At 37.6% G+C, this 57671-nt stretch carries 54 protein-coding genes, 10 tRNA genes, 1 other RNA gene, 1 pseudogene and 2 riboswitches (1 of these 68 running past the window's edge); of the genes and pseudogenes, 18 read left to right on the top strand and 48 right to left on the bottom strand.

Features of this window, described 5'->3' with window-relative positions:
• Nucleotides 1-1345, bottom strand: partial view of an ABC-ATPase domain-containing protein gene (locus AHA02nite_RS14370; RefSeq protein ID WP_146818490.1) — the 5' portion only. 350 nt of this gene lie to the left of the window's left edge; the window shows 1345 of its 1695 coding nt (coding positions 1-1345); the start codon lies at nucleotides 1343-1345; its stop codon lies off the left edge, out of view.
• Nucleotides 1346-1364: 19 nt separating this feature from the next.
• Nucleotides 1365-2021, bottom strand: a complete 657-nt coding sequence (locus AHA02nite_RS14365; protein ID WP_146818488.1) for a TVP38/TMEM64 family protein — start codon at nucleotides 2019-2021, stop codon at nucleotides 1365-1367.
• A 156-nt stretch (nucleotides 2022-2177) separates the two neighbouring features.
• Between AHA02nite_RS14365 and AHA02nite_RS14360 the strand changes: the two genes are divergently transcribed.
• Nucleotides 2178-3092 (top strand): DUF4349 domain-containing protein, encoded by a 915-nt coding sequence (locus tag AHA02nite_RS14360; protein ID WP_146818486.1) that lies wholly within the window; start codon nucleotides 2178-2180, stop codon nucleotides 3090-3092.
• A 3-nt stretch (nucleotides 3093-3095) separates the two neighbouring features.
• On the opposite strand, the gene AHA02nite_RS14355 is transcribed toward AHA02nite_RS14360, so the two are convergent.
• On the bottom strand, nucleotides 3096-3584 hold the full coding sequence (locus tag AHA02nite_RS14355) for a hypothetical protein (RefSeq protein ID WP_146818484.1): 489 nt from the start codon (nucleotides 3582-3584) through the stop codon (nucleotides 3096-3098).
• Nucleotides 3585-3594: 10 nt separating this feature from the next.
• Complete coding sequence (locus tag AHA02nite_RS14350; RefSeq protein WP_146818482.1) at nucleotides 3595-4599, bottom strand: DUF3231 family protein; 1005 nt, start codon at nucleotides 4597-4599, stop codon at nucleotides 3595-3597.
• A gap of 339 nt (nucleotides 4600-4938) precedes the next feature.
• Here AHA02nite_RS14350 and AHA02nite_RS14340 point away from each other — a divergent pair, with 339 nt between their 5' ends.
• The 5 genes from AHA02nite_RS14340 to AHA02nite_RS14320 all read left to right on the top strand — a co-directional run bounded on the left by AHA02nite_RS14340 (nucleotide 4939) and on the right by AHA02nite_RS14320 (nucleotide 9858).
• Complete coding sequence (locus tag AHA02nite_RS14340) at nucleotides 4939-5550, top strand: peroxiredoxin (RefSeq protein WP_281284107.1); 612 nt, start codon at nucleotides 4939-4941, stop codon at nucleotides 5548-5550.
• Nucleotides 5551-5870: 320 nt separating this feature from the next.
• On the top strand, nucleotides 5871-7076 hold the full coding sequence (locus AHA02nite_RS14335) for an ABC transporter permease subunit (RefSeq protein WP_146818476.1): 1206 nt from the start codon (nucleotides 5871-5873) through the stop codon (nucleotides 7074-7076).
• A gap of 23 nt (nucleotides 7077-7099) precedes the next feature.
• On the top strand, nucleotides 7100-8254 hold the full coding sequence (locus AHA02nite_RS14330) for a hypothetical protein (protein WP_146818474.1): 1155 nt from the start codon (nucleotides 7100-7102) through the stop codon (nucleotides 8252-8254).
• Complete coding sequence (locus AHA02nite_RS14325) at nucleotides 8247-9149, top strand: ATP-binding cassette domain-containing protein (RefSeq protein WP_146818472.1); 903 nt, start codon at nucleotides 8247-8249, stop codon at nucleotides 9147-9149. The genes AHA02nite_RS14330 and AHA02nite_RS14325 overlap by 8 nt, the downstream gene beginning before the upstream one ends.
• A 28-nt stretch (nucleotides 9150-9177) precedes the next feature.
• Nucleotides 9178-9858 carry a hypothetical protein gene (locus AHA02nite_RS14320; protein ID WP_146818470.1) on the top strand — a complete coding sequence of 227 codons (681 nt, stop codon included), beginning with the start codon at nucleotides 9178-9180 and terminating at the stop codon, nucleotides 9856-9858.
• 69 nt (nucleotides 9859-9927) lie between these two features.
• Here the strand turns inward: AHA02nite_RS14320 and AHA02nite_RS14315 are convergent, their stop codons facing one another.
• From AHA02nite_RS14315 to AHA02nite_RS14285, 8 genes are all read right to left on the bottom strand, one after another.
• The gene (locus AHA02nite_RS14315) at nucleotides 9928-10890 is read right to left on the bottom strand and encodes an alpha/beta fold hydrolase (RefSeq protein ID WP_170236118.1); all 963 of its coding nucleotides are present in this window, start codon (nucleotides 10888-10890) and stop codon (nucleotides 9928-9930) included.
• A gap of 125 nt (nucleotides 10891-11015) precedes the next feature.
• Nucleotides 11016-11144, bottom strand: a complete 129-nt coding sequence (locus AHA02nite_RS15400; RefSeq protein WP_281284106.1) for a hypothetical protein — start codon at nucleotides 11142-11144, stop codon at nucleotides 11016-11018.
• Entirely contained in the window at nucleotides 11144-11473 is a 330-nt protein-coding gene (locus AHA02nite_RS14310) for a hypothetical protein (protein ID WP_146818468.1), read from the bottom strand. Before AHA02nite_RS14310 ends, AHA02nite_RS15400 begins: the two co-directional genes overlap by 1 nt.
• A gap of 93 nt (nucleotides 11474-11566) precedes the next feature.
• The gene (locus AHA02nite_RS14305; RefSeq protein ID WP_146818466.1) at nucleotides 11567-12247 is read right to left on the bottom strand and encodes a response regulator transcription factor; all 681 of its coding nucleotides are present in this window, start codon (nucleotides 12245-12247) and stop codon (nucleotides 11567-11569) included.
• A gap of 92 nt (nucleotides 12248-12339) precedes the next feature.
• Nucleotides 12340-13167 (bottom strand): phosphate ABC transporter ATP-binding protein PstB, encoded by an 828-nt coding sequence (gene pstB / locus AHA02nite_RS14300; protein ID WP_146818464.1) that lies wholly within the window; start codon nucleotides 13165-13167, stop codon nucleotides 12340-12342.
• A gap of 37 nt (nucleotides 13168-13204) precedes the next feature.
• Nucleotides 13205-14080: a phosphate ABC transporter permease PstA gene (pstA, locus tag AHA02nite_RS14295; RefSeq protein WP_146818462.1), complete on the bottom strand. Its 876-nt coding sequence runs from the start codon at nucleotides 14078-14080 to the stop codon at nucleotides 13205-13207.
• Complete coding sequence (pstC, locus tag AHA02nite_RS14290) at nucleotides 14073-15065, bottom strand: phosphate ABC transporter permease subunit PstC (protein WP_246118875.1); 993 nt, start codon at nucleotides 15063-15065, stop codon at nucleotides 14073-14075. The genes pstA and pstC overlap by 8 nt, the downstream gene beginning before the upstream one ends.
• A 64-nt stretch (nucleotides 15066-15129) precedes the next feature.
• Nucleotides 15130-16119, bottom strand: a complete 990-nt coding sequence (locus AHA02nite_RS14285) for a PstS family phosphate ABC transporter substrate-binding protein (RefSeq protein ID WP_146818460.1) — start codon at nucleotides 16117-16119, stop codon at nucleotides 15130-15132.
• Nucleotides 16120-16288: 169 nt separating this feature from the next.
• On the opposite strand from AHA02nite_RS14285, the gene AHA02nite_RS14280 reads away from it, so the two are divergent.
• Entirely contained in the window at nucleotides 16289-17596 is a 1308-nt protein-coding gene (locus AHA02nite_RS14280) for a cytochrome P450 (RefSeq protein ID WP_246118874.1), read from the top strand.
• A gap of 49 nt (nucleotides 17597-17645) precedes the next feature.
• Here AHA02nite_RS14280 and AHA02nite_RS14275 read toward each other — a convergent pair whose 3' ends face one another.
• From AHA02nite_RS14275 to AHA02nite_RS14265, 3 genes are all read right to left on the bottom strand, one after another.
• The gene (locus AHA02nite_RS14275) at nucleotides 17646-18425 is read right to left on the bottom strand and encodes an alpha/beta fold hydrolase (protein WP_146818456.1); all 780 of its coding nucleotides are present in this window, start codon (nucleotides 18423-18425) and stop codon (nucleotides 17646-17648) included.
• Nucleotides 18426-18529: 104 nt separating this feature from the next.
• A complete protein-coding gene (locus AHA02nite_RS14270) occupies nucleotides 18530-20548 on the bottom strand; it encodes a prolyl oligopeptidase family serine peptidase (protein ID WP_146818454.1) in 2019 nt (672 codons plus the stop codon).
• A 114-nt stretch (nucleotides 20549-20662) separates the two neighbouring features.
• A complete protein-coding gene (locus AHA02nite_RS14265) occupies nucleotides 20663-21481 on the bottom strand; it encodes an alpha/beta fold hydrolase (protein WP_146818504.1) in 819 nt (272 codons plus the stop codon).
• A gap of 100 nt (nucleotides 21482-21581) precedes the next feature.
• On the opposite strand from AHA02nite_RS14265, the gene AHA02nite_RS14260 reads away from it, so the two are divergent.
• Nucleotides 21582-22142 (top strand): Maf family protein, encoded by a 561-nt coding sequence (locus AHA02nite_RS14260; RefSeq protein ID WP_146818452.1) that lies wholly within the window; start codon nucleotides 21582-21584, stop codon nucleotides 22140-22142.
• Between the two features lie 65 nt (nucleotides 22143-22207).
• On the opposite strand, the gene ssrS is transcribed toward AHA02nite_RS14260, so the two are convergent.
• A non-coding RNA gene (gene ssrS, locus AHA02nite_RS14255) (6S RNA) lies at nucleotides 22208-22387 on the bottom strand.
• Nucleotides 22388-22584: 197 nt separating this feature from the next.
• Between ssrS and AHA02nite_RS14250 the strand changes: the two genes are divergently transcribed.
• A complete protein-coding gene (locus AHA02nite_RS14250; RefSeq protein WP_146818450.1) occupies nucleotides 22585-23091 on the top strand; it encodes a CarD family transcriptional regulator in 507 nt (168 codons plus the stop codon).
• A gap of 399 nt (nucleotides 23092-23490) precedes the next feature.
• Here the strand turns inward: AHA02nite_RS14250 and AHA02nite_RS14245 are convergent, their stop codons facing one another.
• The gene (locus AHA02nite_RS14245) at nucleotides 23491-23748 is read right to left on the bottom strand and encodes a hypothetical protein (RefSeq protein ID WP_146818448.1); all 258 of its coding nucleotides are present in this window, start codon (nucleotides 23746-23748) and stop codon (nucleotides 23491-23493) included.
• Between the two features lie 150 nt (nucleotides 23749-23898).
• Between AHA02nite_RS14245 and AHA02nite_RS14240 the strand changes: the two genes are divergently transcribed.
• Complete coding sequence (locus AHA02nite_RS14240; protein WP_146818446.1) at nucleotides 23899-25326, top strand: hypothetical protein; 1428 nt, start codon at nucleotides 23899-23901, stop codon at nucleotides 25324-25326.
• Between the two features lie 317 nt (nucleotides 25327-25643).
• On the opposite strand, the gene AHA02nite_RS14235 is transcribed toward AHA02nite_RS14240, so the two are convergent.
• A complete protein-coding gene (locus AHA02nite_RS14235; RefSeq protein WP_146818445.1) occupies nucleotides 25644-26843 on the bottom strand; it encodes a DUF4317 domain-containing protein in 1200 nt (399 codons plus the stop codon).
• 688 nt (nucleotides 26844-27531) lie between these two features.
• Between AHA02nite_RS14235 and AHA02nite_RS14230 the strand changes: the two genes are divergently transcribed.
• Nucleotides 27532-29397: a Xaa-Pro dipeptidyl-peptidase gene (locus AHA02nite_RS14230; RefSeq protein ID WP_146818443.1), complete on the top strand. Its 1866-nt coding sequence runs from the start codon at nucleotides 27532-27534 to the stop codon at nucleotides 29395-29397.
• 124 nt (nucleotides 29398-29521) lie between these two features.
• Here AHA02nite_RS14230 and AHA02nite_RS14225 read toward each other — a convergent pair whose 3' ends face one another.
• On the bottom strand, nucleotides 29522-30280 hold the full coding sequence (locus AHA02nite_RS14225; RefSeq protein WP_307724932.1) for an SDR family NAD(P)-dependent oxidoreductase: 759 nt from the start codon (nucleotides 30278-30280) through the stop codon (nucleotides 29522-29524).
• Nucleotides 30281-30435: 155 nt separating this feature from the next.
• Complete coding sequence (locus tag AHA02nite_RS14220; RefSeq protein WP_146818439.1) at nucleotides 30436-31080, bottom strand: GntR family transcriptional regulator; 645 nt, start codon at nucleotides 31078-31080, stop codon at nucleotides 30436-30438.
• A gap of 153 nt (nucleotides 31081-31233) precedes the next feature.
• Here AHA02nite_RS14220 and AHA02nite_RS14215 point away from each other — a divergent pair, with 153 nt between their 5' ends.
• On the top strand, nucleotides 31234-31479 hold the full coding sequence (locus AHA02nite_RS14215) for a hypothetical protein (RefSeq protein ID WP_146818437.1): 246 nt from the start codon (nucleotides 31234-31236) through the stop codon (nucleotides 31477-31479).
• Between the two features lie 93 nt (nucleotides 31480-31572).
• Here the strand turns inward: AHA02nite_RS14215 and tenA are convergent, their stop codons facing one another.
• From tenA to hpaB, 10 genes are all read right to left on the bottom strand, one after another.
• Nucleotides 31573-32268: a thiaminase II gene (tenA, locus tag AHA02nite_RS14210; RefSeq protein ID WP_146818435.1), complete on the bottom strand. Its 696-nt coding sequence runs from the start codon at nucleotides 32266-32268 to the stop codon at nucleotides 31573-31575.
• Nucleotides 32269-32352: 84 nt separating this feature from the next.
• Nucleotides 32353-32453, bottom strand: a riboswitch (TPP riboswitch).
• An 85-nt stretch (nucleotides 32454-32538) separates the two neighbouring features.
• Nucleotides 32539-33978 (bottom strand): NAD-dependent succinate-semialdehyde dehydrogenase, encoded by a 1440-nt coding sequence (locus tag AHA02nite_RS14205; protein ID WP_146818433.1) that lies wholly within the window; start codon nucleotides 33976-33978, stop codon nucleotides 32539-32541.
• A gap of 6 nt (nucleotides 33979-33984) precedes the next feature.
• The gene (locus AHA02nite_RS14200; RefSeq protein ID WP_146818431.1) at nucleotides 33985-34380 is read right to left on the bottom strand and encodes a 5-carboxymethyl-2-hydroxymuconate Delta-isomerase; all 396 of its coding nucleotides are present in this window, start codon (nucleotides 34378-34380) and stop codon (nucleotides 33985-33987) included.
• A gap of 14 nt (nucleotides 34381-34394) precedes the next feature.
• Nucleotides 34395-35138 carry a fumarylacetoacetate hydrolase family protein gene (locus tag AHA02nite_RS14195; protein WP_146818429.1) on the bottom strand — a complete coding sequence of 248 codons (744 nt, stop codon included), beginning with the start codon at nucleotides 35136-35138 and terminating at the stop codon, nucleotides 34395-34397.
• Nucleotides 35125-35931, bottom strand: a complete 807-nt coding sequence (locus tag AHA02nite_RS14190) for a fumarylacetoacetate hydrolase family protein (protein ID WP_146818427.1) — start codon at nucleotides 35929-35931, stop codon at nucleotides 35125-35127. The genes AHA02nite_RS14195 and AHA02nite_RS14190 overlap by 14 nt, the downstream gene beginning before the upstream one ends.
• 32 nt (nucleotides 35932-35963) lie before the next feature.
• On the bottom strand, nucleotides 35964-36893 hold the full coding sequence (hpaI, locus tag AHA02nite_RS14185) for a 2,4-dihydroxyhept-2-ene-1,7-dioic acid aldolase (RefSeq protein ID WP_146818425.1): 930 nt from the start codon (nucleotides 36891-36893) through the stop codon (nucleotides 35964-35966).
• A 22-nt stretch (nucleotides 36894-36915) separates the two neighbouring features.
• Nucleotides 36916-37896 (bottom strand): 3,4-dihydroxyphenylacetate 2,3-dioxygenase, encoded by a 981-nt coding sequence (hpaD, locus tag AHA02nite_RS14180; protein WP_146818423.1) that lies wholly within the window; start codon nucleotides 37894-37896, stop codon nucleotides 36916-36918.
• A 20-nt stretch (nucleotides 37897-37916) separates the two neighbouring features.
• Nucleotides 37917-39413 carry a 5-carboxymethyl-2-hydroxymuconate semialdehyde dehydrogenase gene (hpaE, locus tag AHA02nite_RS14175; protein ID WP_146818421.1) on the bottom strand — a complete coding sequence of 499 codons (1497 nt, stop codon included), beginning with the start codon at nucleotides 39411-39413 and terminating at the stop codon, nucleotides 37917-37919.
• A gap of 89 nt (nucleotides 39414-39502) precedes the next feature.
• Complete coding sequence (locus tag AHA02nite_RS14170; protein WP_146818419.1) at nucleotides 39503-39967, bottom strand: flavin reductase family protein; 465 nt, start codon at nucleotides 39965-39967, stop codon at nucleotides 39503-39505.
• Between the two features lie 24 nt (nucleotides 39968-39991).
• A complete protein-coding gene (hpaB, locus tag AHA02nite_RS14165) occupies nucleotides 39992-41479 on the bottom strand; it encodes a 4-hydroxyphenylacetate 3-monooxygenase, oxygenase component (RefSeq protein ID WP_146818417.1) in 1488 nt (495 codons plus the stop codon).
• A 153-nt stretch (nucleotides 41480-41632) separates the two neighbouring features.
• On the opposite strand from hpaB, the gene AHA02nite_RS14160 reads away from it, so the two are divergent.
• The 3 genes and pseudogenes from AHA02nite_RS14160 to AHA02nite_RS14150 all read left to right on the top strand — a co-directional run bounded on the left by AHA02nite_RS14160 (nucleotide 41633) and on the right by AHA02nite_RS14150 (nucleotide 44557).
• Complete coding sequence (locus AHA02nite_RS14160; protein WP_146818415.1) at nucleotides 41633-42505, top strand: LysR family transcriptional regulator; 873 nt, start codon at nucleotides 41633-41635, stop codon at nucleotides 42503-42505.
• Nucleotides 42506-42695: 190 nt separating this feature from the next.
• Nucleotides 42696-43980 (top strand): annotated as a pseudogene (locus AHA02nite_RS14155) (APC family permease).
• Nucleotides 43964-44557 (top strand): bifunctional transcriptional activator/DNA repair enzyme AdaA, encoded by a 594-nt coding sequence (locus AHA02nite_RS14150; RefSeq protein ID WP_146818411.1) that lies wholly within the window; start codon nucleotides 43964-43966, stop codon nucleotides 44555-44557. The pseudogene AHA02nite_RS14155 and the gene AHA02nite_RS14150 overlap by 17 nt, the downstream one beginning before the upstream one ends.
• Before the next feature lie 145 nt (nucleotides 44558-44702).
• Here the strand turns inward: AHA02nite_RS14150 and AHA02nite_RS14145 are convergent, their stop codons facing one another.
• Complete coding sequence (locus AHA02nite_RS14145; protein ID WP_146818409.1) at nucleotides 44703-45716, bottom strand: DUF3231 family protein; 1014 nt, start codon at nucleotides 45714-45716, stop codon at nucleotides 44703-44705.
• Between the two features lie 973 nt (nucleotides 45717-46689).
• On the opposite strand from AHA02nite_RS14145, the gene AHA02nite_RS15335 reads away from it, so the two are divergent.
• On the top strand, nucleotides 46690-46962 hold the full coding sequence (locus AHA02nite_RS15335; RefSeq protein WP_246118873.1) for a hypothetical protein: 273 nt from the start codon (nucleotides 46690-46692) through the stop codon (nucleotides 46960-46962).
• Between the two features lie 372 nt (nucleotides 46963-47334).
• On the opposite strand, the gene AHA02nite_RS14135 is transcribed toward AHA02nite_RS15335, so the two are convergent.
• Together AHA02nite_RS14135 and AHA02nite_RS14130 are read right to left on the bottom strand one after the other, a co-directional pair.
• Nucleotides 47335-47416: transfer RNA gene (locus AHA02nite_RS14135), tRNA-Leu, on the bottom strand.
• A gap of 88 nt (nucleotides 47417-47504) precedes the next feature.
• On the bottom strand, nucleotides 47505-47726 hold the full coding sequence (locus AHA02nite_RS14130) for a hypothetical protein (protein ID WP_146818405.1): 222 nt from the start codon (nucleotides 47724-47726) through the stop codon (nucleotides 47505-47507).
• 137 nt (nucleotides 47727-47863) lie between these two features.
• On the opposite strand from AHA02nite_RS14130, the gene AHA02nite_RS14125 reads away from it, so the two are divergent.
• Together AHA02nite_RS14125 and AHA02nite_RS15190 are read left to right on the top strand one after the other, a co-directional pair.
• Entirely contained in the window at nucleotides 47864-48286 is a 423-nt protein-coding gene (locus AHA02nite_RS14125) for a hypothetical protein (protein ID WP_146818403.1), read from the top strand.
• Between the two features lie 98 nt (nucleotides 48287-48384).
• Nucleotides 48385-48528, top strand: coding sequence for a hypothetical protein (locus AHA02nite_RS15190; protein WP_170236117.1), 144 nt, complete (start codon nucleotides 48385-48387; stop codon nucleotides 48526-48528).
• Nucleotides 48529-48574: 46 nt separating this feature from the next.
• Here the strand turns inward: AHA02nite_RS15190 and AHA02nite_RS14120 are convergent, their stop codons facing one another.
• The 15 genes from AHA02nite_RS14120 to AHA02nite_RS14050 form a co-directional block, all read right to left on the bottom strand.
• Complete coding sequence (locus AHA02nite_RS14120) at nucleotides 48575-49615, bottom strand: ribonucleotide-diphosphate reductase subunit beta (protein WP_146818401.1); 1041 nt, start codon at nucleotides 49613-49615, stop codon at nucleotides 48575-48577.
• Nucleotides 49616-49626: 11 nt separating this feature from the next.
• Nucleotides 49627-51903 (bottom strand): ribonucleoside-diphosphate reductase subunit alpha, encoded by a 2277-nt coding sequence (locus AHA02nite_RS14115; RefSeq protein WP_146818399.1) that lies wholly within the window; start codon nucleotides 51901-51903, stop codon nucleotides 49627-49629.
• A gap of 129 nt (nucleotides 51904-52032) precedes the next feature.
• A riboswitch (cobalamin riboswitch) is annotated at nucleotides 52033-52228 on the bottom strand.
• A gap of 154 nt (nucleotides 52229-52382) precedes the next feature.
• The gene (locus tag AHA02nite_RS14110) at nucleotides 52383-53225 is read right to left on the bottom strand and encodes a carbohydrate ABC transporter permease (protein ID WP_146818397.1); all 843 of its coding nucleotides are present in this window, start codon (nucleotides 53223-53225) and stop codon (nucleotides 52383-52385) included.
• Between the two features lie 15 nt (nucleotides 53226-53240).
• On the bottom strand, nucleotides 53241-54134 hold the full coding sequence (locus AHA02nite_RS14105) for a carbohydrate ABC transporter permease (protein ID WP_146818395.1): 894 nt from the start codon (nucleotides 54132-54134) through the stop codon (nucleotides 53241-53243).
• A gap of 148 nt (nucleotides 54135-54282) precedes the next feature.
• Nucleotides 54283-55650, bottom strand: coding sequence for an ABC transporter substrate-binding protein (locus AHA02nite_RS14100; RefSeq protein WP_146818502.1), 1368 nt, complete (start codon nucleotides 55648-55650; stop codon nucleotides 54283-54285).
• 94 nt (nucleotides 55651-55744) lie between these two features.
• Complete coding sequence (murQ, locus tag AHA02nite_RS14095) at nucleotides 55745-56653, bottom strand: N-acetylmuramic acid 6-phosphate etherase (protein WP_146818393.1); 909 nt, start codon at nucleotides 56651-56653, stop codon at nucleotides 55745-55747.
• Nucleotides 56654-56853: 200 nt separating this feature from the next.
• A tRNA-Cys gene (locus tag AHA02nite_RS14090) sits at nucleotides 56854-56927 on the bottom strand.
• Nucleotides 56928-56965: 38 nt separating this feature from the next.
• Nucleotides 56966-57040: transfer RNA gene (locus AHA02nite_RS14085), tRNA-Gly, on the bottom strand.
• Between the two features lie 3 nt (nucleotides 57041-57043).
• A tRNA-Gln gene (locus AHA02nite_RS14080) sits at nucleotides 57044-57118 on the bottom strand.
• 7 nt (nucleotides 57119-57125) lie between these two features.
• Nucleotides 57126-57198 (bottom strand) — tRNA-His (locus AHA02nite_RS14075).
• 10 nt (nucleotides 57199-57208) lie between these two features.
• Nucleotides 57209-57282 (bottom strand) — tRNA-Trp (locus AHA02nite_RS14070).
• A 19-nt stretch (nucleotides 57283-57301) separates the two neighbouring features.
• Nucleotides 57302-57387, bottom strand: a tRNA-Tyr gene (locus AHA02nite_RS14065).
• A 10-nt stretch (nucleotides 57388-57397) separates the two neighbouring features.
• A tRNA-Phe gene (locus AHA02nite_RS14060) sits at nucleotides 57398-57473 on the bottom strand.
• 30 nt (nucleotides 57474-57503) lie between these two features.
• Nucleotides 57504-57580, bottom strand: a tRNA-Asp gene (locus AHA02nite_RS14055).
• A gap of 3 nt (nucleotides 57581-57583) precedes the next feature.
• A tRNA-Met gene (locus AHA02nite_RS14050) sits at nucleotides 57584-57660 on the bottom strand.
• Nucleotides 57661-57671 lie beyond the last annotated feature (11 nt).

Below are 57671 nucleotides of genomic sequence, written 5' to 3'. Positions count from 1 at the left end.
TAATTTTACGGCTTGTCCAACGACCGAATGTTTCAGACTCATTATATTGAGCTCTCGGGTCATTTTCCGCAATAGATCGAGCTTGTGATGTCACATTAACAGGTACGTACTGGTCCATCTTAATAACGTTATCCGCAATACCAAAATAATCACCTGAGCCGCCCATGACTAGCACAGTCGATATATCAAGTTCATCCCTTAACTGCTTTACTTTTTGTACGAACGGTGTGATTGGTTCTTGGTCTTTAGCTACTAGTTGTTGCATTCGTTCATCTCTAATCATAAAGTTTGTTGCACTCGTGTCTTCATCAATTAGCAACGTTGAACTATTCGCTTCCACCGCTTCCATTACGTTAGCGGCCTGCGATGTACTTCCACTAGCATTTTCTGTTGTAAAAGTCTCTGTATCTGTTCCATTAGGTAAATTGTTAATAAAAGGCGAGATCGTCACATTAGCTATACTGCGTCCATCTTCTGCTCGAATTTTTACTGCATCAGGATCAGTTAAGACGTACTCTCGCCCATCGCCGTAAATATGTTCGTAAACGCCTAACTCTAATGCTTCTAATAAGGTACTTTTACCATGATAGCCACCACCAACAATTAACGTAATCCCTTTCTTTATAGCCATACCGGTAATCGGATCTTGTCGATGAGGAATACTAAATGAAACTTCATCTTCTTTCGGGCTTTGGAATGGAACTGCCTGTTTTAATGGTTTTGAGCTAATACCACTTGAACGCGGTAAAATCGATCCATTAGCAATGAACGCAATCCAACCTTCTTCTTTCATTTTATCTCTTATTGCATCATGTTGATCAGCGAGTTCAAGTGTTTCATTTAACCGTTGTTCGTTTAATGATAGTGCCGAATTTTGTACGATATGCGGTATTGCTTTTAGAAATAATTTCTCTGCTTCCTGCCCACTAATTCTTCTACCATTTGCGGGTAAACCAACTGACAAACAAATCGTTAATCCTGCTTCACTAAGTTCAACAGCGGTACGTTCTATAATTTGTTGGTCTGGAGAATCGATGGCGATCATGCCACTTTTACCGCTTCCTTTAATCGCCATCGACAAATTGTCAACCGTGTGACTAACTTGCCTGGCAATAAAGTCTTCAGCATATACTTTCCTGTTTTTCGATTGAAGCCACTCAGCCGGAACAGATTGAATGTGTTTTGGAATAAACAACCGAATTTTGGACGGCGATGCAAATGGATCGCCTTGAACATAATCTATGTGTAGTGAATACGTCTTAAATTGATATTGACCCTGTATGTCTTTATATGATTTATAACTTTTGCGGTCAATTTTTTGTAACTGTTGTTGTAAGTGTTTCATTCCTGCAATCCTCCATCATTTAATCTGGTTTAAGGTCTTCTATTACACGCATAAACTTGTTGTTCCAAATAAGAGGAATAACAATCACAATAACGAATAACGTAACTGTTCCTATAATCGTCATAACATTACCATCAACTAAGCTGGCACCGACTAAACTATAAACGACTGTACCTGGAATAATACCAACAATTGTAGCTTTTACAAAATCCGCTAACTTTACTTTAGCTAAACCTGCTGTATAACTAATTAAGTCAAAATTAATAACTGGAATTAATCGTAACATCAATATATACAAGAACCCTTTTTCTTCAAACTTCTGTCTGTAGTATTCTGTTTTTCCTTTCTTATGAAAACGAACTGCTTTCTCACCGAAACGATTGGCAACTACAAAGGCCAATATAGCACTTAAAGTCGCACCAATTAAAGCAAAAATAACGCCCAAATAAACACCGAAAGCTAATCCCGCAACAATCGAAAAGATTGAAGCTGGAAAGAGTACTAACGGTCGCAATGCATACAAAAAGATATATACAACAGGCGCTAACCATCCAGCTGTATAGATCAAATTACGAATGTCTTCAGGTGATATATTGAACGCTCGTTGGTTAATCAAAAATACACTGATAACAATCACAACCAATATTGCCCACTTTCCGATCGTTAAACGTTCCAAAACGTTTCACCCTCACCAAGTTTTATTAATCACAATTCCCGTTATAAACCTGTACCAATCCCTTTTTGCGAAACTTATTTTTAATTAGTTTGTAACAAAGTGAATTTAAAACCGTCTACTACAATACTATGTAAATTAATGGGGGGCATTGATTAAATGTTAAAACGTAAGCGGGTTCGGGTTTATTTTATATTTTTATTGTTTATTTTTTTTACAAGTTTGTATGCTTGCTCAAATGACGATAGTTTGAATGAAGAAACCTATCATACTGCTGAAGATGGCGATGTAGGTGTAGTTGAAGAAAGAGAGATGGCTGATCACAGTGAAGAAGCAGAAGAACAGTCGTCAGCTGCTGACTATGACGAGCCAGTTGATCATAACCAAAGTCGAATGGTTATTTATACCGGTAGGCTTTCGGTTGAAGTACCAAACTTCGATGAAGCAGAGAGAAGATTAACAAATCAAATCGAAGGAAGAAACGGTTATATTGTTGAAGCTTCACAATATGAACATGAAGATGACTTTAAGACAGGGTCAATTGTTGCACGCTTACCAGAAGAACAGTTTCATGACTTCATGAACAATATCGAAGGTGAACATACGGTTATTACTGAAAAATCAATCCAAGGGCAAGATGTTACAGAAGAATACGTTGACTTAGAGTCTCGCTTACGTTCTAAAGAGGCGGTTGAGGAAAGGTTACTTAACTTTTTAGATGAAGCAGAAAGTACAGAAGATCTGCTTGCAGTCTCTAACGATTTGTCGCACGTACAAGAAGAAATTGAACAACTAAAAGGACGAATGGATTACTTAGAAAACCATAGTAGCTATTCAACGGTCCACATTAATATTCAAGAACAACGAATAGATATACCAGAAATTCAAGACCAAAATTCTCTAAATACGATTGAACGAGCACAACAATTACTCATGAATACACTTAACGTCTTAATTAATGTATTTTCACAACTATTTGTTTTTACAATTGGACTTTCACCGATATTAATCCCTTTAACTGCGATCGCTCTATTTATTATTCTAAAACGTAAGAAGCAAAACAACACCGAGTGAAGGTTAGCTTTCACTCGGCTCTTCTTCATCAAAGTCAACAATGCTTCGTAGCAATTTCATAATAAAAATACCTATAATAAATCCAACGATATGTGCCAAAATCCCTGTCCAAATCGGCCCTAAAAGCACTCCCATAATTTGAAACGTTGGTGAAACTATAACACCTATTGTTCCTAAAAAAGCCGCAGAAGCAAACGGGATATAGGATAGAGGTTTTTGACCACCACCAGCATCTGTATAAGCATCCCACATGGCGAACATATACAGACACGGATAAAACATAATCCATTGGTAATTAGTTGCTTCAATCGCTACATCAGTGTTCCCTTGAAAGCTCGGAATAATGATGTAATTAAACCGAGCTTGAACATTAATAATAATCTCTAACAAAATGAAGAAAATACCTTTTATATAACTTTTATTGAGCAACTGAGCAAACCCTGGAAGAGCAATACTCCATATAATAGCTTCCACACGTTTATCCTTTTTCATAAAAAAACCTCTACTCGTTTTTTAGTTTGTCCCGCTCTGCAGCTTGTGGTGGCTGCTCTAACCACCCGTGATCAATCATCATGTTTGTGCCGTCTTGAGTATATTGAGCCACTTCAGCCATCAACCTCGTATAATGAACGCCTAAATCATGCCTAGGGCTATTAGCAATGCTTAACCCATAGTATGATAACCCTAATGCATTTAAAGAGGTCGTTTGATATAACATCAACTTATCTGAGAATACGAATGAAGTGCTATCCGTTACTTCTGTATCCCACGTCATCGGCACTGGCAAGTCATTTTCTCGTAGAATTGAACTAAAAATCTCAATATGTTTATTCGCAATATCTTTACCACGTTGAAAATATTGCCTTAAATCCTTAGATTGAGTTGTTTGTGCAAAACCTGCCATTGTAGCGGCTCCTAATGCATTACGTTGAATGTTTGAGAATAAATGAGACACCTCTGGTCCAGTTACAGGGCGTCTATTACCAAACCATCCTTGTAAAAAGCTTTGTTTTTTAACAAAATCAGGTTTTTTTGGAATTGGTAAGATCGGTGGACGCATGTAAGTGCCTTGTCTTAATGACACTTGAACGGCTTGCTCATGCAACTGCTGCGTTTCCTGTAACCCTCGAGCAAAATACTGGTAAACATCTGACCTTGTCGAAAAAGCTACAGCCGAGCTGTAAGCTTTCATTCCAATTTGCCCCATCTCCCTCAAGTACTCGAGCATATAACCATCTGAAAAGATTCGAGGTGAATTAATATCTACATCTTCATTTTCACTAAAAGCGACAGGAATAGGGTAACCTTCGTGGTTGAATATAGCTTCGATCTCTTGTAAATGGTTAAGCGCAGTCGTAAGGCTATTTTCAACTAAAGGTCTAATCTCACCGTCCTCGACCTTATTTAAGAAGTTTTTCATCACACACACCGTAAGTGAATCATTCATATATGCTCCCCAAAGTTCTGATACTTCTGGAGCTGTTAAGCGAATACTATCTGTTGTCATAAGTCGTTCCTCCGTTTTTCAAAGTCTCATACTGTTATACTCTCCTATAACGTGAGGAACATTCATAAAATGGTTTTAATTTACCATATAAAACATTAAGTTTTTTAAAGTTTCATTCATGCTATATTGTGCTATTATTTCTTAAATAAGAAAGAAAAGATAAAATTAGCTTTTGTCAGTTCAACCATAGTATTCAATGTCATTGAACAAGTTTCTTTTAACATGTTATTTATAAAAAATGTGACTGCAATTCCAACTACCAATAATAAAGGCAGGAAATAACCCCCTTTTCATTATTTTGTTTTGCCTTCATATATTTAAACGAAAGGAGGTTATCTTTTGTCTAATTATTTAACTGTTGAAGATTTTGCAAACGAACCTCTTCCGTTTACAGCGAGCCGCGACGATCCAGCTCCATTATTTACAGCTGAAGCGATTGTTAATGGTGAAATACAACAAGTAAATCTCGAAGACTACAGAGGTTCTTGGGTTGTACTCTTTTTTTATGCTAGTGATTTTACATTCGTTTGACCAACTGAATTAGCAGCAGTTGCTGCTATATATCCTGAGTTGCAGGATCTTAACACTGAAATTTTAGCGATTAGTACTGATAGTGTTTACGCGCATAAAATTTTTAAAGAAATTTCACCTTCAGCACGCCAAGTCCAATATCCTTTAGTCAGTGATCGTAACCAATTAATTAGTCGAGCTTACCGCACTCTCGACGAACAAAGTGGTGCTGCATTTCGCACAACTGTACTCGTTGACCCAGAAGGTACAATTGTTTCTAAGATTACTTACCCACGTGAAGTTGGGCGTAACAGTCAAGAGCTGTTACGTCTTATACAAGGAATTCAATTTGGACGTGAGACAGGGTTAGGTGTCCCTGGAGATTGGGTTCCAGGTATGCCAGGTATCCCTAGAAGACCTGAAGATATCGGGAGAATATAAAGTGAAGCCGGATTGCAAAGCAATCCGGCTTTTTACATACTTTTATAAGACCCGATTAACAAACGTTCCTACAACAAATATAATTCCTACCAGGAATATTAGTTTTTGTGAAGGTCATAGCGATTGCCACAGTTTTTTTATCATATCAGTCCCTCCTATTTAGGATTATTTAAATGAACACTAGATACAAAATTTTAAAAAATCACAAAAATTAAACTATTAATTAATTACTTTATTTGGTAAAATAGTAATTAAATTTTCACTATTTCAATATAAAAATTTATTTACAATCTTACCAACCTTCTAAAGGAGTAACAATTATGACTTTTTATTATATAAAACATGAGCTGAAACTATTGTTTAGGAGTAAAAAGAATAACTACTTCATTGCTTTTTTGTTAGCCCTTTCTCTTATCTACAGCTTTTTCATTCTCCCAAACCAAGAAACCATCGAGACTATACATGAACAAGAACTAAAAGAAGAATTGAGTGACCTTGAAACGTTGCAAAGTAATCGACAAAACCGAGGTGCAACAGGTTATAGTCCATTTGCTGGAGAAACTCTATACGCTAAAGACGACTTTTATATTAGAATACATAACCGTATGCTTAATGCTTATGACCAAAACAACTTTATCCGTTTTTCACTTCTTAGGCTTCAAGGTTTGCAAGGAAATAAAATGGATTTCCTTTCAAGGCACCGACACCTTTTTGAAGATTCACCAATCCCAGGAAAAGATACACAACACCTTTATCATCAAACCTTACTGCGTTACCAAGGCTTTGTGGAAGAAGACATAAACGTAACGTACCCAATGATTGAAGAAAAAACAGCTGTACAAGCTGGGAAAAATATTTTGTTAAGCCCTGTAACTTATTTAATTATTTTTATGGCGATTTATTTTAGTAGTGACATCCTTGTAAAAAACCGAGAAAATAAAACATTATTACAAGGCTTACCAATGAATTGGTATAAAATAATAAACGCTAAATCGTTCGCTGCTTTTTTATACAGCATCGTCACGTTCATTTCTATCTTTTCGCTTGGTTTAATCGCCATAGCATTACAATCTGGATTTGGCTCCTTGCAATTACGTGTACCAATTATGATTGGTCAAAGCAATTTTTTATTAGATGACTATGGCACCATTTCTATGCTTCAATTTTACTTAATGGCACTGAGCCTTATACCAATATTGATGCTGCTTTTTATTCGATTAAACTTATGGTTTAGCTTACTATTCAAAAATTATTGGGTTGTTTTCGCTACAAGCACCTTATTACTGTTTGTGCAATTTACTTACTTTAGCAGAAGTAAGCGTGAGCTATTCGGTTTTGACTTGAGTTACTTTCCGCAAACGTATTTTGAGTTCGGTAAAGTCATCACTGGTGAGATGAACTTCTTAATTAATGTTGAATCCATTACCTATGTAAAAGGAATTATCGTATTAACTATTACATTAGTAATAATTGAATTGATGCTCTGGATTACATCAAAGGTCATTAATAAACGACGGTTTTATTAATTGAATCAGAAAGGGATTTTTCTATGTTTTGGAAATACTTTTCATTCGAAGCTAAATTACTCATTAAAAGTAAAAAGATGTGGCTTGTGTCTTTTTTGTTAATTCTGTTCTTCCCTATATATTTTATGATATATAGCCAAGCAGACACGTATTCATTATATCATGAGAAATATGCAGAAGGTGATATGATGAATTCAATTTTTAATTACATCCAAGAAGACTTAGAGGAAAATAACGAAGAGCTACACCGAAATTTATTAGAGCAAAATTCAATCATTAACTTTCAAAAATATTATTTAGGAGCAGGGTCTGATCATGAGGCCTATGTCGAAAGTATGCCTGAGCTAATTGAACTTAGGTTAGAAATTCATGAGATTGGTTATGATGAAATTCCAGATCACTTAATTGTACCTAGAGAAGAAGTAGAGAAAGATGATGCAATCATTAGCTATATTGATAACAACAATATACCACTTCAAGCTGAAGGAGTTACAACAAATAGTTATATGATAGCTGCATTTACTTTTTTAAGTGGGATCTTTTTCTATTTTATTGTTGTGCTAAGTAGTAGTGACTCACTCATTTACGAAAGACATCACCGTACTGTAATGAATGGCTTTCCAATATCGTTTATGAAAAAAGTATTGAGTAAGGTAACGTTACATTTCTTATTTATCTTTACTTCTTTAACAATTGGTGCTCTTATAGGTTTATTTTATTCATCAAACCATACAGATTTTGGGCACTTCATGTATCCAGTGCTTTTTTATAGTAATGGGGAATTTCATGCAATTGCAACATGGGAATATTTACTATTAATTATAGTAGCCTATGTTGTGATCACCATTTTCACCCTCTTGTTAACCTTATTACTAAACCTAATACTTAAAAACGCTTACGCTACTATTCTAGTTGCGCTTGGTATTTTACTCATTCCAACTTTAATGACGCAGGTTGGTATTGAATCACCATTACAATTATTCATTCAATTTATTGATATTACGAGTGTTATGTCAGGTGAACTTGAAATGACTACTAACTTGAACTACACCCATGCTGTAACGTGGTTAACCATTGGGTCAATCATTTTAACTTTTGCCATTTATATAGTTCATAAACTGAACTACATTAATTTCAATTGGTCATCCCAACAAGAAAGGAGTGCCCGTAGTGATTAAATTAAAAAACATAACGCTATCCTACAAAGATAATAATGTCTTAGATCAATTATCATTCCATGCAGATCCAGGTGAAATTATTGGTGTAGCTGCACCAAACGGAACTGGTAAAACGACAATGTTTAACGTAATGGCTAACTTTTTAAAACCTGATGAAGGCTATGTTGAAATTGACGACCAACATACGTTTAAAACAGAAAAAGATGAAATTGAAATCCACAAACAAATGGCAACTTTCCCCGAACAAAGAGATTTATTTGAAGAGTTGACTGGGGTAGATCATTTAAAGCTTTATGCCAATATGTGGCAAGGTCATACTAAGGATGTAAAACCAATTATTAACCGTTTAAATATGGAAGGTTATGTTAAAAAGAAAGTCAAAACGTATTCTTTAGGAATGAGGCAAAGGTTATGTTTTGCGATGATGGCAGCTGCAGATACTCCCATTATGCTCATGGACGAAGTTATGAATGGACTTGACTTATCTAATGTCTCGTTAATCTCAAATATACTAATGGAGATGAAACAACAAAACAAAGTGATTTTCGTCGCGTCACACTTACTTGAAAACTTAGATCTATATGCGGATCGCGTTATCTTTTTAAAAGACGGAAAAATTGTCCATGAACACCACTTACATTATAATCAAAACGATTATATTAAAATACAAATCCATTCATCATATTACACTGATATGAAAAATCGTTACACATTACCAGATGAACATGAATTCATCGCTAATAATCTACTATGTATACCGATTAATCAATTAGAACAAGATGAACAAACGGCTTGGATTAAACGAGCATTACAATATAAAACATCTGAAATTTCTATAGGTCCACTCGGTACAATTGAATATTATGAGAAGTACTATCATGAAACAATATATTAGTTTCTCCATATTGGGAGGCATGGAACGAATGAAACGAGTTATTCCAATATTAATCGTTGGACTGTTGTTAGCTAGTTGTAATGTTGAATCGGAAACGGAAGTATCTGAAGTGTACACGGACCAACAACAAAAAATCATTGGTGAAGAAAAAAATGAAATGTTAGGTCAAACAGTAGCTCCTTATACAAACCGGGAATTACGTGATGAGCAATATTCACAAGATGAAGTTTTCCTTGATTATGTGCACGGCGACGGTGAAACACTCTCTTTATCACCGGGACGTTATGAAATTACCGGAAGTGTTTCCGGTAATATTAATGTATATAATGATCATGATGATTTAATCTTTCATGACATTTTAGGAAGTGATTATGGTGTTGGGAGTATAACAGTCGATATAGATGAAGACTTCACAATCCATGCAGATGCTGGTTTCAACTCCGTTATGGTTACACCGGCAGAAGAACAGCAGTCAAATAATTTAACAGCTGGACATTGGGAGGTCGGAGTCGACATAGAACCCGGTGATTACCTTATTAGCTCATCATCCAGAATAGGGTATCTCCAAATCCATAGTAATAACAAGGATACTCAAGTATATGAAGTGATGGGTAGTGAGTTTGGAAGTACAGAAAGTGAAGTCACTCTAGAAGAAGGACAAATATTACGCATCACTGAAATTTCATATATTCATTTTGAACCTCAATAGAAACCGAATTAAATCATAATTAAACCCAGGTGCTGCATGAACACCTGGGTTTAATAAATTTGTTGAAACCTAGTTTGAAACAAATCGATATAAAAAGTCATTTAATTTCTCTACATAAACTTCCTCATAAATCGCAAAAGCTTCACCATGCCCTGCATCTTCGAACAATTTAATTTCCGCTTCACTATTAGTTGCTTCATATAACTTTTCTGTCATTGACGTTGGAACAAACGCATCTTTTTTACCGTGAAAATATAAAATTGGGACTTCTGCTTGTTTCACTTGGTCTAATGCTGATGCTTCTTTTAAAGAATAATCTGCTCTTACTTTTGTCACTAGGCTAGTTGTCGGTAAAACTGGAAATGACGGTAGGTTGTACATCCGTTCCATTTGATATTCAAACAAGTCGTATACCCCTGTATATCCGCTGTCTGCTACAATGGCTTTAACTTGGTCAGGCAGCTCTTCACCACTTGCCATGAGTACAGCCGCAGCCCCCATAGATAAGCCGTGTAAAACAATTTCTGTCTCCGGCCCTTGATGTTCAACAACTCGGTTAACCCAGTCAATTAAATCTAATCGATCATGCCAACCAAAGCCAATGTAATCCCCTTCACTATCTCCATGCCCTCTTAAATCAGATAACAACACATTATAACCTAACTCTTCATAATAATACTGTCCGTATAGAGCCATATCTCTTCCTCTGCCAAGATAGCCATGGGCGAAGACAACTGTTTGATCAGTTACTTCTTCAGACTCTAAGTAATAGCCTTTTAACTTTAAGCCATCAAACGACTCTAATTCCCAATGTTCAAATGGTTGCGTATTAACCCATTCACGCCATCCACCTTCTAAAAACACATTCATTGCACTCGCTGAAACGACTAAATCTTCATCTTCGACAAGGAATTCTTTTTCATCACTTTTGATCGCTAAGTTATAAAAGAAATTACTCGCAAATATATTAACGATTAATAATAGTGTTAAAAAACTTGCCCCTATAATGATAATCCATTTTCTCTTTCTCATAGATGCTCTCCCCCTATAAAAAGCGACTATGTATCTAGTATAACAGGGAAGATGTCAGAATGTTTTATCATTTATTGGTAACTAATTTTAAAAAGCGTCTAACGGTTCAATTAGACGCTTACAACTTATAAATCATCTTCATAATCAGGACCATCAGATAAACTAGCAATATTTGTAGATCCGTAAATTAATAGCAATACGAGTATGACGAGCATTATTGCATTCGATAATCCAATCCCATCAAATCCACTCATTATAACCCTTCCTTTTCCAACCTTTTATTTAAAGCCTCAAATATTTCATCCAATGTCAAGTCTCCATTCTCTTCAAGGAACTCTTCTAAAGCATTAATATGTTCTTTTTTAGGCATCATATAACGCCCGAGTAATGTTACTTCAACTGCCGGGTTATTTCGAAATAGTTCAACGGAATCAACTTTTAATTTTCCAGTTAATAATAGTGCAGCTGTAATTAAGTCTAGGTGCTTCCCTCTATACAAGTCAGCTACAGAATAGTCCGTTATTTTAGGGTATTGTTTTGCATAACTTTTACTTGTTCGCTTCCGCTTCGAGTGTCGTTCCACTAAGAAGCACCTCCTCAACACAGTTTATGATTTGTTCATTTAGTGTGTGAGTGTCTAGTTATACATAAAAAAAAGACAGGTCATCCAACCTGCCTAATCAGCTAACATTTTATAACCAACGCCTCTTATCGTTTTAATATAATGTTTATTTAACTTCTCTCGAAGATGTGCAATATGTACATCGACGATACGGGTTTCAATGATATATTCATATCCCCATAAAGCAGTCATTAACTGATCTCGTGATAACGCTTGACCTTGATGTTGTGCTAAATATAATAATAACTCAAACTCTTTAGGAGTAAGAACTAATGGATTACCCTTGAAATAGACTTCATACTCTTTAACATAAATCTCAAGCTCACCAATCGTGATTACTTCCTTGTGAACAGCCTGGTCATTAAATTGGTGCGTTCTTCTCATCAAAGCCTTTACCCTTGCCACTAACTCTTGAGGGCTAAAGGGTTTAGTCATATAATCATCCGCACCAAACTCTAACCCTAATATTTTATTAACTTCATCATCTTTCGCTGTCAGCATTAATATAGGTACGTTATGGTGTTCTATTCTCAGTTCTTTACAAATTTCCATTCCATCTAAGTTAGGTAGCATAACATCTAAAACGACAAGGTCATAGTTGTTAAACCTAATTAAATTTAAAGCTTCTTTACCATCTTGTACTGATTCTACTTTATAACCTAACTGCTCTAAATGGTGCTGTACTAATGCAATGATTGATGCTTCATCGTCGACAACTAACACTTTACCAGTCACATTAACCTCTCCCTCAAGAACAGAATGCCTTCTAATTCCATTCTACATGAGTAATAAATCGAGTAGTGTTAAGAGTTTGTAAATTTATTCACTTAGCCAAAACGACCAGTGACATAATCCTTCGTACGTTGATCTTGAGGATTTGAAAAGATCCGATCTGTTCGATCATACTCAACTAACTCTCCATGTAAGAAAAAAGCAGTGTGATCTGATATTCTAGCTGCCTGTTGCATATTGTGGGTGACAACAACGATGCTATATAATTCTTTCAGTTCTTCTATTAAGTTTTCTACTTTAGCTGAAGAAATTGGGTCAAGAGCACTTGTTGGTTCATCCATTAAAATGACTTCTGGTTCAACTGCTAAACACCTAGCAATACAAAGGCGTTGTTGTTGACCGCCTGATAGGCTTAAAGCACTGTCATTCAAACGATCTTTTACTTCGTCCCATAACCCAACTCGTTTTAAACATAACTCCACAACTTCTTTTAACTTTTTCTTATTTCTAACTCCATGAATTTTCGGTCCAAAAGCAACATTGTCAAAAATCGATTTAGCAAATGGATTTGGCTTTTGAAATACCATGCCAATTGCACTGCGCAACTCAACGAGATTAACTTTCGGATCAAATACGTCTACATCTTGGTAAATAATACTCCCTCTTGTTTGAACATTGGTATTTAACTCAACCATTCGGTTTAAAGTCTTTAAAAATGTTGATTTACCACAACCTGAAGGTCCTATAATCGCTGTAACTTGCTTTTCTTTAACACTAAAACTAATACTATTTAATGCTTGATTTGTCCCATACCAGAGGCTTAGTTCCTCAACTTGAAACACATCTCTTACACTTTCTGATACACGTGCTTCAAATTGTTCTTTAACATTAATCTGTACTGGTTCAACTTCCTTAATCCCCATTTTAACCCTCCTAAAAGTAATGACTTACACTTTCTTTCTATAACCATTCATTTTTGCGGCGATAATAATTACGTATAAAAATTGCAACACTATTAAGTAAAATAACTAATAGGATTAATACTAATGCAGTACCATAAGCAATTGGCCTTACTGTTGCAGTTTCAGAGTGTTGTGTTGCTAAAATATATAAATGATAAGGCAACGCCATAAATTGTTCTTTTATATCATGAGGAATGATTGGTAAATAATAAGCAGCACCCGTAAGTATAATTGGAGCTGTCTCACCCGCTGCACGTGCAAGGCCTAATATCGAGCCGGTTGCCATTCCCGGTATAGCAGATGGCAAAACAAGTTGCCTAATCATTTGCCACCTCGTCGCTCCTAATGCTAAGCCACCTTCTCGAAAAGATCTTGGCACAGCTTTTAGCGCTTCTTCTGCCCCTGTAATCACCCATGGCAACACCATAATCGCTAACGTTAGGGCTGCAGCGATCAAACTACGACCAAAACCGAAAGTCGCAGCAAACAACCCAAGACCAAATAATCCATAAACGATGGAAGGAACACCAGATAAGTTACGAATAGACAAACGAATGAGTCTAACGAGCCGTCCTTGCTTCGCATACTCGTTTAAGTAAATAGCTGCACCAATTCCAAGTGGGACCGAAATTGCTATAGTTAATAAAGAGACATAGACAGTACCTACTAAAGCGGGCCAAATTCCACCTGCTGTCATATTCTGTTCAGGCATTTGTGTTATAAACGACCAACTTATAACTTCAGCTCCACCAACAACAATCCAATAAAACAAGAATAGTAATGTCCCGACTGTAATGGCAGTAAACAGTGAACACACTGTAACCCAGAGCGACTGAGTGTAACGTTTTTTCTTAGTCAAAGCGGCATTAGTCATTACGTAAAGCTCCTCTCTGCCTGTTAATTAATAGATCTGCGATTAAATTAACGATAAATGTAATGACAAATAGAATCATACCGACAACAAACAAAGCACTATAATGCAAGCTTCCCCATGCGACATCAGAGCCTTCAATGGCAATATTCGCTGTTAAAGTTCTTACAGACGTTAAAAAGTCAGGGACTGTAAGACCTAGAAAATGTTGAATTGGCATATCAATTGCATTACCCGCCGCCATTAAAACCGTCATCGTCTCACCAACAGCACGACCGAACCCGAGCATAACCGCTGCAATGATTCCTGATTTAGCTGCAGGTAGCGATATATTTTTAATAACTTCCCATTTCGTTGCACCTAACGCATAGGCTCCTTCTTTAAAATCACTCGGCACACTATTAAGTGAATCTTCTGCGATGCTAATAATGGTTGGCAAAGCCATTACAGATAAAATAACTGCTGCTGTGACAGCTGTTAAACCATTTGATAAACCAAATACATTGGCCACAATAGGAGATATGACGATTAAAGCAATAAAGCCTAAAACGACTGAAGGGAAAATAGCAAAGATCTCGACTACAGGCTTCAACATCTCCTTTAACCGTTTTGGAGCAATCTCTGATATAAAGATGGCTGTAAAGATCCCCCATGGCACTGCTAGTAGCAAAGCACCAACGGTGACCATGACCGAGCTAATTATAAACGGTAACGCACCGTAACGTGGTTCACTTGAAGAAGGGTACCAACTTTGGCCAAAAATAAATTCAGAAATCCCTACCTCTCTTAAAGCGTCACTTCCTTCACGAATTAAAAACCCAACAATTAAAAGTAGAATAAAAATCGCTAATGTCCCTAATAAGAGAAACAATTTTTCCATTAAATAATCGCCTAAGTTTGTTACGAAAGATTTCTGTGTTAATTTCTGCTTTGTTACAACTACTGATTGAGTTGATTCAACATTCGTCTTTAAACTGGGTAACCGCACGACTATTCCCCTTTCAAAATATGTTTACCAAGGAGTTGAGTAACTCCTTGGCAACCTAAGCCATTTAGTACTCCAAATCTAGTTCTTCATACAATTCTTTATTTTGTTCCTCATAGTTTCCTACACCATAAAATCCAGTTGCATTTAATTGTTCTTGCGCTTCATCTGATTTTATTACCCAATTTAAGTAATGTAGCATTAACCCCTCTGGCACACCATTAGTGTAAAAATAGAGTGGTCTAGCAATCGGGTATGATCCATCATTAATGTTGTCTGCTTCTAAAGGTGATACGTAATCGTGATCTTCATCAATAGCTACGTTTGCTACATTTACTGTATCTACGTTATATCCAATACCACTATAGCCAATTCCGCTTAAATCTTGTGATATGCCTTCAACTAGAGCTGCAGAACCTGACATGAACTGTGCTCCTGGTGCCCAATCTTCACCGTCCATAATATTTTCATTAAAATAAACGTAAGTTCCAGAGTTGCTTTGACGTGAGAATACTGAGATTTCTCCTCCTTCATCCCATCCTAGTTCTGACCATTCAGTGATTTCACCTGTAAAAACATCTTTAACTTGTTGTACTGTTAACTCTTCGATAGGGTTATTTTCATTCGTGTAAACTGCAAGACCATCTTGCCCAACAACAAACTGATGAACATCAACGTTATTATTTTTAGCCTCTTCTAACTCTTCGTCTGAAAACGACCTTGATGCTTGTGCGATTTCAACATCATCATTAATTAAAGCAGCAATACCAGTACCACTTCCCCCTCCGGTAACAGCTACACTACCTTGGAATTCGGACATATAAGCTTCAGCAAATGCTTGACCAAGGTTAACCATCGTATCAGATCCTTGAGCTCTTAAATAACCTTCTGGACCTTCTTCTAGAGTTTGATCGTCATCATCACTTTCACTTGCCGATACAACACCTTCAGCTTCTTCAGAAGGCTCAGTCTCATCTTCTTGTGTGCATCCAACGAATAATCCTAATAACACAACAAGCCCAATAAGTAATGTCGCTTTCTTTAATACACTCTTCATTAAAAATCCCCCTCTTTGTTATTTGCCTTACAATTAGAAGAGTACACTCGAACTATTAAGCCTATATTAATGCTTTGTTAATATTTCGTTTAGATTTTCATAAAATAGTTGTTTTGTAGAAACAATAACGTATGGATGATTGTCGTAATCCTTGAAAGGAATGAATCAAATGCATATTAAAAAACCAATTCCAAAAACAGATGGAATTGACCATACTTTAACGCTTATTAAACAAGGGTTTCATTTCTTGCCTCAGACTAGAAAGAAATTAAATTCTGATCTATTCGAAACACGGCTTATGGGGAAGAAAGCAGTCTGTATGGCTGGAAAAGAAGCAGCAGAATTGTTTTATGACAACACGATTTTTAAAAGAAAAGGCGCAGCCCCTCTACCGCTAAAACAAACATTACTCGGACAAGGTGGTGTTCATGGGTTAGACGGGGAGCAACATAAACAACGAAAGCGAATGCATTTATCTCTAATTACACCCGAACGACTCGAAGCAATGAAAAACATCGCCTTACAAGAGTTAGATGCAAAAGCTAAACAATGGGAGAACCAAAAACAAGTCGTGTTGTTCGATGAGTTGAACGAAATCTTAACTAGAACAGGATTAAAATGGGCTGGTGTTCCATTAGAAGAGAAAGATGTCAAAAAGAGGACCGAAGAGTTAACCCATATGGTCGATTCTTTTGGCGGATCGGTGTCGCGTTATCGAAATGGAAAAAGAGCTCGTGACAGTCATGAAAAATGGCTTAAAGAGATCATAAAGAAGATTCGAGCAGGAAAATATCAACCGCCTGCATATACATCGGCCTATATCATTTCAAACCATCGAGAACCTAACGGAAAGTTGTTGGATTTACAAACAGCAGCTGTAGAACTCAATAATACGTACCGCCCGCTTCTCGCAACAGCTTATTGGATTATTTTTGGAGCACTCGCTCTACACCAATACCCAGATACTTATTTCAAAATGAAAAAAGATGAAAACGACTATAGCCATATGTTTGCCCAAGAAGTTAGACGCTTTTACCCCTTTGCTCCAGCAATGGCTGCCAAAGTGAAAAAAAGCTTTTACTGGCAAGACTATCATTTTAAAAAGGATCTTCTCGTCGTTTTAGACTTATATGGGACAAACATGCACGAAGATGATTGGGAGTCACCAAATGAGTTCAAACCTGAGCGTTTTATCAATTGGAAAGGAAGTCCGTTCAGCTTCGTCCCACAAGGCGGAGGCGATCATCACATTGGTCACCGGTGTGCTGGTGAATGGTTAACGGTTATGGTGATGCGGTCCTTTTACAAGTATTTTGTGGATCACTTATCATACGATGTTCCAGACCAAGATTTTAACTACGACTTAAATCGCATACCAACACTTCCGAACAGCCATTTCATCATGAAAAATGTTAAGCGTACTAAAGAATCCATTGAAGATTTGATACTCGACGTTCAAACTCGTCCAGTTATTTAGATTAGTAAAGAAATCGGCGAACACCTATACTTAATGTTCGCCGATTTCTTTACTCTTCCCTAACCTTACCTGAAACAAATTGATGAATTAATATATTCAATTCTTCACTCTTATTAGCTGGAATTTGGTGGCGCCCACCTTTTATAACTTCAATCTGACAATCAGGCATTTTCGTCACAATATTGAAACCATAACGTCCTAAAAGTGGATCGTGCTCGCCATAAACGAGCAAAGTCGGTTGGTCAATTTCAGAAAGATTTCCTGAGTAACTTGTTTTTAAGTAGGCATCATAAAAGGCTGCGGCATCTGTTGGATTCGTCTTAAACGACTCTTTAATTAATGGGAATAAAACGTATGGCTTCTTCGTATTGCTAAGCGCTCCAAACACGGCAATTATATTGGTTATTCCTTGACTCGATACTTTCGCTCCGCCTTTAGCAATTGTCGTTAAAATGGGACTAGCTACTTCATCTACTGCTCCAACTTGGATTAACCCTTTTACATAATTAGGAGCTCTTAACGCTAAATCAAATGCAATTGAACAACCTGCTGAATAGCCACAAACCCATACAGGGCTAATTTTCAAATGGTCCAACAATTCTTTAAGGTCTTCAACAATCGTAACAAAATCCCACTTTTCTTTCGTTGATGTACTTCTTCCGTGCCCTCTTAAGTCGACATTAATAACTTGATAAGATTTTGATAAATTTCGACTCTGAGCTTTCATCACTTGACTAGGAAACAGTGGACAATGAATGAGTAAAATCGGTTCACCACTTCCTTTTACGTTGTAATATAGCTTAACGCCATTAACTTTTACATAAGGCAATTTAAAGACCTCCAAAGCAAAACTAGACTATACTTAACTTGTCTAGAAATAACTAAAGCATGCATAAAAAAAGCAGCAGAGGTTCGCCCTCTACTGCTTCTTTTTTACCCAAGCTCTTTGTCTAAAAATGCGTAAAAATCAACCCATTCATCGATCAATTTTGACGTTGGCTTTCCTAAACCATGCCCTGCCTTTGACTCTAACCGCAGCACAGACGTCGTTTCAGGTGTTTTTTCTTGTAAGGTTGCATGAAACTTCTTCGCGTGTGCTGGCACAACACGATCATCACTTGCTGCTGTCGCAATTAATACGGGTGGATACTTCACGCCTTGTTGAACGTTGTGAAGTGGAGAGTACTCATATAAATACTTAAATTGCTCTGGATTTTCAGCACTTCCGAATTCAGGAATCCAAAACTTACCGATCGTAAACTTATGATAACGAAGCATATCAATAACAGGTACCCGACAAATGACAGCACCAAATAAATCAGGTCGTTGCACCATACAAGCCGCTACTAACAAGCCACCGTTAGAACCACCCATAATTGATAACTTTTCTTTCTTCGTATAATTTTGCTCAATTAAATATTCTCCTGCTGAAATAAAATCATCAAATACGTTTTGCTTATTCTCAAGCATACCTGCTTCATGCCAATTTTCACCGTATTCTGAACCACCACGTAAGTTGGCGACAGCGTATACGCCACCTTTTTCTAACCAACGTAATACAGCTGGGTTAAATGCAGGCGTTAAACTAATATTAAATCCACCGTACCCGAATAAAATGACAGGATTCTCACCGTCTAAAGGCAAGTCTTTTCGCTTCGTAATAAACACCGGCACCCTTGTACCGTCTTTAGATGTGTAAAACTCCTGAACCGTTTCAAACTGAGACGTTTCGATCGCTAGTTCTGATTCAGCATAAGTCGATAACTCATCTTTTTCAATGTCATATCGATAAACAGCTGTTGGACTTAAATATGACGTCATACCGAAATACATTTCAGCTTCATCGTGCTTTCCGGTTAAATCTGTAATCGAACCTAACATCGGCACATCGATTGGATGACTTTTTGAACCGTCTAAATGATAAACGTAAAGTTGGTGATGAGCATCATGTAAAAAAGCAATGACAAATTGACCATTTAAGAAACGAACAGCATGCATCGAATCTTCTTGTTCAGCAATTACTTCTTCCCAGTTTTCACGTTCAGGCTCATTAAGATCAATGGCAATAAGGCGGTTTTTCGGCGCATCTAAATTCGTTAAAAAGTAAAAACGCGCCCCCTCATTATGAACATAAGTATATTGAGCATCTGCATCATCTAACAAACGGTGAAACTCTTCGTCTGTACCATATTTTTTTACGTAGAAACGGTTTTGTGCTGACGTTCCAACATTAACATTTAAAAAGATATAATCGCCTTCATGTGTAATGCTAGGAAAGAACAAGTAATCTTTCGCATCTGGTCGCTCATAAATTAACTCATCTTCACTTTGGTCAGTGCCAATACGATGATAATAAACTTTATGGTGCTGACCTTGCTCTTCTTCACTCACAGTATCAGGATGTGGATAACGGCTATAGAAAAAGCCTGAATCGTCAGGAGCCCACTTAATTGGTGTAAACTTTAACCATTGTAAATGATCATTTAACGTTTCACCCGTTTCAACATCCTTTACATAAACTTCTTGCCAGTCACTACCGTGGGTCGATGTTGCATAGGCGACATAACGTCCATCTGAACTTGCTGTACAATTAGTCATGGCAACTGTTCCATCATCGCTTAATTGATTCGGATCAATGACGACTTTCTCTCCGTTACGATCTTGTACATATAGCACTGCTTGATTTTGTAACCCATCATTTTTTTGATAAAACAACTTGTCCTTCACGCGCTTCGGTACAAAATACTTCGGAAAATTCCATAATTCCGTTAACCTTTCGCGATCTTCTTCTTTCGATTTAGCGTTATGGAAGTAGCTATCACACTGCTTTCCTACCTCTTCAACCCAACTTAACGTATCTTTACTTTTTGGGTCTTCTAACCAACGATACGGGTCTTCAACTTGCGTCCCGTGAAAATCTTCAACGACGTTACTTCTTTTAACAACTGTCATACAACCCCTCCTCTCCTTATATAATTCGTTACACGAAATGAATTTCCTGCTTGCTCAACTAATTTATGATAAATTGATGTATAAAAAAACGCCTAGGACCTGTCCCCAAGCGTTTTACTTTGCAAACTCTACAATTTGCTCATACACTTCTTTCGGCTTTTCATCTGTAATTAGGTGCCCTGCTTTTTCATAAACGACTAATTCAGAATTCGGCAAGTCGTCATTTAACTTTTCCCCTACCTTTAATGGGACGATTTCGTCTTCTTTACCCCAAATCAGCAACGTCGGTGTATTAATTTGCTTTAACTCTTCAGTTGATAAGTCACCTTCTCGATGTCTTAATAACCTTAATAATGACTTATAAAAATCTTGTTCCATTAATGGCCGTTTATACTCTTCCATCATTTCATTAGTAATTAACGAATGATCATACAAGACGCGCTCCATAACTCCGCGTACATCTTTCTTTTGAAAATAGCGATAGGCGTACCAATGAAATAATGGCAAATAAGACCCGTAACGTAAAAAACGGTTAGCCTTTTTTAAATAACCCGAACTACATAACAGAACAATTTTCTTCACACGATCAGGAGCGTATTTTGCCACGTTCAAAGACACTTGACCACCCATTGAATGTCCGACAAAAAAGGCGCTCTCCAGTTTAAAGTGGTCCATAATCGCTAAGATGAGCTTCGTATAATTTTCAAAGGAATAGTTAAACGTTGTCGATTTCTCACTTCGTCCAAACCCAGGCAAATCAACTAATAAAACCGAGTATTGTTTTGATAAGTTTGGCACAATTTGATTATAAGTAAATGTCGAAGCTAAAAATCCGTGAATTAGAATGATTGGTGGCTTTTCACTTATCGAATGTTCGCAATAAACTTCAACGTCCAATATGTTAATCGTTTCTTTTTTAATTGTTTCACCCACGTTGATCGCTTCCTCTTTTATGTTAATCATAAGTAAGTTGTATGTTATATTTTAACCATACTATAAATTTAAAACCGTGACGACAAGGGGATTTTTGTACATGTCTAAAACGTTAATTCTAGCCTCATCCTCACCAAGAAGACAAGAGCTGTTAAACCTTGTTAACCAGCCTTTCACTATCCGTAAACCTGATGTAGATGAATCACAAATCGAAACCGAAGACCCTGTTGAGAAAGTGAAACAGTTAGCAATATTAAAAGGCAGAAATGTACCTATTAATCATGATGATGAAATTATTTTATCAGCTGACACAGTTGTTTCTTATCAAAATTCTATATTTGAGAAGCCGAAAGATCGACACGAAGCGTATAACATGATTAAAGCGTTAAGCGATGATACTCATGAAGTGTATACTGGCTTTATGATTCGAAGTAAGGATGAGGAATTAGTCCATGTTGAAAAGACAGAAGTTCAATTTTGGCCTCTATCTGAAGAAGAAATCGAGCAATATATCGATACTAATGACCCTTATGACAAGGCAGGGGCTTACGGTATTCAAAGCCTAGGTGCTCTATTTGTTAAACAAATCATTGGTGACTACTATAATGTTGTAGGTTTACCGATTTCCCGAGTTATAAAAGAGTTTAAAAAGTTTAAATAAACGCATATTAAAAACCCTCTTCAACTTAATGAAGAGGGTTAGGTTATATTAGTTAATAAATTATAAACCATTCCGCATGATGTCGTAATTCGATTGCCTTTTTAACCCGCATTGGCAGGTGGGTAACCGCATTAAACTTTCCAAAGTCCTGATTAACAGGCGTGTTGTCCAGCTTAAAATTTAAGTTTCCCTTTTAGATCTTATAGGTTTAAGACAAAATGATACTACGAACAACGCAGAATTGGTTGTTAGAGAATAACTTCTCTGTAATTAGTACTATACCAATAATAGTGAATGGTTTCAATGGTAATATAGCCCAATTTCATTAATGAAAGCTTCTTCTTTCATCGTAAGTGTAAACGAATTGATTTTTCTCTACTAAAGTGTTAAAATAGTAATAATGGTCAAATAAATTTGGCTGTACATTCAGGAGGTTTTAGTCATGTTAAACATTGGCGATTTAGTTATCTACTCTAGTCACGGTATCTGTCGGATTGATGGCATCAATAGTATGAAAATTAACGGTGTTACGAAAGATTATTATGTACTACATCCACTAGAGAATGATCAACAACAGCTGACGATCAATGCACCTGTAGATAACGACAAAATCAAGATGAAAGAGTTAATTAAGAAGCCCGAAGCAGAAAAGATCTTGGAGTCATTTTATTTAGATGGTGTTGAATGGATTGATAACCCGAACTTGCGATCCCAAACTTATAAAAAATTAGTAAATAATGGAGATCGTTTTGACATCGCTAAAGTCATTAACACCCTAATTAAGAAAAAACATGAACTTGAAAACAATGGCAAAAAGCTATATGAACAAGACAACAAACATCTAACGACAATCCAAGGTACTCTATTTAAAGAACTGTCCTTAGCATTAGGCCTCTCTGTTAAAGAACTAAATGACAAAATAAACCAAAGACTACTTAAAGCTGTCTAAATATAAATAACGAGTCTACTCAATTTGAGTGGACTCGCTTTCTTATTTAGACACGTAATACTTTAAATTGCCCGCCACCTAATAATGTTTTTGTATAATCAATTTTGGCATTAGTAAAGTAAGATCGATCCTTTTCACTTACTAAAAATTTTACCCCTTCAACCTCAGTTACTTCGTCATCATCATTTGCTGACTCCTCCAGAGCCAGTTGTAATCGTGGGCCACCTCAACCAACCCCCATTGAAAGACGAATGATTGGTATTTCATCTTCATTAACTCTTGATTCAACTTCTTTCTTCACTTGATTCACAGCCGCTTCTGTCACTTTAACCATTTAATACCCTCCCTTACTATAATTTTATTACACAAAAATTAAACAAGCTAAATTAACGCTCAGCTTTATTGAAAGATTTCCTCTTCATTAATCGCTTTAACCTCTTCAGCATTACATTCTTTACAATAAAAATAATGTAAACATTGATGATTTGCCTTCGATTCACGATCACCATCTAACAATTTCATCGATGCAATATCCATATAAGCACTATAATCATCAAAGTAATCTGTCATTTTGCCTTGATCATCTATTTGAGAATCACACTTTGAGCATGTAAGTGAATGCTGTTCTAAACCATTACACAAAGGACATAAATACATAATTCCAACTCCTTTAATTACTACTTAAATTCCCTCAAGTAAAGCTGTTTATGTACATCAAAATAATATAGGTAGAAACTGTAACACCTGCCTAGGTCAGCGCATACGAATAGGCAAGAATTACTATATTCACGAAAAGGAGTTAAAAGCATGGAGCTGACCTTAGCGCATTGGTTGTATTTAGCTGGGACACTCATCATTATTTTAACGATGTTATTTAGACAAAATGTTGTCGTTCCAGCTTTAGTCATGGTCTTATTTGTAGCTTGGGCTTTTACGGGGTCCTTTCTAGATGGGGTTCAAGCAATTTTCAATGCAAACTTAACAGCCGCCACTCAATTATTTAACATCTTTTTAATTATTGCTGTTATGACGACCTTACTTAAATCAATTCAATCGATCGGCGCAGATGAACAAATGATTAAACCTTTTCAAAAAGTTATGCGAAACGGACCATTAGCTTTCTGGGTACTTGTCATCGTTACGTACTTCTTATCGTTATTTTTCTGGCCTGCACCAGCTGTTCCGTTAATTGGCGCACTCATGATTCCAGTTGCCATTAAAGCAGGGCTCCCACCAATAGGTGCTGCCATTGCAATTTCATTAGCTGGTCACGGAATGGCACTGTCATCAGACTTCATCTTAAAAGTAGCACCTGAATTAACAGCCTCAAGTAGCCCAACAATTTCCTCTGGAGACGTTGGGGAACTGACGTTAATTTTATCGCTAGTCGCTGGAATTGTTTCAATTACAATTGCTTACTTTATGATTCGAAAACATATTAAACAGCCATCACAACAAAACTTAACAGAGTGGGAAGAAAGCGGAGATGATGACTTAAATATTCGCGTTAAAGATACAGAAGTTAAAAAAGGTAAATACAGCCCAATATTTGCAGTAATAGTACCCGTTATCTTTTTAATTATCGTAGCTTATGTAGTGATCGCGACATTCTCGGATTTCATTCCTGCAATTGAAGACGGAGCAGGTTCTTCACTAGTTGGTGGTACAGCATTAATTTTAATTATCATCATGTCACTATTTAGAAATTACAAGAGCACATTACAAGATGTTAGCAAACATATCGTAAGCGGATTTGTTTTCGCCTTTAAAGTGATGGGACTCGTTATTCCAGTTGCAGCCTTCTTCTTTATTGGTAGCGGACAATTAGCTGCAAGCATTTTAGGCACAGACCCGAATACAACACCATCATTCTTATTCGATCTAGTTCAAGCAAGCCAGGCTTATATTCCAGATAACAACTTCTTCACCGCATTAGGAGTACTAATGCTAGGAATGGTTTCTGGTCTTGATGGATCAGGTTTCTCAGCCCTTCCACTAATCGGTTCTTTATCTGAAGCATTAGGCGCAACGACTGGAATGGACGCAACAACACTAGCCTCAATTGGGCAAGTTGGCGCGATCTGGGTAGGTGGCGGAACACTAGTTGCATGGTCACCAATTATTGCAATTGCAGGTTTTGCGAAGATATCAGTTATTGACCTAGTAAGAAAAAGCTTTATCCCAGTAGTCATTGGTTTGATTGTGACAACAGTGTTTGCGGTATTACTATTTTAGATTTGAAAAAGGCCGGCTATTGGCGCCGGCCTTTTTATTGTTAGAGTATGTCGACTATGAGCCTCTGCAGACTTCCAATGAGCTTCTCGGCCTGTTCTATGAGCCTCTGCAGTCTTCCAATGAGCTTCTCGCGCCGTTCTATGAGCCTCTGCAGACTTCCAATGAGCCTCTCGCGCGGTTCTATGAGCCTCTGCAGTCTTCCAATGAGCCTCTCGCGCCATTCTATGAGCCTCTGCAGTTTTCCAATGAGCCTCTCGCGCCATTCTATGAGCCTCTGCAGTCTTCCAATGAGCTTCTTGGGCCGATCTATGAGCTATTTACTCTTCGTCTTCGCCCTCACCTTCTACTTTCTTTAACAACGTTTCTGGAATCATTTCAAATCCTTCAATCACTGTATTTTCTTCTACTTCAATCATCAAACAAAGCTTTCCGCCGAGTTGCGTTTGACGGACATACTTTAAATCTTGTGGACTGACTGAAATATCGGCTACTTTCGTTTTAATTTTGATCGATTTCGAATTATACTTTGGTACGACGTTGCTCGCTTTTAATTCGTATGATTCATCGTCAATTACCGTTTTAAACGCTTCTTGAACTTTTTCTGGCTCGGTATCTTTTACACCGCTACTTTTTAATACTTGTTCAACATCTTTATAATCTAACTTAGGCGGTTCTTCCGCTTCACTTTCTTCAACGACACGATTCACTTCTTCGTAAACGCTTGAAAGTGTCGATGTATTAATTTGATCACCAGCTACTTTTCGAATCACTTCTTCAAACACGATTTTGTCTTCTTGAGCAGTAACCGCTTCTTCAGCATTTAACACCTCTTCGATAAAATGGTAATCGAGCTCATAAGCTTTTCCTGATGAATATAGGATATGGTTCACATCAGACGCATTGTCTGTAATCGCTGGAAACAAAAAACCTGAAATCGGCTTTTGTAAATTAATTACTGGATCAACGACGATATTATATTTAAATTCTTTTTGTACATAATCAAACAACAATTCTTTTTTCGGATCTTGTGTTTGATTCATACTACATAAAATAAATGGATGCGAATAAACCGTATCATGACTGCTTTCATCGGATTCTTCACTACGCTTTTTCGTCGGATTACGGAACTCAGCACGAATAAACGTGACGACGATATCCATTTCATATTGTTTATCTTTCAACATCTTCTCAACGAGCTTAAGCATTTGTTCTTTCCACTCTTCAGTCCCTTGACTGAGCAAGCCTTGATGTAAAATGAGCTGACTGCTATTTTCAACGTCCTTTTGGAATGTTAACTCAAATAACTTTTCATCTAATTGACCGGTTAACACTTTCTTGAAATTGTTCATGAACAACTCTTGTTGCTCTTCTTCTAAAAGGTCAAACGGCATGCTTTGATGATGATAAATCTCACTCGATTCTTTCATAATATAAACGTTAAAGATCTCATGAATATATAATAAATCATTATTGACTTTAAACTGTTTTTTAATGTTAGCTATGTCTTTTTTGTTCAATCTCGTTCCACTCCTATGCCTGAGAATTCATTGTTTCATTCTATCATAGAAATGGAGCTATAAACGAAACTTTAACAAAGAAAAAGCACCCATTTTATAGGGTGCTTTCGAACTTAACTTCTCGTATTACGGGTATTGGACTTGCCTTTTCTTCTTCTTTGTTCATCAGGCGTTTTAGGCTCGTTATTTCGTTTGGCTTTAGGTGCTTTTGAATCTTTAGTCATTTGAATTCCTCCATTGTTTAGAAGTCTTTATTACTTTTCCCACACCTTTAACGTTTGTATGCATTCATGTCAGTTCATAAGTAAAAAGTAGAGGTTTTTGTAAATATTTTGAAGAGTTATATTAAAGTGAAATTATATATTTTTTTTGTTTGTTAGGTATTTCTACATAGCAAAAACACTACATTCTAACCATTTTCTGTATTTTTGAAATATTCCGTAAAATATTGTGTTACTATTTAAACAAAAGAGCAGTTGACAAGCTAAAAGAGCCTTCAACTTACCATGTGCTCCAACTGAATTAGGAGGTAGGTGAAATTATAAGGGAAACTGAACAACCCTCGCATGTGATTTAATTAAAATCTATGAAACTATTAATTAACCTCCCCTTCCAAAACACAACTCCTCAGTCACCATGATAAAGGGATCGAACACTCACTACAATTTAATTATTAGGAGGAGATTCTATGAAAATAGGAAGAATAACAATCAGTCTACTCCTTAGTTTACTACTCATACTTTCATCTACGACTACCTTCACTCTTGCGGAAACTCCAGAGCAAGGAAACTCTAACTCACCAATGGATTTACCTCTAAATGGATTAATTCCAGAAACTAATTCTGAAACAACTGCTATTGAATTAGAAGATGGTAAAACAGCCCCTATATACTCAACAGAGGATGCTATTATAGAGAATTTGTGGATAGAAACAGAAATAGATAGTGATCGCACTGGGGAAAATGACATGGTTTCTATACAAGTTATGAGACCTAATACCGATGAAGACATAAAAATCCCTACCATACTAGAAGTGAGCCCTTACCGCGCTGGACTCAGACCTCTTAACTTTTTTGATGTTGACCATGACTTAACCCCTGTACCGCACAACGGTAATGGTCATGGAAGGACATATGATGGCAAGCCGATGTCCTCTCCTCAAAACCTAGGAAATTTAGGAAATTTCTATGTTCCTAGAGGTTACGCTGTTATTTTAGCAGAGAGTATTGGCAGTGGTTCGTCCACAGGTTGTGCAACAACTGGAGATCCTAATGAAACTTTAGGTGCTAAAGCTATTGTAGATTGGTTAAATGGAGACGCTAAAGCGTTTAATGATGATGGAGATGAGGTTGCTGCTGACTGGTCGACTGGTAACGTAGGAATGACTGGAGCTTCTTATAATGGCACTTTAGCAAATGCTGTAGCAACTACAGGTGTTGAAGGACTTCAAACTATTGTACCTGTTGTAGCCATTAGCAATTGGTATGATTACTTTCGTGCTAATGGTGCAGTTGTCGCACCTGGAGGTTTCCAAGGTGAAGATGCTAGTGTCCTAGCTGATGCTGTTATGACTCGAGATAACGCTGAGGTTTGTGATCCAATTCTTGATGAGATGGTCGAAGATGAGGATCGTATTACGGGTGATTACAACGAATTTTGGGATGAGCGTAACTACTTAAATGATGTAGATCAAGTAGAAGCGAGTGTTCTTGTTGTACACGGCTTAAACGACCTGAATGTTCGTACAAACCAGTTTGCACAATGGTGGGAAGCTCTATCTGATCACAATGTACCAAGAAAAATGTTCTTACACCAAGGTGGTCATAGTGCGCCTGGAACTTCTGAATATCAGGAGACCCTTCATCTTTGGTTTGACTACTGGTTATATGGAATTGACAACGGTATTATGGATGAACCAACTTTAGATATTCAAAGAGAAGATGGTACATGGCATAAAGAAAATAGTTGGCCACATGTAGATGCTAATACTACTAAACTACATTTCCAACCGACAGAAGAAAACTTAGGAAGTCTAAAAGATTCACCTATACCAAACCAGCCCCATGAAACTCACTCATTAGTAGATGCACCAAACACAAACCCAGAAAGTCTCGTTTCGGACCCAGATAATACTCATGATAACAGATTAGTTTACACGTCAGACCCGTTAAGCTCTTCAGTTAGAATGAGTGGTAATGCCGAAGTGAGCATTCGTGCAAACCTTGACCAACCGGTTTCTAACTTAACCGCTTACCTCGTAGATTATAATGAAAATGGATCATTCAATGTTGTTTCAAGAGGTTGGATGGACGCTCAGAACATTCATGGCCCTGAACGTTCTATTAGTCTAGTACCTGGAAGAGACTATACATTCAAGTGGGACATGCAAGCCCATGATTATGTATTTAGTGAAGGATCATCCATTGGAATTGTCATAATGGCTAGTGATCATGACCACACGATTCGACCTATAACAGAGACTGAAGTAACAATAACTCCTACTAGAAGTTACTTAGAGTTACCTTTAGTTGGGGATCTTAATTTCGAGAATTAAACCTATTAAAAAGGAACTCTGTGATCACAGAGTTCCTTTTTATGTGTCAGCTTTATAGTACTAGTTCAACAAAAAATTATCTCTTGTTGACTAGCCGTACAACTCACTAATTGAAATTAAACTGTTAATCCGCTTGCATACCACCATCAACATTATATAATGAACCTGTTACAAATGAAGTTCGATCTGAAGCTAAGAATAAAACAATCTCCGCGACATCTTTAGGCGTACCAAACCTTCCTAGTGGGATCCCTTGCTTGATCGCTTCTCCAGCACCTTCTGGGTCATCAGGGTTAACATTTTGCTGAATACCCGATAACATTTGCGTATCAATGGCTGCTGGTGCTACAGCGTTAACTCGAATGCCACTGTCTGCAACTTCAAGTGCGGCTGTTTTTGTAATTCCGGCTACTGCATGCTTTGATGCAATGTATCCAGCCATGCCTGCAGACCCGATATAAGCTGCATTGGAGGCAGTGTTTATAATACTACCATATCCCTGCTTCTCCATTTGATTGATCACATATTTTAACCCTAAAAACACACCCGTTACATTAATATCCATTATGGTTTCAAACTGCTTTTTCTCTAAATCTTTAATAGGTATGGCTGGTCCTGCAATCGCCGCATTGTTAAAAAACACATCAATAGATCCAAATGTTTCAACTGTTTTCTCTACATAACTTTTAACATCTGATTCTTCAGTAACATCAGCTTGGATTGTTAATACATTGCTTGAGTTATTTAATGATTGTTTTGCTTTCTCTAACGCTTCAGAGCTAATATCAACTAATGCTACATTGGCTCCTTCTTCTAAAAATACCTTAGCCGTTTCTAGCCCAATGCCACCTGCTCCACCTGTGATTAGTACCGTTTTACTCATCATACAACTCTCCCTTTTTAAAAATTCTGATAATAATTGTAAAATATTAAAGGAGCGAGTAAAAACGCTCCCTTATTAGCTTGTAATCGATTACAGTTTCAATTTAACAAACTTACTGTCGATTGTCGACAATTATGCTTGTTTAAAAAGGAAGGTTACCCCTTCCCCTTCTTGAGCGCCTTTGCTACAGCAACTTTTGCTTGATCAAAGTTTGACTCTAATATAGCATTTGCAAAATCATCAAATTCAGGAGCAAAATCTTCCACTGTTTCTTTATCCCATTGCACTTGAGCAAATACATTTAATATTTGGTTAGTTTCTTCATAAAATTTAATTAACGCTTTATTGTCTGTTAAGTAAAGTATAAACCTGAACAATTTTTCAGCATTGTCTTGATATTCAATTACATCTTGCTGCCTGTATTTCTCTTTAGTATCTTGGTACAATACTTTAAATTGCTCTTTATTTTCATCTGTCCACATATTTTGCGAAAGACTAATTCCTTGTTCTATAATCCCGATCATAACTACAAGGTAATCTGAGACATCTTTATCTGTAAATGGTTTCACAATGGTTCCTCGTCTTGGAACACGATCCACTATACCTTTTACTTGTAGTAAATACAATGCCTCTCTAACTGGTGCACGACTTGTATTTAACTCTCTAGCAATGTCTTCTTCTACGATCTTCTCGCCAGCCTTATAATCTTCTCTTAATATCTTCTTCAAAATAAAGTTGCTAATTTGATCTGGTAACGATTTTCCGATTAGTTCTTGTGTGTCTGTTCTATTGTTATACATGCTCAACTCTCCATAAATTCATTTGTTATGCATAGTATAACAAAATGTATAGTTAAACAATTAAACTTATGTTTAGGAGAAGTTAACAAATATAAATCACAAAATTACATAAATTTGGTAAAATAAGTATAGAGTTCTAAGGGGGTATTATAAATGGATTTTGTCGCTTTTTTTGTACTTCTTCTTATTATGTTGTTCTCGATTTTTGTGATTTACAAAAAAACTCAATCAGTTGGCGTTTATAGTTTTAAAGCACTAATTACACCAACATTATTAATCATGATTGGAGTACTTAACACGATCGCTTTATGGAATGATGCATTTGGTTTGATCAGTTGGATGTTGACTTTTGTCCTTCTATTATTTGCTGCATACTTTACTAAGTTTTTAATTAACTAGTTCATCTTCAATAAAATGACTAGAATATTGATCGACGTACTTTAACAAGCGAAAAGGCAAGGCGCTAAAACCTTGCCTTTTATTTTCTCCGTACTATCTTGCCGCTTCTTCCACTTTTACTGGCCACTCTTCTAAATTCTCAGCCATATCCCAGAACATATATTCAAGTAAACTCGTTTTAACGACGATCTCTTCTAATTCCACTAACTCACGCTCTGGCTTACCTGCTGCTAGTTCATTCATCAGTTTCTTACAATCTTCCGCTAGCTCTGTAAATTCATCAGATGAATACATTTCGACCCAGTGACCGTAAAACTCATGGTCTTTAGCTCCTGACCAAGTCGCTATCTCTTTGCCGATAAAATTATAGCTCCATGCACATGCCAAAACAGAGGCCACGACATTCTCAACTCCGCCGCGTTGTGAGACATTCAACATGTAGCTCGTATAAGCGGTTGTCGTTGATGCGGCATCTGTCTTCTCTAATTCTTCAGCTGTGATTCCAAATTTACTCGCATATTGACGGTGAAGGTCCATTTCCATATTTAATGTACCGTGAAGAAGATTAGCAAAAGTCGTCATCGTTTTTAAATCATTAGACTTAGCACTACCTAAAGCCATTAATCTTGAATACTCGACTAAATAGACATAGTCTTGTTTTAACCAATGCTTAAATTTTTCTTGTTCTAACAATCCTTCACCTAATCCTTTAACGAAAGGATGCTCCAAATACGAATTCCAAATTGGCTCTACTCTTTTCCATAATCGATCTGTAAATTGTTCACTCATGTTCATTCCCCTTTCAAATCAAGGAGCACTAAAAAGCCCATCCACTAGCGAGGTAGGGATGGGCAGTAATCGTCAATATAACAATAACTAACCATTCCACTTCCCTACGCTAGTGTTACCTAGATCAGGTTCAAAGGGTCGGTCCAAAGACCTCTCAGCAATACCATGCTCCCCTAGTAGATCGGTTTAATATTTAATTGTAGTTTTAGAAGCTCTCTACTAACTATAACGTTTTACCATTATAAAAGTTTCACTGAATTGTGGCTTTTTTTACAATCTAAACGAAATATACTTCGTCTCTAAATATTCCTCTATTCCTTGATAGCCACCTTCTCGGCCTAAACCACTTTCTTTAAAGCCGCCAAATGGTGCTTGTGTCGTTGAAGGTGCTCCATCGTTAACGCCGACAATACCGAATTCAAGAGATTCACTGATTCTAAACGCTCGACTCATATTTTCCGTAAACACATATGAAGCTAGCCCATAAGGTGAATGGTTCGCTCGCTTAATGACTTCATCCTCATCTGAAAATGTTGAAACAGGTACTAATGGGCCAAAAGTTTCTTCATTCATGCACAGCATGTCGTCATGGACGTTTGATAACACGGTTGGTTGGTAGTAATAACCTTCTCCATCAATGTGCTTTGCCCCACCAACTTCAACGACTGCTCCTTGTTGGACCGCTTCTTTTACATGTTTGTCGACTTTTTCCATAGCACTTTCATCTATTAATGGACCAATGTCTACGCCTTCTTCTAACCCATTACCGACTTTTAGAGTCTTCACCTCTTCATTTAAACGTTGCAAAAACTCTTCCTTAATTGATTCGTGCACATAAATTCGATTAGCACAAATACAAGTTTGCCCAGCATTACGGAATTTCGACTGAATAACACCTTTAACAGCCTTCTTTAAATCAGCATCTTCCATAACGATTACAGGCGCATGACCACCTAATTCGAGTGAGATCTTTTTCATCGTATCCGCTGCATCACGCATTAACACTTTGCCCACTTCAGTTGATCCAGTAAAAGTAAGCTTACGAACACGACTGTCTTCTGACCATGCTTTACCAATTTCACTAGAACTACCGACAACAATATTAATGACACCCTTTGGTATTCCAGCTTCTTCAGCTAGCTTGACTAGTTTAATTGCCGTCAGTGGTGTTTGAGTAGCTGGCTTTAATACGACTGTACAGCCTGCCGCGAGTGCCGGAGCAATTTTTCGTGTAATCATCGCAGCTGGAAAGTTCCACGGTGTGATCGCTGAAACGACACCTACTGGTTGTTTTTGAACAAATATTCTCTTTTTAGGATGAGATGGTGGGATAATATCGCCATAAACACGTTTGCCCTCTTCGGCATACCACTTAATAAAACTATTGGCATAACCTACTTCTCCTACCGCTTCTTTTAACGGTTTACCTTGTTCTTCGGTCATTAACCTTCCAATCGATTCTTTCTCTTGATCAATAAGAGCGTACCATTTCTCTAAATATTGAGCTCTTTTATCTGCTGTTAAAGATGACCAATTCGGTAAAGCCCCACTAGCCGCATCGACAGCTTTCAACGCTTCACCACGACCAACTTTCGGCACTTGAGCAATGACTTCATGGTTAGCTGGATTTACAACATCAATCTTTTCAAAACCTTCACCAATCCACTCTCCATTTATATAGAGCTCATGCAGTTGTGACAACTTCTCCACATTACTTCACCCTTTCTTCAAATTTTTATAACGTTCATGGATGTTATTTTTCTTATACGTTGGATGGGTAAACTCAAACAACTCTAATGAAAACGCCATGTACCGCTTATTAAACAGTTCCTCTAAATCGTTGGTAATCACTTCATACAACTCATCACAAAGGCGCTTCTTCTCTTCATCGGTTCGCCCTTTACCTAACTTTAAAGTCGCATGAACGAAAGCATCATCTTCTTGACCGTCTGCCACGACGTAATCTTTTAGTTCAATCGCTCGTGACCTTAAACCGCCGATTGGAATAATGTCGTCTTGCTTCAATAACGCTTGATTGACACTTCTTAATAGACTTGTAACATCCAAATCACCTTTCAAATTATCGGTGTACTCTAGTATAAAGTGTGGCACTTACTTCACCTCTTTTACTCACTTACAATCGTGTTGGTTAACCGGCCAACGCCTTCAACTTCAGTCATGACTTCATCGCCAACTTTAGTATCAACCGAGCCCTTAGGCGTTCCTGTTAAAATCATATCGCCATCATTTAAAGTCATAAAACTACTTAAATATTCGATTAGCTCTGGAATTCCTAAAATCATATCTTTCGTCGACCCCTCTTGTGTTTTCTCACCATTAACAAACGTTCTAAGCTGTAAGTTCATCGGGTCTTCAATATCCTCTTTTGAAACAAACCAAGGGCCTACTGGCGTACAACCATCTCTATTTTTCACCCTTAAATTAGGACGGAAATAGTTTTCGAGATAATCTCTAAACGCATAATCGTTCGCAACAGTATAGCCTTTCACATAGTCAAGCGCCTCTTCGTTTTTAATATTTTTACCTGACTTACCAATCACCACTGCAAGCTCACACTCGTAATGCATGAACTCAACATCTTCAGGTCTAACCGTCGTACCGCGGTGACCGGTAATTGTATTTTTACCTTTTAAAAAGACAAGTGGTTCTGGTAATGGACTTGTGAAAGATAACTCTTTCGCATGATCTGCGTAGTTTAAACCAAGTGTGAAGATCGTCTCTGTTTCTACGGGTGGCAACCATTCAACTTCGTGTTCTTCTACTAATCTGCCATCTTTTAGTTGTATCCTACCGTCTACTTCAGTTACATGATGTAACGTTGATTCGTATAACACTCTACCTTGCTTCATCAACAGCCACCTCACTTACGAAAACGTCATCTTCATGAACGACTCTGTTATTTAAACGTCCAACTTGTTCAATTTCAATACTAACTTGGTCGCCTTCTTTTGCTAAAGGTTGATTTTCTGGTACACCGATCAATAGGACATCTCCTTCATATAACGTCATAAATTCAGTTACTTCTGAAACGAGTTCAGGAATCGGGCGAATTAAATTGCCGGTGTAATTTTCCTGTTTTACTTCACCATTAACGGAAACTCTTATTGCTAGATTGTGAGGGTCACGGATCTCACCTTGGTTCACAACCCATGGACCTATAGGGCAAAAACCGTCTCTAGCTTTTTGTTTGATGGCTGGACGATAATAGCTTGATATAGGCAAACTAACATCATTCACAATCGTATAGCCTTTAATATAATCATAAGCATCTTCTGCTTTAACTTTCGTTGCTGTTTGGCCAACGACTAATCCTAAGGCTGCTCCAATTTGGACTTGCTCTTCTCCTTCTGGAAGTGGGATCGGGTTATGATGAGTGGAGAACGTATTGATCGGTTTAATGTACAATATAGGGGCTTGAGGTGGTTTTTGATAAGGTTTGTCATTCATTTCTGGTTTGAGTTGCTCATACTCACCTTTATAGTTTAAAAGTGTGCCATACAACGTCCCCGTAATCGGATTATCAAACTTTAATTGATCGACGTTATATTGCTTTTCATCTATTGTGATCTTTTGAAAATCGTCATGTAACGTACCTTCTTTTAGCTGTGAAAAGCCTTGAAGCTTAAAGTTAACGCGCGTCATCTATTTCACCTCTCATACAGATAAGCCGGCTATTAGCTAACCGGCTTCGTATTCGTTAAAAGATTATAATCGATTAAAGTTTGACGGATCACTTTTTGAACATCGTCTGTCGGTAAATCCATTGGCAGTCTTAACACAGGTTCAATTTTATCCATCATGCCTAAAGCTGCTTTAACAGGAGCTGGGTTTGTATCCATAAACAACACATCATTTAGTCGCATCAGTTCAAAGTGTAAGTTTTGTGCTCTTTCAACATCACCTGCAAACCATGCATCATGCATTTCTGCTACTTTTTTTGGCTCAACGTTTGCTGTTGCGCTAATTGAACCTGCACCACCGATCGCTAACATCGGATAGCATAATAGTTCAATTCCTGAGAATAATAGAAAGTCTTTTCCACAGTTTAATAACACACGATTAACGTGCTCGAAGTCTTTATTCGATTCTTTAACACCGATAATATTCGGGCAGTCTTTAGCTAATTGAGCTAGTGTTTCAACTTCTAAGTTTTTCGCTGTACGACCCGGAATGTTGTAAACAATAATTGGAATATCGACGGAATCTGCGACCGTTTTAAAATGTTTATAAAGTGCCTTTTGGTTCGGTTTATTATAGTAAGGAACAATAACCATTGCCGCATCAGCACCGATTTCTTGGGCTTTTTGAGTTAAATAAATCGTCTCATCGTGATTAGTTGAACCCGTACCTGGTGCAAATGGCACGCGGCCGTCGATCGTTCTTGCCGCATTTTCCATCACTTGAACACGCTCTTCAGTTGTCATAGAACTCGGCTCACCAGAAGTCCCTGTTACGGAAATACCATGTGTTCCATTAGCTAACTGAAACTCAATTAACTCAGATTGCTTGACGAAATCTATTTCATGGTCTGAATCAAAAGGGGTAATTACAGGTGTGATCGAACCTCTTAACTTTTGTTTAATTTCTTCGTACTGGTTAGACATTGCCATTCCTCCTATCAATCTTTTAAATCATGAACTGAGGCTTCGTCTTTTTAAGCTTCGGTTCACCTGTTTCAACTGGTTCTCCAGTGTGAACATCTAATACAATCGATGCTTCATCAAACCAACTGTCAGGTGCTTCGTGGCCCCAGAAAGTTTGACGTAATGGATCATTTAAATCCCATTTTACCGGTTTGAAATCAGGGTCACTCGTTAAATAATCACCATTATAAAGTTCAATACGATGACCGTCTGGATCTCTTAAGTATAAGAAGAAAGCATTCGACAAACCGTGTCGACCTGGTCCTCTTTCAATGTTTTTCGCATAACCCATCGACGCTAGTACGTCACAACCATCGATTAAACTCATCGGGTCTTTTAACCAAAAGCCAATATGGTGCAAACGTGGCCCATCACTATTCATAAACGCCACATCATGTACGCTCGGTTTTCGATGGAGCCAAGCTGCCCAAATGTTATCTTTGTCATCGACGGTATACTCTGAACACGCAAAGCCTAATTCGTTAATGTAGTAGTCATAGCTTTGTTGTACATCTTTTACAGCACAGTTAAAGTGGTCGATTCGTTGGACTTTCGCTCCTCTATACAAGTCATAACGTTGCAAGAGTCTATCAACAGAGTCCATCTCAGCATAAAATTCAACCGGTAAACCTTGTGGGTCTTGAATCCGAAACGCTCGCCCTAAAGCATGTTGAGAACCTTTTTCTAACCATTTAACTTTCGTACCTTCACTTTCAAAATGACCGGCCAATTGATCAAGGTCTTCATCTGAGTACACTTTATAACTGATCGCCTCGACGACTGGTTCGTCTTTTTCTTTTAGCAACAAACTATGATGGTTATGCTCTTCAAGCCCTCTTAAATAGACGCAGTCTGAATCAGATTCAGTGATGACAAACCCTAACGCTTCGTAAAACGCTTTAGATCGTTCTAAGTCAGTGACATGTAACACAGCACGACCGCAACGAATAATGTTGAAGTTCATAACGTTCAACTCCTCTCCATTTACTTACCTAACTGTGGAATATAATGATCTTTCATCGCCACGTGAATGATTTGCGTTTCAGTGTAAAATTCAAACGCATAAAATCCACCTTCGCGGCCGATTCCACTATGTTTTGAACCACCAAACGGTGTACGTAAATCGCGAACATTTTGCGAGTTCACCCACAACATGCCAGCATCGATCGCCTGAGCAACACGATGACCACGCTGCATATCTTTCGTCCATACATAACCTGCAAGACCGTAACGCACATCATTCGCTTTTTCGATTACTTCATCCTCATCTTTAAAAGTCATCACTGCGATCACTGGACCGAAAATTTCCTCTTGAACGACTCGCATATGCTGATCAGCATTTAATAACAATGTCGGGGGCACAAAATTACCACGACTATGTTCAGCAGGTACGTGACCACTATAAACTTCACAACCTTCTTGTTCCGCTAACTCTAAATAACCTTTGACATTGTCATAATGATTGCGGTGAACTAACGGACCGACTTGTGTATTTGGATCCATCGGGTCACCAACTCGAATTCGATCGACACGTTCCTTTAATTTCTTAATAAAATCATCAGCAATGTCTTCATGCAGGTAAACTCTCGAGTTAGCAGTACAACGCTCACCATTAAACGAGAATACTCCCCAAGTACACGCATCTAGCGCACGTTCGACATCAGCATCATCAAAAATAATAATTGGCGATTTTCCACCTAGCTCCATCGAGAATTGCTTTAATGCATCTGCACCGTTTTTCATAATTTCTGAACCTGTTGTCGTCTCACCTGTAAAAGAAATGAGTGGAACATCTGGGTGACGCACTAAGGCAGCACCCGCTGTCTCGCCATACCCGTGCACGACGTTAAAAACGCCATCTGGAAGTCCCGCTTCATTAATCACTTCCGCAATACGGTTAGCCGATAAAGGTGACCATTCAGCTGGTTTTAACACAACCGTGTTTCCTGTTGCTAAAGCCGGAGCAATCTTCCACGTTTCTAACATGAAAGGGGCATTCCAAGGTGTAATTAATCCCGCAACACCGACTGGTTTACGAACTGAGTAATTAATAAACTCATCATCAACTTGATACGCTTCACCATACAAATGACTTTTGACCATTTCGGCATAAAACCTAAAGTTTTTCGCAGAACGCGCAATCATTTTCCTCGTCTGACTAATTGGCAAGCCTGTATCATATGACTCTAAAACAGCAATTTCTTCACTATGCTCCTCGATTAAATCACCAATTTTATATACGTAATCAAGGCGTTCGTCTAACTTCATTTTTCCCCATTCACCGTGAAAAGCTCTTTTTGCAGCCGCCACTGCCGCGTCAATATCTGCCGCATCACCTGCAGCAATATGATTAATTGGCTCGTTCGTAAATGGGTTAATGTTTTCAAACGTTTCTTGACTGTTGGACTTAACAAATTCACCGTTAATATACAATGATATATCTTTTAACTTTTTCTGAGATGGCGCTTGAAACTGTGTCACAAGATCCTCTCCTTTTGCTATATTTTTTATGCTTGATAGACTACAATATCAACTTCAAAAAGAGGTGCTTAATAACAACACCTCACACTTTATACAGGTTGATAACTCCCATACTTACCGCCGAAAAAGGCAAGTGGATTGCCGTCAGTTAATTTAATCTCAAGCACTTCCCCAATAAATAACGTATGATCACCAACTTCATAAAATTCGATCACGTTACACACAACCGCCGTTAACGCATCACGAATAACTGGTATTCCACTAACAAAATCAAATTGAACGGCTGCTGGGTTTTCTTTCTGCCCAGCAAAATGCATCGACACATCCATCTGCTCATCAGATAAAATGCTAACTGCAAATTGTTGTGATTGTTTAATCTGGCTATACATTTTAGCGTTATGATCAATTGAGATCGTCACTAACTTAGGGTCTAATGAAACTGACATAAAAGCATTTGCCGTCATACCATGCGTTTCATCATCTACTTGTGTCGTAACAACGGTAACCCCAGTTGCAAACCGTCCCATCGCATCTCGGAAAATTCGACTATCCATATTTCGCCTCCTAACTCATTAAAGTTATACGTTCATCCCACTATTAATAGCACTTGGCTTAGTAATATTTTCTTGTTTTAAAAAGTCTTTCACGACATCTTTATATTTTTCTTTATCATACTGATCAAAGTAAGCCATTCCCATTTTAATCGGGTCTCCGAAGAAGTAATACTCATAGTGCGTTTGGCGACTACCGAAAGCACTCATCGTTAAATCCCAAGCTAAACGGAAAATTTGCACACGTTCAAAACCTTCAACATTCTTACCTTGCATAGCACGGTGCAAAATAGGACCAATCTCATCCGAGGCAAAGTCGTCATAAGATGGAATACCCATCATGCCTGATGCACCTAAAATTCTTAAAATCTCTGCTAAACGTGGATACACTCTTGGATACCAGTTTCTAGCCGCATTAAGTGCTTCAAAGTCTGGTGTCATCATGCCCCATTTGTCTAACTTCGCATTATGCTCTGCACGAAATAAGTGAGACTTCATATTTTCTAACGTCAACATCACTTCAGTTCCTTTGTCCTTAACATGCTGGAACCCGTCAATTCCGATCGAATCCATTAACGTTAGAACGACACCTAATAAAAACTCTGTCTTCGCAATGTCTTTAGCGACAACTTGGTGCGTCATATGAACAACCGCATTCGTCTCCGCAAAAGCTTGGTTACAAATCGTTGAGTTCTCTAAAATAAAGATTCGATCCCACGGCACTAATACGTGATCAAAGGCTACAATCGTATCGCCTTCTTCAAATTTAGAACCTAAAGGATGATCATAACTGTTCATACCATAATCAAATGATTCACGGCTAAGATAACGAAGTCCTGGCGTGTTATTCGGGATGGCAAATGCTAACGAATAGGGATCATCTTTTTCGCCTGCTTTCTTTACCGTTGACGGAAATACCATAATTTCATCAGTAATACCGCCTTGTGTCGCTAATAAGCGAACACCATCTACGATGACACCATCATCATTTTTCTCAACGACATGTAAAGCGACGTTGGCATCTTTTTGTTCTGCTTGGATCTTGGCGCGGTTAACTTGTGGGTGGATTAACGTGTGGGTTAAACTAATATCATTTTCTCTAGCATACTCTGCGTATTTACGAGCGTTTTCGGCAAACAGTGGATTGTCTTGACCGTAGAAATCGTAAGCCGCTTCCATCGTCATAACTTCTGCATTTAAGTAATCTGGAGAGCGTCCCATAACACCTTTCGTAAAGCTTTGCCATTCCATAATCGCTTCACGGCGTTCAATTAACTGATCAATCGTCTTCGGCAACATAAATGTTTTACCGACTTTGTCACCTGTTGTCGGTGAGTCATACAACATTTTCTCTGGCTTCTCATATTGCATGTCATAAAGCTTAGCCATTGATTGAATGACGTTTTTAAACGCTGGGTGTTCTGTCACATCATCAACACGCTCACCCCCAATGTAAACGTTGTTGTTAGCTCTTTTGAGACGTTCAATATACTCTGCACCTGTTTTTGCTGGCATTTTAATATAACCTCCTCAAATTTGTATGTACTTCCAAATCGCGCTTCACTTATTTTTCTTTATATTTTGAATATTAGCACGAATGCTGATACATTAATAATATAAGTTTTGTTATAAGACCATATAAAAAATGTATGGGAGCTGAGCTGATAAATGGACTTTAAACGATTGAAGTATTTTCATACGATCGCAACAGAAGGTCAAATTACGAAAGCAGCGAAAAAACTACACATCCAACAACCTCCCCTCAGTAAAAGCCTCAAAGACTTAGAAACCGAACTCGGTGTTACCCTATTTGACCGTCAATCTAGAAAACTCGTACTGACAGAAGCTGGAGAAGTTTTATATAAAAAAGTAGAATTACTCTTTTCACAAATTGATGATACAGTGACTGAAGTAAAAGATATTGAAGAAGGTTATCGTGGGCAACTTGCTGTTGGCTGTGTGAAAACATGCTTCTCATACATTCCTAAACGACTGAAACAGTTCAGATCGCAATATCCAGACGTTTCATTTCGGTTAAAAGAAGGTGACTCATACGCACTTGCTGAACACCTTCTCAACCACGAACTAGACTTTGCCATCATTCGCCTACCATTAGACTTACAAGCTTTCGAATCACGACCATTACGAGAAGAGAATTACGTCGCTGTTTTACCTCAAGAGTGGGAAGTGCCCAATTCAGAGTCGATTACTATGGAAGAACTATCAAACTTACCTCTCATGTTATTACATCGTATTAGTGGGGTTGGACAATATGAAGTTATTTTGGAGAAATTTAAAAAACATGACCTCACACCTAAGATCATACTAGATTGCCCAGATGTCGATATGATCATAGATTTAGTAAGGTCAGGTATAGGTGGAACCATCATCCCTGAGTCGACTTTTCAACATAAGGATTTAGATGGTGTTAAGATGCTGGCCATTGCTGATGAGAATATATATTCAGAGTCAGCATTAATATGGTTAAAAGACCGTTATTTAACTAAGAGTGCTAGGAGGTTTTTAGAGTTATTTGAGTGATTGCTTACGACTTGTTAGGGATTTTGTGCAATAAACAGTTGGGCGCTGTAATAAGTAGACATAATGTATACGGTTGAATACGTTAACTATCTTATGAATTACCAATAAATTTACGAATTAAACCGCAAAAAACGAGAAGAATTTCTCACCCTTTTACTAGTACACTGAATGCTATGAAAGGTGTGAGACTATGAACAATAAATCGATTGGATTATTTCAAGGGATTGCTTTGTACATTGCAGCTATTCTAGGATCAGGTGTCCTTTTTCTATCGGGAGCAACGGCCTCAATCGCAGGGCCTGCATCAATCGTATCTTGGCTTATCGTTATATTAATTAGTTTTCCGCTTGCTTATTCCTTTGCTAGTTTGGCACGAGAATTTCCTGATGCTGGTGGAACAGCAACCTTTGTTAGACGTTCTTTCGGATATCACCTTGGCAATATCGTTGGGTGGTTTTATTTCGTAACAGCAGCAGTCGGTCAAACAATCGTATCCTTAACCGGCGCTTTTTACGTCAGCCAGGCATTTGGATTCTCACATTTTGAGACAATGATCATTGCTGTCTTTATATTGGTAATTGCAGGTCTTTTCAATTTTTACGCGGTTAAAGTAAGTGGTAAAGTTGCATTAATTTTAAGTACTTTACTACTGATTCTCCTAGTATTAACTATAATTGTGTCACTTCCGAGAATACAGTGGGATCATTTCACACCCTTTGTTCCAAATGGCTGGTTTTCTCTCGGAACAGCAGTCACAATTATCTTTTGGTCTTTTTTCGGTTGGGAGGCAATCTGTAATTTAGCTTTGCAATTCAAAAGGCCAGAAAAGAATATAATCAAAGGGGCTATAGTTAGTGTAGTTGTTATTGGATTATTATTTTTGGCGCTAAGCTTTGTTACGATTGGAACAGCTACATATGGTAGTCAAGAAAGCAACCTATCTCCTATTAGTGTTATAATGGGAGATACACTAGGTATGGGTGCTAAAGCTGTCACGGCTGTCTTAGCTTTAATTATTTGTACAGGAACAGCAAACGCATTTATCGCCAGTCTTACTCAATTAGGATATTCACTAAGTAGGGATGGTGCTTTTCCGGAATTGTTTTCAAACCTACATACAACTACTCAAATTCCAAGACTGATGGTTCTGTTTGTTGTTTGTTTTTCAATAACAGGTGTTTTGGTGACGAAAGCTTTGTCGTTAGCATTCGATGACATTTTGTTTATACCGACTTCATTAGGGATTATAGTTTACCTTCTTTCAATGGCAGCAGGCATAAAATTGTTTAAGAAGAACACAATGGCGTGGTGGACATCACTTACGTCCTTCATTTTGTGTTTACTCGTGCTTCCTTTTTTCAATTTATATATTGTCGTTCCAATGATTGTGTCATCGTTATATATATTTTATATGATTTGGGGAAGAAGTATTTTCTTACAAAGGAGGTTTAAAAAGTCATGAGGGATCAAAATAATCTGTCCCAAAATGTTATGTGGGAAGCAACAATTTCATGTAATCCTGCATATGATGGGTTGTTTTTTTATGCAGTCAAGACGACAGGCATCTTTTGTCGACCTTCTTGTAAATCTAGAATCCCCAATCGTGAGAATGTATCCTTCTTTTCAAATACTGCTAATGCACATAAAGCGGGATATCGTCCATGTAAGAGATGTCGACCTGATTTGAAATCAACAAAAACTTATGACCCTCTTGAAATAGTTATAGAGGAAACGATGCAGATCATAGAAGAAAAGTATGGTCAAAAAATTCTCTTAGATGAATTAGCATCCATGGTAGGAATCAGCCCTTATCATTTAAACCGACTCTTCAAAAACAGAACTGGTAATACTCCTCGTATGCACTTAGAGAAGATTAGAGTTAAGAAAGCAAAAGAACTACTTTTAACGACTAATTTAAATAGTACAGAAATTAGTTTTAAAGTGGGTTATCAAAGTATTTCCAGTTTTTATCATGCCTTTAAACGAGGGACTGGGCTTTCTCCTGGTCAGTTCCAAGCTCAGTATGTTAAAAGATTGGCTAATGAGGATTGATTGGTTTTGTTTCTCTATATAAAAAACATTACCTCCCCCATCAATTAAACAGGGACCGAGCTTTCACCTAGTCAGTTTCAAGCTCAATATGTTAAAAGCTTAGCTTATGAGAATTACTTTAAGACTTATCTTTTCCACTGCTAACTCACTTTTTTGCTAGTTCATCACGGTCATGTGCCCGTGGTGGTTCTTCCATCCAACCATGTTTAATCATGATTTTAGCCCCGTCATCAGCGTATTTTAATATTTCTGATACTAATCTGCTATACATAACACCAATATCTCTTCTTGGACTCATGGACATACTTGCCCCGTAGTACCCTACGCTAAGTGCAATCAAACTTGTTACATAGAACATCATTTTTCTATCAGAAAAAGTGTACTCAGTAGAATCAGTTACCTCAGTACCCCAAGACATAGGACTCGGTAAATCGTTATCTTTTAAATATGAACCAAATATTTCACAATGCTTTTGTGCAATTTCCTTTCCTCTTAAGAGAAAATTTACCACATCTTCATTCTGTGCAACTTGACTATACCCTATCATAGTAGCACTTCCTAATGCATTTCTTTGAAAGTTGGAATATAAGTTGATGATTTCAGTACCTGTTAAAGGTCTTTTATCCCCAAAAAAGCCTGCCAAAAAACTTTTCCGTTTTACAAAATCATACGATTCAGGCTTTGGAAGATATGGTGACCTGATATACAGCCCCTTTGCCAATAATAGATCGTTAGTTTGTTTGATAAGATTATCTGATTCCTTTAAACACTGACTAAAAAAGCTATAAACATCTTCTCTTACCGCTAAAGGTAGAGCTGCGCTATATGCATTCAAACCAATCTTTCCCATATTATTAAGCAAATTTAAACAGTAAGTGTCAGAAAACAATTTTGGCGCATTCACATCAACGTCTTCATGTAATTTAAAGCCATGAGGAATAGGATAATTTTCTTGAGTAAATATCTCGCTTATTGTGTCTACATGTAACTGTGAAATGTCTAATGCATATTGAATAATAGATTTAACTTCCGTATCTTCTACTGTATTTAGGTAATATTTTAAATGGCAAATAGAAGCGCTATCATCCATATACGCAGCCCATAAATTGGTAATTTCACCTGATGTTAATTTAATGTTATTGTGTTGCGAAGAATCCATTTCTCTTCACTCCTTAATAATCACTATGTCTAATTTTCAGTTTAACCATTTTGTACCTCTTATATGTAGAGTGATTTTGATTTATTGGAATGAAAATAGAAAGAATTTTAGAAATAAATTAGAAAGGGACAGGAAGGGAATTATAATATAGAAAATACTTTAACCTTTAATGGGGCTGGTTTAAATAAACACTTTTTTACTCCTCTCCCCAAAATTAAAGATTGAAATTTAGGATTAAAATGATCAAGAGGCAAGAATGAATCTGATAACAAATGGTCAAATAGGCAATATGATTGTGTAAAGAACACTGTTTTTATATTTTTAAATCAATTTCTCAAAATAGAGAAACCTCGTAATCACTGCAATGTGCCGATGCGAGGGTTTCGTATATTTCAAGAATACATCAAAGTAAAACTATCTAAAAATTATCAAAGAATTTACACAGCTTTTATTTTTGATAATTCAACCATGGTTCTCCAACTACTAATAAAAGTAAACGGAAAAACTTAACCTCTGTCAAAGATGCTGTAAATGATAACCAAAAAGGAAAGTGTTTTTACTGTTTTGATGATACTTAATTCATGAGTAAAAAAAGCATCCCAATTCTAAACGTTACTACATACCATAAAATAACCGTATAAATAATTTTTCTACGTTTGGGAGGGCGGTATTTATTTATAAACAACAAGCAAGAATACCAGGGAACTGTCCACAGGGGTTTTCGGGTCGGTATACCGTAGTTCCAGGAGACACGTTTTATACCATTGCGCAGATGTTTAGGGTAAGAATAGAAGCGCTTGCAGTCAACAATCCCCATATTCCAAATCCTAATGTGTTATTTCCCGGGGACATCCTCTGCGTTCCAGGTTTAATCCCATATCCCTGCTGTACGTCTTTACAGCCCCGAATGAGTGTACCATTCGGTACAGGTGGTGTAGCATATGTAAATTTTGGTCCAAGAGGAGGTCAGGCTGTGAGCATTATGGTAACCTTACCACACCCTCGATTTTTCGGTAATTTTGACAAATATGCAGGTGAAATCGTCATTCACGGGACTGGCAGCTTTAGAAACCAGCTAATTGCTACTCCCGAAGACCCACCTACTTGGTCCTCCCGAATAGAACTTCCTACCGCTGCATCCGTTACGCTAAACTCACGTGTGTTAGTACGCCCTTTTAATTCGTTGACCGGCACTTCAGCTGCTCCTGTCTTAGAAGGTAAAATTCTTGTTGGAAAATGTCAATAACATTAATTAAGGCGCAAAAGGAGGAGCTGTACTTCTTCATGTGTCATTGAGAGGCAGCTCCTTGCATTGGTTTTCAGAATGCACCAAGTCTTTCAAAAAAAAGCTTTAGGATCAAAACTCACAGAGAGAATTAAATACGGACACTAACGTTTGAGGCGACTTTGAAGGAATATACCCATGTAGTTAAGGAATTGCGTACAGAAGATGAACTAGGAACTATGAAAAATTCGAGAAATGGCTGTGTAAAATTTGTGTCAAGCAGATTCATTTCAAATCGTTTTCTATCTTGGTCTAAAAAACTCACAAACATTGATTTATCGATGTTTATGAGCTATCTCAAAGTATTGAAATTAACGTAAATTATGTTAAAGATACCGGTGGTCGGGTTCGAACCGACACTCCAGAAGGAACACGATTTTGAGTCGTGCGCGTCTGCCAATTCCGCCACACCGGCATGTAAATAATATATTCATTTTCGCTCGCGAGAACAATTATAAATCAGCGACCATACTCAGGTCAACCTTTTATAGTTACACTATCAGTCATTCCCATTTCCGCTTCCAACCCTCAAAGTCACTTAAATCAATTAATTGCATTTCTCTCCTGTCACCATAAGCCATTTCTTGCACACTTTCCACATCACTTATATATTGCTCAGCTTCTTTACGAATCACTTCTGGTGCACTTTCATCGACATACATACCATTTTTCCCGAATCTTATATAAGGGGAAATCCGATCGTTTGGTGGGTCAATAGATGGCATGCGAATTATCCTCCTCTTGAATTGTATATAACCATTATAAATGATTTGATGAGAAATATTACAAAAATTTGAAACGTATTTTGTTATTAAATCGTTAATATATATTGAAGAGAAATACATAAAAGGGAGATGTTATGATGGATCCAATTTGGTATTTTGCTATTGCTTCGATCATTGCTGTTATTGGAATTGTTATTGTGTTTGGTCAGTTATCGAACAAGTTAGAAGACCAACTGAATCAAGGTGAAGTTTCATCTGATTTCACACAAAGATTAACAACCCAACTTCTTATTAGAGTGACGATTATTGAGATTGTACCGATTCTATTAATTGTTTTTGGCTTTATACAATTAACAGGTACAGAAAGTTCTGTTATCCCACTTGTTTTAACCTTAGTCGTGTTTGCCGTTGGGTTAATCAGATTACTTTCTAAAAGAGATCTACTTAAACACTCGAACATTGACAAACGAACTAAGGTCTTTTACCAATCCACACAAAAGACAGCTATGATGCTTGCCGCTTCATTTCCAATCGTAACGATTGTTGCGTTTATGATGTAAGGTTATGCTTTTGTCGAAATATTTCAATTTATAAGTATTTACTTCTTAATTCAAATTATGTAAAATATTGATAGAATAGTTGGAAGGTGGTGAAATGAATGAGGAAAAAGATATTAACAGGCATTGTTAGTGTGACAGCTTTATCTTTTTTAACTATTGGTAGCGTAGCTGCTAGTAGCGCAATTACAGCTTCGAGTTGTCCACCTGGTCAACCTTCAGAAAACTGCCTAGAACGTCCATAGTACTAGTATTTTTATAAGAAAAGCACCCAACTAAGGGTGCTTTCTCTTACAATTCATCAAACCCATTATCATCCGAAACTTTAGTATACTGCCTCGATTTTTGCTCGAAGAAATCAGACTTTCCTTCATCGACTTCTTTGTAAGCTTTGATCCATTTAAGTGGGTTTTCTGTCACTTCAGGGAACGGAACTGGTGCGCCCATTAATTTACAACGTTTGTTTGCTGTATGTTGGATGTATTGCTCTAGTTCGTCCATGTTGATCCCATCAATTTTGTTACCAATAATATGTTCGCCCCACTTCACTTCAAGTTCTGTCGCTTCTCTAAACGTCTCTGTCACAAACTGAAGGTTTTCCTCTGTATTAAGTTCAGGGTTTTCATTCAACGTTTCTTTGAAAATGTGTGCAAATAAATTAACGTGTAACAGCTCATCACGGTTAATATAATTAATCATCGTGCTCGTTGAAACCATCTTTTGATTGCGGGCTAAGTTGTAGAAGAACGCAAAGCCCGCGTAGAAAAACAGACCTTCTAGCACGACATCATAGACCACAGATTCAATAAAAGCTTGTGGTGATTTTTCTTTAACGAATCGTTCATAACCATCAGCGATAAATTGGTTACGTTCTATTAAAATTTCATCGTGTTTCCAGTACTCAAAAATCTCATCTTGTTCACCCTTTTCAACGAGTGATGATAACACATATGAATAAGACTGATTATGCACAACTTCTTGGAACGACAGCACTTGCATTAACGCAGCCAAACTTGAATCAGTTAAGTAATCAGCCACTTTTGCGGAATAGTCTGTTTGAACTGAATCTAAAAAGGCTAGCAGTCCAATGATTTTCTTAAACGACTCGCGCTCAGCATCTGTTAACTCTGCCCACTGCTTTTGGTCACTCGACATATTGATCTCAAACGGTGTCCAAAAGTTAGCTAGCATGTTTTTATACATCGGATATGCCCATTTAAATCTCACATCATCCCAGTTTAAGACGTTGGAACTTTCTCCGTTAATAATGCCGGTCGATGCGTTCGGGGCATGAATGTCATATAGCTTTCTTTCACGCATTGTTTCGTTCATTTTAATCCTCCTTATGACTCACAGCTTTCACAATCTTCTATGTCAGATGACGTTGACCTCGTATAGTAAGTCGTCTTAAATCCTGACTTCCACGCTGATAAGTGTAAATCCAACAACTCTTTTGCTTTAATCGTGTTTCTGACGTAAAAGTTAAACGAGATCGATTGGTCGATATGTTTCTGGCGTTTTGCATTTTGCTTAATCGTCCACGCATGATCGATGTCATAAGCTGACTTATAATACCAGAACGTCTTAGGACTTAAATCAGGTGCTGTTACTGGAATTTTGTAATCTTTCTTTTCCTCTGAATAAAACTTTTTAAAGATCGGATCAATACTAGCCGTACTTCCAGCAATAATACTTGTGCTTGAGTTTGGTGCTACAGCCATTAAGTATCCATTTCTCAGGCCATGCTCGTGCACGTCCTCTTTCAGTTGATCCCACTTATCACCTTCATACCCTTTTTCATCGAAATAGCTACCATCGTGCCATTTAGAGCCTTTAAACAATGGATAAGGACACTTCTCTTTCGCCAGCTCCATACTCGACTTAATCGTTAAGAAAGCTACTTTTTCATATAGCTGATCAGCAAATTCAACTGCTTCATCTGATTCCCACGCTATTTCTTTAAGTGCAAGTAAATGGTGATAACCAAACGTACCTAACCCGACTGCACGGTATTTTTGATTCGTTAATTGTGCTTGCAGAACCGGAATAGTATTCAGATCGATCACATTATCAAGCATTCTAACTTGAATCGGAATTAAACGTTCTAGAACATCATCTGGCACAGCTTTTCCTAAATTAATACTTGATAGATTACAAACGACGAAGTCACCTGGACTTTTCGTAACGACAATCTTACCATCTTCTGTATACTGCTCTTCTACTGTTGTCGCACTTTGATTTTGCATAATTTCAGTACATAGATTAGAACAGTAGATCATCCCTTGATGTGAATTCGGGTTCTGTCGATTTGCCTCATCACGATAAAACATATAAGGTGTGCCAGTCTCAAGCTGACCAACCATAATCCTTTTCATAATATCAATCGCTGGTACTTTCTCTTTTGATAAATCAGGATTAAGAACACACGCTTCATACTTTTCTCGAAATGATCCTTCACCTTGTTTTTCATCATAATAGTCTTCTAAACTAAAGCCCATCACCTCTCGCACTTCATGAGGGTCAAATAAATACCAGTCTTCACGCGCTTCAACTTTTTCCATAAATAGATCTGGTAGTGATACGCCTGTAAACAAATCGTGAGTGCGTTGGCGTTCATCACCATTGTTCAACTTCGCATCTAAAAACTTAAAAATATCTTGATGCCATACATCTAAATATACGGCAATGGCACCTTGTCTTTGGCCTAGTTGATCGACACTAACTGCTGTATTATTAAGCTGCTTCATCCACGGCATCACACCACTTGAAACACCTTTAAAGCCTTTAATGGAACTGCCATGTGAACGAATTTTCCCTAAATAAACACCAATTCCGCCACCATTTTTCGACAAGTTAGCAATGTCAGTATTCGAATCATAAATGCCTTGTAAACTATCATCCACCGTATCGATAAAACAACTTGATAGCTGGCCGTATGATTTCCCTGCGTTTGATAACGTCGGTGTCGCTACCGTCATATATAGATTACTTAATGCCCAATAAGCTTCTTCTACTAATTGAAGACGTTTTTCTTTCGGTTCATTAACCATTAACATCATCGCAATCGTTAGGAAACGCTCTTGCGGCAGTTCATAGTAATGACCTTCATGATCTTTTGCTAAATAACGATCAGCTAACGTTCTTAAACCAATATAGGTAAAGAAGTGATCGCGCTCTGGCACGATAAAAGATTCCGCTTCATCAATTTCACCTTTAGTATATTGATTTAAAATTTCACCGCTGTAAATGTTTTGTGTAGACAATATATTTAACAATTCATAGTAAGAACCATACTTAGTTGTTCCGACATAACCACGGTTAGTCGCAGCTTCTTTATATAACTTCTTTAAATAAATATTGGCACTAACGTAAGTCCAACCTGGCTCTTGTGGGCTTATATTTTCTAAACCTCTCAATAACAATTCATTCGTAATCTGTTCAGGGGTTAATTCATCTTTACTTTGTACAGCTTTCATAACTTTTTCTTCAAAGTTCGCAACAGTTAAATGCTCGTATCCTTTTGTTACTTCACTAATAAAAGAGCTAAGCCGCTCCTTTGAAAAAGTGTCCTTTCCTCCATCTGTTACAACGAGAGTTACCTGTTCTGTGATCGTCGTCATAAAATCCTCCTTAAAATAAAAAAATTCGCCTCCATCGGGGGAAGCGAATAAAACGACTTATTAATATACGTTGGTTTATACCAATATGTATCACGAGTCGTTTCATTCTCTTATCACCCCGAAGAAAATGTAACTTAGCTCATGTAGACAGGTCTCCTGACTTACGCTTCACCCTACTCTGGACCTTCCCTTATAAGTAGCAAACACTTAGCTTATAAAGTGGTCTTCCATTTCGTCCACGTTTACAGTTGCGGGGGCAGTTTTGGCCTGTTCACCAAATTCCCTTTTAAGCCTTTCAAAAGGCATCCACACAAGCAAAAATACAATATATAGTTTTATGAAATGCAATAACATCAATATATTGATGTTAAATATTAGTATAGAAGATTAATCAATAAAAAACAAGGACTTTCTATTAAACTATTTTTAATGTAACAGAAAATCCTCTGTCTATAAACAGAGGATTCTCAACATAATTATTATCCTTTTATAGCACCTTCAGTCATTCCTTTAGTAATTCGACGTTGGAAAATCGAGTATAAGATAATGACTGGGACAATCGCGAATACTAAGCTGGCAAATAGTACTCCCCAAGCATTCGTGTACTGCGCCTCATTGCTAATGAAGTCGATTGCTAGTGCTAGTGTATAGTTTTCACTAGACTGTAAGAAAATGAGGGCCATAAAATACTCATTCCAAAACTGAATCGCATTCATAATTGTAACGGTAATAATCCCTGACATCGTTAAAGGTGTGACAATCTTCCAAAGCACCCCATATGGAGACATACCATCTATAGCAGCTGACTCTTCTAGTGATTTAGGAATTGTTCCCATAAAGCTCGTTAATACAAAGATTGTAAATGGCAATTGTGAAATGGCATAAACAATGGCTAGACCAAATATATTATCTAGCATATTAAACTGAGCGAGTAAGAAGAAGAGTGGGATCCAGCCTAAAACCATCGGGATCATCATAGCTGAAATGTATAGCGTAAATAATAATTGGCTTCCTTTAAAGCGTATACGTTCTAGCGCATATGCGGTAGGAATCGCAAGAACTAAGCATAAGATTGCACCAACTGCTGTTACTATTAAACTATTAAATACACTCGTATCAATGTTATAATCCGTCCATGCTGTTACGAAATTATCAAAGTTAAACTGTTCAGGGAACCCCCATGGATTGGCATAAATTTCTGCGTTCGTTTTAAATGCTCCTAAAAACATCCAAAAGATTGGATAAAGTACCGCTAAAGTCCATAAAAATAACGGCAACCTAATCCCTGACCTAACGAGCATTTCACCGACTGTTCTTTTCATTGCGACTCCCCCCCTTTAGTACTCAACTTTTTCTCTTCTAAGTAAGAATTGTAATAGGATTACAGTAATTAGAGAGATGACTAGAATCATAACACCAATTGTAGCACCGTAACCGAAGTTATACTGATTGAACGCCTGCTGGTATAAATATGACCCCATGACGTGTGTTGAATTGTTCGGGCCACCACCAGTCATAACTTGAACAATAATAAAGGAACCATTCAATGTCGTAATAACGATATATAAAATGGAGATTTTAATCTGTGGCCAAATTAACGGGAGCGTGACATGCCAAAACTGCTGCCACTCATTTGCTCCATCAATTCTTGCAGCCTCATAGTTACTTTTAGAAATATTAGCTATACCTCCCATTAATAGAAGCATAAATAAGCCAATACCTGCCCAAATGGATGGTAAAACTAAACTCGGTAATGCCCAAGTCTCACTTCCTAGCCAAGGTCTAGTCCAATTCTCTAAACCGACCGCTTCCAACCCTGAGTTCACTAAGCCTAAATTCGGGTTGTAAATAAACGTCCATAAAATACCGATTACGACAACCGACATAATATTAGGAAAGAAGAAGACAATTCTATAAAATGGCGCTTCTTTAATTTTTAACTGAGTTAACGCTACAGCTATAAATAGTGCCATAATCATAATCCCAATAACCTTAGTTATAACTAAAAAGTAGTCATGCCAAATTGTAGCCGGAATTATATCATCGTTAAAAAGTCTAGTATAATTATCAAATCCGACAAACTCTCTCGTTTGAGAAGACCCCGACCATTCAAAAAATGAATAATAAAGTCCACTAAACAACGGATATAATGTAAAAATGCTAAACATAATAAAGGTTGGAATTAGACAAAACGCTAAAAATAAATATTTTTGTTTTTTACTCTGTACCATACAATCACTCTTTTCGTATGTCAGGTTTTTGACCAAGCTTACTTATATGTATTTTTCGGCAAATACTTTATGAGAGAATTTATACGAACTTCAGCATTTAATAAATGTATGGAATGTAGACGTTGCTACATTCCATACACAGCTACTTTTATTCACCGCGGTAATCCGCAGCAGCTTCCTCTGCTTCTTCAATAAATTCTTCAGCTGTTAGATTTCCTAGTAATAATGACACTAATGAATCACTTAAAGGCGTCTCTAGATCTGCACTCATCGGATGAGGCATGTAATAAATTTGTACTTGATCTGGATCATTAATCATGTCGTTAGCTTGAATTAAATATTCAGGAACATTAGGGTTATTAGATAAATCTACATCTTCTAAGTTCATAATCGCACCTGTATGCTCTGAGAAAAGTTCTGCATATTCACGAGAATATACAAACTCAACAAACGCTTTAGCTGCTTCTGGATTCGCTGCTTCCTCAGCAATAGCTAAAGGTCTTAAGTCAGGAACGATTGCCATTGGTTCTCCTTCAGGGTTCATCGGTGAAGGAATAAAACCATATTGGAAGTCTTCTGGTGTGTCACCTGCCATTTCGTTTGGTAACCAGAATCCAACTGGAATAAACGCATTATCATGAAGTAAGAAATTCATTTGAGATTGTGTATGGTTTAAAGCACCTAAACCTGAATCAACATAACCTGCTTCAACCATCTCTTGAACATTTTCCATAATTTCTACAGCTTCATCAGTTTCCCACGCACCGTCTTCACCTTGGATAATGTCAGCTAATAGCTCATTACCACCATGTGCTGCAAATGCAGGGTATAGCATACCTCTAGAGAAGTAATAAGGGTGCTGACCAGTAGTTACGAAAGGTTCAATTCCTTCGTTATCTTGAATATCACCCATTGTACTCATAAAGCTGTTAAAATCAGAAGGTACTTCATAACCATGCTCATCAAAACGAGCCATGTCATACCATGTTCCCCAAGCATCAAATACTAATGGCAAGCTATATAGTTCACCATCATAAGTTGAAGGTTCAGCTATAAAGCTATCTAAAAGCGGAGAACCGTCTTCTAGTTCAACACCTTCTGCCCATTCAGTTAAATTCATTAACTGACCATCTTCTACCATTTGAGTTTCACTTGAACCTGCACCATCGATATAAACTACATCAGGTGGATTTCCTGAAACCCAACGCGATCTCATCTCTTCGTTTATATTCGCACCAGCGTGTTCAACAACTTCTACACCTGGGTATTCAGCTTCAAAGTCTTCAATGACTTCTTTCCACCATGAATCACCATATCCACCAACAAAGTATTGGATTTCTAACTCGCCACTAACTTCACCATCAGTAGCTTCTTCATCACTCGAACCATTGTCATCAGTTGTTTCTTCTTCATCAGGCTCACCATCATCAACAGGAGCTTCGTCTGGAGCACAACCAATGGCAAAGATTATAAACAACACTGTCATTAATACTAATAAGTATTGACCTTTGAACATATTGTTCAATGTTTCCTCCCCCTTTTAAACTTATTATTATATGAATCGCACCAATAGAGATGTAAAGCTATTAATGCGTATTCTACTAATAAAACTAACTTAACTGCTTAGCATAATTAATTGCTTCTCGAACATAACCATTACACTTTAAAATTGACTTCTGTGCCTCTTCATATGTAACACCACTTTTAATCATGACGATCGCTGGCTTAACTTCATTGTTAGTTGCCGCTAGAGCTTGGTCGGCTTCCTCATAAGACACATTTGTTATTTCCATAATAATTCTTCTAGCACGGTTTTTAAGCTTATAATTACTAGCTTGAACATCAACCATTAAGTTTTCATATACTTTTCCTAGTTTGATCATAGTTGTCGTACTAATCATATTCAGTACCATTTTGTGAGCAGTTGCAGCTTTCATTCTCGTTGAACCAGTTAATACTTCAGGTCCTACCACCACTTCTATTGCTTGGTCAGCATATTCACTAATTAATGAATTTTTATTACATGTAAGTGATACTGTATAAGCTTTAGTCTTTCGTGCAGCTTTTAATGCACCAATTGGATACGGTGTACGACCACTAGCGGTTATACCAATCACGACATCATCTTCGTTAACACCTTTTTCCGTAATGTCTTTTATCCCTTGCTCTTCGTTATCTTCAGAACCTTCCACAGCTTGAAAGAATGCATTGATGCCACCAGCCATTAAAGTTTGAACTTTTTCAGGAGGAGTCATGAATGTTGGAGGACATTCTGATGAATCTAAAAACCCTAACCGTCCACTTGTTCCTGCACCAACATACAATAAACGCCCTCCACGAGCGAGACGCTTATATACATTTTCTACAACTTCATTTATGGAAGGAATAACATCACTGACTGCCTTTTCAACTTTTTGATCTTCTCGATGAATCGTTTGCAAAATTTCATAAGTATTAAGCTGATCTAAGTTCATGCTATTTTCATTTCTTTGTTCTGTAAGTAGTTTAGATAAATCCATCAGTTAGATCTCCTTAGCCCTATAGTAAAACGCTTTCAAAAATCTTCAATAAACTTTGCTGAAAATTTATAATAATTATAACTTTATTAATTTTTTATGTCAAACATATCTTTTATTTATAAAATAATATTTCAAAACAGGCATAAAAAAAGTTGATAAACTATTGTTTACCAACTTGAGATTATGTATTTAAGATTTTATGGAGGCGGCAACCGGATTTGAACCGGTGATAAAGGTTTTGCAGACCTCTGCCTTACCACTTGGCTATGCCGCCATCAATATACTGTATGATTGATATACGGTGCATGTGAATGGAGCGGAAGACGGGATTCGAACCCGCGACCCCCACCTTGGCAAGGTGGTGTTCTACCGCTGAACTACTTCCGCATATGGCTGGGCCATCAGGATTCGAACCTGAGAATCACGAGACCAAAACCCGTTGCCTTACCGCTTGGCTATGGCCCAAAAAAAGGGCGACCGGTGGGAATCGAACCCACGAATGCCGGAGCCACAATCCGGTGCGTTAACCCCTTCGCCACGACCGCCATATAAAAATGGCAGGGGTAGTAGGAATCGAACCCACATCAAAGGTTTTGGAGACCTTCGTTTTACCATTAAACTATACCCCTACGTTTTAAATTGTAAAAATGGTGGAGGGGGACGGATTCGAACCGCCGAACCCAAAGGGAGCGGATTTACAGTCCGCCGCGTTTGGCCAACTTCGCTACCCCTCCATTTTGAAAATGGTGGCTCGGGACGGAATCGAACCGCCGACACACGGATTTTCAGTCCGTTGCTCTACCGACTGAGCTACCGAGCCATTAGATAGTAAATATGTATTAATTTGAAATGGCGGTCCGGACGGGACTCGAACCCGCGACCTCCTGCGTGACAGGCAGGCATTCTAACCAACTGAACTACCGGACCTTTTGGTTGCGGGGGCAGGATTTGAACCTACGACCTCCGGGTTATGAGCCCGACGAGCTACCAGACTGCTCCACCCCGCGATGTTGACTGC

Source organism: Alkalibacillus haloalkaliphilus (genome assembly GCF_007991275.1).
GTDB lineage: Bacteria > Bacillota > Bacilli > Bacillales > Alkalibacillaceae > Alkalibacillus > Alkalibacillus haloalkaliphilus.
The sequence above is the reverse complement of the archived record's forward strand: the minus strand, read 5'-3'. Positions and strand labels throughout refer to the sequence as shown.

Coding starts and splice junctions, on each gene's coding strand:
- AHA02nite_RS14360 (WP_146818486.1), top strand. CDS start 2,178: ATGTTAAAACGTAAGCGGGTTCGGGTTTATTTTATATTTTTATTGTTT.
- pstA (WP_146818462.1), bottom strand. CDS start 14,080: ATGACTAATGCCGCTTTGACTAAGAAAAAACGTTACACTCAGTCGCTC.
- AHA02nite_RS14355 (WP_146818484.1), bottom strand. CDS start 3,584: ATGAAAAAGGATAAACGTGTGGAAGCTATTATATGGAGTATTGCTCTT.
- AHA02nite_RS14145 (WP_146818409.1), bottom strand. CDS start 45,716: ATGGATTCTTCGCAACACAATAACATTAAATTAACATCAGGTGAAATT.
- AHA02nite_RS14285 (WP_146818460.1), bottom strand. CDS start 16,119: ATGAAGAGTGTATTAAAGAAAGCGACATTACTTATTGGGCTTGTTGTG.
- hpaD (WP_146818423.1), bottom strand. CDS start 37,896: ATGAACTTCAACATTATTCGTTGCGGTCGTGCTGTGTTACATGTCACT.
- AHA02nite_RS14160 (WP_146818415.1), top strand. CDS start 41,633: ATGGACTTTAAACGATTGAAGTATTTTCATACGATCGCAACAGAAGGT.
- AHA02nite_RS14240 (WP_146818446.1), top strand. CDS start 23,899: ATGGAGCTGACCTTAGCGCATTGGTTGTATTTAGCTGGGACACTCATC.
- tenA (WP_146818435.1), bottom strand. CDS start 32,268: ATGAGTGAACAATTTACAGATCGATTATGGAAAAGAGTAGAGCCAATT.
- AHA02nite_RS14125 (WP_146818403.1), top strand. CDS start 47,864: ATGGATCCAATTTGGTATTTTGCTATTGCTTCGATCATTGCTGTTATT.
- hpaB (WP_146818417.1), bottom strand. CDS start 41,479: ATGCCAGCAAAAACAGGTGCAGAGTATATTGAACGTCTCAAAAGAGCT.
- AHA02nite_RS14330 (WP_146818474.1), top strand. CDS start 7,100: ATGTTTTGGAAATACTTTTCATTCGAAGCTAAATTACTCATTAAAAGT.
- AHA02nite_RS14195 (WP_146818429.1), bottom strand. CDS start 35,138: ATGAAGCAAGGTAGAGTGTTATACGAATCAACGTTACATCATGTAACT.
- AHA02nite_RS14120 (WP_146818401.1), bottom strand. CDS start 49,615: ATGAACGAAACAATGCGTGAAAGAAAGCTATATGACATTCATGCCCCG.
- AHA02nite_RS14220 (WP_146818439.1), bottom strand. CDS start 31,080: ATGTATAACAATAGAACAGACACACAAGAACTAATCGGAAAATCGTTA.
- AHA02nite_RS14110 (WP_146818397.1), bottom strand. CDS start 53,225: ATGAAAAGAACAGTCGGTGAAATGCTCGTTAGGTCAGGGATTAGGTTG.
- AHA02nite_RS14105 (WP_146818395.1), bottom strand. CDS start 54,134: ATGGTACAGAGTAAAAAACAAAAATATTTATTTTTAGCGTTTTGTCTA.
- AHA02nite_RS14215 (WP_146818437.1), top strand. CDS start 31,234: ATGGATTTTGTCGCTTTTTTTGTACTTCTTCTTATTATGTTGTTCTCG.
- murQ (WP_146818393.1), bottom strand. CDS start 56,653: ATGGATTTATCTAAACTACTTACAGAACAAAGAAATGAAAATAGCATG.
- AHA02nite_RS14115 (WP_146818399.1), bottom strand. CDS start 51,903: ATGACGACGATCACAGAACAGGTAACTCTCGTTGTAACAGATGGAGGA.
- AHA02nite_RS14280 (WP_246118874.1), top strand. CDS start 16,289: ATGCATATTAAAAAACCAATTCCAAAAACAGATGGAATTGACCATACT.
- AHA02nite_RS14270 (WP_146818454.1), bottom strand. CDS start 20,548: ATGACAGTTGTTAAAAGAAGTAACGTCGTTGAAGATTTTCACGGGACG.
- AHA02nite_RS14350 (WP_146818482.1), bottom strand. CDS start 4,599: ATGACAACAGATAGTATTCGCTTAACAGCTCCAGAAGTATCAGAACTT.
- AHA02nite_RS14130 (WP_146818405.1), bottom strand. CDS start 47,726: ATGCCATCTATTGACCCACCAAACGATCGGATTTCCCCTTATATAAGA.
- AHA02nite_RS14245 (WP_146818448.1), bottom strand. CDS start 23,748: ATGTATTTATGTCCTTTGTGTAATGGTTTAGAACAGCATTCACTTACA.
- AHA02nite_RS14315 (WP_170236118.1), bottom strand. CDS start 10,890: ATGAGAAAGAGAAAATGGATTATCATTATAGGGGCAAGTTTTTTAACA.
- AHA02nite_RS14335 (WP_146818476.1), top strand. CDS start 5,871: ATGACTTTTTATTATATAAAACATGAGCTGAAACTATTGTTTAGGAGT.
- hpaI (WP_146818425.1), bottom strand. CDS start 36,893: ATGTCTAACCAGTACGAAGAAATTAAACAAAAGTTAAGAGGTTCGATC.
- AHA02nite_RS14190 (WP_146818427.1), bottom strand. CDS start 35,931: ATGACGCGCGTTAACTTTAAGCTTCAAGGCTTTTCACAGCTAAAAGAA.
- AHA02nite_RS14320 (WP_146818470.1), top strand. CDS start 9,178: ATGAAACGAGTTATTCCAATATTAATCGTTGGACTGTTGTTAGCTAGT.
- AHA02nite_RS14225 (WP_307724932.1), bottom strand. CDS start 30,280: ATGAGTAAAACGGTACTAATCACAGGTGGAGCAGGTGGCATTGGGCTA.
- AHA02nite_RS15400 (WP_281284106.1), bottom strand. CDS start 11,144: ATGAGTGGATTTGATGGGATTGGATTATCGAATGCAATAATGCTCGTC.
- AHA02nite_RS15190 (WP_170236117.1), top strand. CDS start 48,385: ATGAGGAAAAAGATATTAACAGGCATTGTTAGTGTGACAGCTTTATCT.
- AHA02nite_RS14250 (WP_146818450.1), top strand. CDS start 22,585: ATGTTAAACATTGGCGATTTAGTTATCTACTCTAGTCACGGTATCTGT.
- pstB (WP_146818464.1), bottom strand. CDS start 13,167: ATGGGGATTAAGGAAGTTGAACCAGTACAGATTAATGTTAAAGAACAA.
- AHA02nite_RS14150 (WP_146818411.1), top strand. CDS start 43,964: ATGAGGGATCAAAATAATCTGTCCCAAAATGTTATGTGGGAAGCAACA.
- AHA02nite_RS14170 (WP_146818419.1), bottom strand. CDS start 39,967: ATGGATAGTCGAATTTTCCGAGATGCGATGGGACGGTTTGCAACTGGG.
- AHA02nite_RS14260 (WP_146818452.1), top strand. CDS start 21,582: ATGTCTAAAACGTTAATTCTAGCCTCATCCTCACCAAGAAGACAAGAG.
- AHA02nite_RS14100 (WP_146818502.1), bottom strand. CDS start 55,650: ATGTTCAAAGGTCAATACTTATTAGTATTAATGACAGTGTTGTTTATA.
- AHA02nite_RS14230 (WP_146818443.1), top strand. CDS start 27,532: ATGAAAATAGGAAGAATAACAATCAGTCTACTCCTTAGTTTACTACTC.